The following is a 57,671-nucleotide window of genomic DNA, read 5'->3' on the forward strand; positions in this document are numbered from 1 at the left end:
CTACAGCTTTAAATCCTGCAAAGTGAATAACTGCTTCAATTGAATTTTCTTCAAAAATTGCGTCAAGCGCTTCGCGATTTAAAACATCTTCTTTATAAAACTTAAATTGTTTTCCTGTTATTTCTTTTACTCGATTTATAGATTCTACCGAGCTATTCGAAAGATTATCCACTACTATAACTTCGTAACCGCTATTTAGTAATTCTACACATGTATGACTACCAATATATCCTGCTCCACCTGTTACAAGTACTGCCATAATTACAAACCTCCCCATTACTACATATCCTTATAATAAGCATGTAAACATTAACCTAGCTAGAATTTAAAATAGCTAGGTTAATAAAAAATTTCTTTATTTATAAAAATTAGTCTTACAGATTCTCATCCTATAAATTACCCACTAATTATAAAGAAACTTTTTCACGAACTACAGCTGGTCTTCCTACGGAATAATAGTCTACATTAAACTTTTTCACATATTCTAAACCATGGCAATTACGACCATCAAAAATAATAGGTTGTTTCATTAATTTGATATACTGTTCAATAGGGAATTCTTTTATATCATCCCATTCAGTTACAATAAGTGTTACATCGGCATTTTTAACTGCTCCTGCAACAGAGGACACATATTGAACCTCATTAGGTAATACTTTCTTTGCATTTTCAGTAGCAATTGGATCATAAGCTACGACCTTCGCACCCATTTTTACTAAATCATTTGCAATAACAATAGATGCCGCTTCTCTCATATCATCAGTATTTGGTTTAAAAGCTAAACCAAGCATAGCCACTTGTTTTCCTTCCATATCACCTAATACATTTTTTATTTTTTCAACGAGCGATGCCTGCTGATTATTATTTACTGTAATAACTGATTTTAACAGATCAAAATCATGCTCAACATTACCAGCAATTTGTATTAAAGCATGTGTATCTTTTGGGAAACAAGAGCCCCCATATCCGATACCTGCTTTTAAAAATTGTGTACCAATCCTTTTATCTAATCCCATACCATTAGCTACATGTTCTACATCCGCACCTAACTTTTCGCAAATATTAGCAATTTCATTAATAAAGCTAATTTTTGTAGCTAAGAAAGCATTTGCTGCATATTTAATCATTTCTGAACTTCTAATTGTTGTTTTAAAAACAGGAACATTAAAAGGTTTATTCACTTCTTCCATAACATCGGCAGTTTTAGCATCATTAGCCCCAATAACTATACGATCTCCATAGAAACTATCGTGAATTGCAGAACCCTCTCTTAAAAATTCCGGATTCGATACCATGCTAATTTTCACATCTGCTTTCAAATTTTGCTGAATTAAATTTTTAACATGATCATTTGTGCCAACTGGGACCGTACTTTTAATTACTACAATCGAATCTTTTTTTAGATTATTAGCAATATCTAAAGCAACTTGCTCAATATATTGTAAATTAGCTGAACCATCTATTTGCTGCGGTGTACCTACTGCTATATAAATAACATCTGCTTCTTCAATCCCTTGGCGACAATTGGTTGTAAATAACAATCTATTATCATTAATATTTTTACTCATCAACTCATCTAAACCGGGTTCATATATTGGTGAAATACCTTCTTTCATTTTCGCAACTTTATTCTCATCGATATCAATACAAGTTACACGATGTCCAATATCTGATAAACAAACCCCTGTTACTAGCCCTACATAACCTGTTCCGAAAATAGCAATATTCATTTTTTATCCTCCTTATTTATTAACAATAAAAAAAGCCCCTTGAAGAAAAAGGCTTTTAAAACTTATTTAACAAAATGTTTTACAACTCCATTTAGGGCATAATTTATAAAGCACCATGCAGATTTTAGGATACTTAACCCTTCAATTTCCCTATATAATTTCCAATTCATTTTAGCCATTTTGAACTTTTTACTAGAAATAGAGTTTTCAACTTTTCTATACTTAGATAAAACTTCATCTAATCCATAGGCATAATGACCTTTTCTTAATATTTTTAACCATGTTGCAGTATCTTGGCGGGTCCTAATGTTAGGCATTTGTACTTTCCCTAGCTTCTCAATATCCAACATCACCGTTAAACAACCGATTATTGTATTTTTTAATAATCCATTATAATTAATTTTTTCTGGCACATGTACAATTTTATCAGTAAGGGTACCATCTTGATTCATAATTTGATAACCCGTAAACGAAAAAGCTACATCATTATTCTGCATAAAAGTCAATTGTTTTTCTAATTTTTCGGGTAGCCATAGATCATCGCTATCTAAAAAAGCTACATACTTCCCTCTTGCATTATTAATGCCCGTGTTTCTCGCAATTGCTGCTCCACGATTTTCCTGCAATTCAATTAATCGTATACGATTATCTTTCTTAATCTCTTCTTTTATTAATTCACAAGTATTATCTTTTGAAACATCATCTATAATAATCATTTCCCAATTTGTATAAGTTTGAGATTGGACAGATTGGATTGTTTCTTTAATAAAAGAACTTGCATTATATGATGGGGTAATAATTGACACAAGTGATTGATTCCCTATTTCAATCTCACTTAGATTCATTTCCATTTCAATACTACTCCTTCAGATCTTCTTTGATATTTTCATCAAAATTTTAACAGCTCTTTAAAACTTTTGATGAATGAGCGAATTGGTTTTTCAGTTAAATGGAATTTTTTTACAAAGAAAATTATTAGCATACATATAGCTGGAATAGTTCCTCTCATCCTTTTAAATAATGGTCCTTTTCCTGTAAAAGTATTCGAATCAATTAGTTTATTTTCTGATGTTTTCTTTTTATGAAAAACAATAATTTGATTAACATAAGCTATACTATATTTCTGTTTCAATAAATCTGCGAGCAAGATATTTTCTTCCCCAGATGGATATTTTGCCCCAAGACCAAATCTCTCATCAAACTTCAAATCTCCAATATCAATTTTATTTAAATTAATAAAGAACTCTATTGATGAAATTTTTAAAACCCCGCGAATACCTAATTTTTCTATAGGAGCTTGTGGATATTCTTTATAATATTGTTGAATTTCGGGGTCAAATATCTGAAAACTTAGCGCGTCGATATCCCTATATTTAAATCCTTCAACAACCGTTTCAAATGCATTTTTAGGATACCAGCAGTCATCATCAGAGAACGTAACAATACCATTATCCACATATTCTAAACCTTTATTTCTTGCATGAGATAACCCTTTTTTGCTTAATATAACATGATGGTAATTAAACTTATATTTCATTAATAAACTGCTAATTCTATCATGATTTTCTTGAGACACAATAATAACTTTAATATTATTAATAGTTTGCTCTTCTAAACTATTAAATAAGCGTTTAATATACTCAATTCTATTTCCTAATGTGGGTACTATAACATTAACTAGATATTCATTGCCCAATTTTCTCACCATACTTTTATCACTTAATTAATAACGCTCCATAATTCTTTATATTGCTGACGTATATCCTGCCAAGTATTATTTTGAGCTATTTTCTTAGCACTGATACTTAAATCCTCTTTAATATTAGGATTATCTAATATTAAATTAATCCTTTCAGACAGTTCCTCATCATTATTTATAATAAAGTGTTCTAATCTTGTATTTTTAAGCAAATAATTCATCTGAACATCTTTACTTACTATAACTGGTGTACCAACAGCTAATGCCTCTAATGGTGCTAAGCCAAAAGTTTCATATAAGCTATTTTGGATATAAAGATTTGAATAATAATAAGCACTTATCAATTCACTTTGATTTAAATTACCTATATATATAACCTTTTTAGGATTCATCATATTCATTACCTTGTCATGAACATTTCCCTTTGGCCCAGCAATTACTAAGATAAAATCATCCCTTTTTATATCATTCACAACTTTAACTAATTGTTCAATTCCTTTGTACTTAAAAGTTCCACAAGCAGTAAATATAATCTTTTTTCTTTTTTCTAAAGGAATAAGTTCGTTAAAAATATTTTTGTCTGGCTTTATAGTCAGAAATTTTTGGGAAACGCCATTTGGAATAACTTTCAATTTCTTTTTTGGTATTTTATAATCACTTATAATCATTTCCTTTAACCCTTCTGACACGCATATAATACCATCTGCAAGCTTCAAAGTAATAAATTCCGCCATTTTACAAGAAATTCTCTGATTAGAGAAGTGCAAATTTTCCCGCGATACTAAGCCATTTGCGGTATAAAGAATATTCTTTCCTAATATTTTCCCTATTATAACTAACAATGCATTTGATCGTGTAAAACCAAATATATGCAAATTACTTACATCTCTAGAAAATATCCCTTTTATACATGCTCTTATATCCCTTCCTAAAACAATTATATCCTCATTATCTATATCATTAACAATACTGTTGAACACCTTTTGTGGACCAGACATTTCTTTTTCTATGTTCTCTACTTTAACCCCTATTACTAAAGTTTTTTGCAACAGGATCTCCTCCGTTCTCTCTTTTAATTAAATCACTACCTAACTTTATTGTAGTAAATATAAAGAAAAACCATAAAAAGTTCAGATAATTATTTCTTAATAAAGAGAATTCTGTACCCTGATGGAATAAAATAGCCACTATTATTGCAATATTTCCAGAATACATGAGCCACTGATTTTTATACTCTAAGTTGTTCTTGTATTTTTGAAACTGTTGAATTAAAATCCCTAATGTACAACAGACAAAAAATAGAAATAATCCTAAACCGATAACCCCTATCTCAGCTGTAATACCTAAATATAGACTATGTGCATGATTTACTCCAACATTCATTTCTCTTAAAAACTCTTGACTAGAATTAAATCCTATCCCCAAAAAGAAATGGTTTGAAATAACATCGGCTAATAAATCCCATGCTTTTCCTCTTCCTGCCAAATCTAAGCTTAATCGCTGGTTACTTCCCTGTAATAAAAGGGCTATTATTCCTCCTGCAAAAACACTTAGAATCAAAGATATTCTCATGAATTTCCAAATGTTTTTTCTTAAACGGTTCATTCCCCTACTATTATTTAACCAAAAGAACAGAAATAAGAAGATTCCAAATGCCAATATCCCTGTCCTTGAATATGTTAAAAACAAGGCATAACATTGAATTAAAAATGATATTATAAAATAGAAAGTTTTTATTGACTGTCTTAAAAACAAAATCAGAGTGGTCGCTAATGATATTAATAGTATGTATGATAATATGTTAGGATTTCCTGTAATAGATGAAAATCTCAGTGTCGCTCCTGAATAATAAACTGCCTGTTCTATTCTTATAGGACCTAAGGTAATATAATTTAGTGAATATTCGTCATTAAACCACATCATTAATCCAAAAATTTTAATAAATATCATTAGGGTAGCTAAAAATAAACCTACTAACATTTGAATTTTATAACTAGCAATCAATGTTTTTTCAATCATTCGATCTACATTAACAATGTATGCCATTGCGAAAATAGGACCAAAAATTATAAATGTTCTCCATAAAGTTTCAAATTGTATTTCACTCCAAAAACTTGAAATAGCACAGTAAAGACCTAAGACATATAAACAGCCCATTGATTGCAAATATTCTTTAGTAAAATTAGCATTTTTACTATTTAAAAAATTAAATACCCACAGCACAAAAATAATTAAAAAATTAACATAATAACTATATGGCGCTTTTATTAATGGTTGCATGCTATTTACTACCGGCACATATAAAATGAATAGTGAAATTAACATTATGAAAATAGAGTTATAAACATAAGAATTCTTACTATCCATCTTTTGAAGTACAAAACTTTTGTCTTTCATATTTTAACCTCTACTTTTAATAAATTTCCCTAGTCTGTATTTTAAGACCTTTGGTAAACGGCTTATTAATATTAAAATCACCTTAGGATTTAAATATATATTTTTCACTATACCCTTAATATCTTTTTCTTTTATTTTTTCAATGAAGCTATAATATAAATTTAGATTTGAGAGTCTTACCATCCTACATTGCAATTGATTAATTAATTTTTTATTCCCTTGAAATTTTTCATGCTTTAACAGTTCCCTATTTGCTTGTATTAACTGTTGGATTCTCTTTGTCTTTTGTCTTGTAAGAGAATCTCCCCTCTGCCTATAAAAGTATAACGGTTTATTATAAAAATAACATTTATTAGACTCGCATAGTACCTCAAGATAAAAAACATAATCTTCCCCAAATATCAATTGATCATTAAATCTTATATTTTTTTTCTCCAATAGATTTCTTTTTATTATCGGTTGCATTCCTAAATCTAACTCTACTAATAACTCTGGAGTAATATTAAGGCTAGATTCAAGTTTTTCTTTGTAATTTTGACATTGTGTTGCATACGGACTTACATGCCCATCATATATTAGGAAAATATCATCAAATACCATGTCAGCTTCTTTAATTCTAGCAAAATTAAGCAACTCTTTTATTCTTTCTTGATCCCACCAGTCATCTCCATCTAAAAAGGCTATCCAAGTACCTTTTGCTTTAGAAATCCCAAAGTTTCTCGAATAAGCAGGACCTTGGTTAGACCCATTTTCATATAGCTTTATCCGCTCATCTTGTAAAGATTGAATGATTTCAACTGTTTTATCCCGTGATCCATCATCAATTACTATAACCTCTAATTGCTTAAAACTCTGATTAAGTACTGAATTTAACGCTTCCTCTATATATTCTTCTACATTATAAGTGGGAATTATTATAGATATCTCAGGAACAGACATTTATAGCCTCCTCTACATAATAGATTTCTTTTTTTGAATCATATTTTTTATTAAATCTTTTTCTGATAGAATAACAATTAAAACAATGAGATAACTTATTACTAATGAGATAAATATATTAATATTTCCTAGGAATAATTTATTTATGACATACAAAAAAATTAAACTTAATAAACTTTTAGAACTACCCCTAAACACGGTAAATATTCCCTGCTTATTAAAAATTATTAAACCCAGTAATAGTACAATCTCTATTAAAACAGCTGCAATTGCTGCTCCTAAACTACCGTATAACTTTCCAAAATACGAGTACGCAAAAATACCTGTCCCAAAACTAATTAATAATGCAATAGATCTATATTTTTGCAAACCTTTAGTTGTTAAACTATCCGCTAAAGGAAAGTTAATTGATTGAATAAAAACAATAATAGATAAAATAGAAAGAGTTTTAGCAATTCCTATCCAGTTTTCCCCTAACAGGAAAACTGAAATTTCTTCTGGAAATAGTATTATGGGTAGAACCATAATTAAAGACAATAAAGTCATTAACTTAATTTCGATAACTATTACCTCTCCATGTTTTTTTAGCTCACTTCTATCAATAAGCTTAAACAAAACTGGGTAAAAAGCTGCTGCTACAATACCTGGAATTTGATATAGAACAGAGGGGATACGTAATGCAGCGTTAAAATAGCCAACCTGTTCTAAACTAGATACCTTTTCTAAAGCAATAGGTCCCATTAAAGGCATAAGTATTGTTAAAAAAGCAGTTAACGTAAAAGCACTTAACCCATTTAAAATAGAATTATCTAATCCTTTATGCAATTTAATTTTATTAATGACAAAAGAGATACTTATAATACCCCCTAAAATACTACATAGCCCATAAGTTAAGGCTACCATTAAAAGACTATATCCAAAATAAACTCCAATAAGAAGACCTATGACAGAAATTAAGCCTGCCATGATTCGAATAATTGCAGTATATTTCATTTTTTCGATAATTTGATAATATACCGCTCCTACATTTTGTAGTGCTGCACCAAATATTGTAGGGATTACCATCAAGAAAATTACTTGTTTCATTTCTTTCTGACTATACATAAAATTCACTAGAATAAATACAATTACAGAGGAGAATATACAAATGAATAATCTTGTTACCAAATAGCTATTTAAAAGTTTAGATATATCTTTATCAGCTTTGGTACCCTCCCTAATAAATGTATGAGTTAATCCTAGATCTGTCATTGAACTTGCAAAAGTGGAAAATACTAATGCAATACTTAAAATACCATATTGTTCTGCCCCAAGATACCTAGCTATAACAATTGCTGAAATGGCGGTTAACATTCGTACCATCACATTTCCTACAAATAAAAATGAAGCATTTTTAAGAATTAATTGTAAGTTCATACTAATACCATCCTGTATTTATAAGATACATTATCTAGCTCCATCACCTGTGCATACTACCTTAATAGTCTTTAATATAATTTTAAAATCCAACAATAAACTGGAGTTGTTAATGTAATATATATCTAGCCTCAACTTTTCTCTCGGTGTAATTTCATAACCACCATTTACTTGTGCCCATCCTGTCAGTCCTGGTTTTACCTCTAGTCTCTTTTTAAAACCTGGAATTTCACGCTCAAATTTCTCAGTAAACATAGGTCTTTCCGGCCTTGGTCCTACAAGAGACATTTCACCTTTTAAAATATTAAATAATTGCGGTAGCTCATCAATCCTCGTCTTACGAATAAATAATCCTATCTTTGTAATACGTGGGTCATTCTTCTCTGCCCATTTTGCACCATTTTTTTCTGCATCATTTCTCATAGAACGTAATTTAATAACATTAAACTTCCTTCCATTTATACCCAATCTTTCCTGTAAATAGAAAGGTGATCCTGGGGATTCTAAAATAATTAGTAAACTAAATATCAATATAACAGGTGCCAATATAATCAAGCCTAGTAAAGCGAATATAACATCTAATATATACTTACTCCCTAAATATAACTTGGATTGTCTATTTTCAACTTGAAAGATTTGATCATCTGATGTAACTTGATATTCTCTCGCTATATTTTCACCAGTCTTCATATTCCCTCTCCCTTATAATCTTATTCATTGATTTCTTTATGTACTAAATCATTCATATATTTTATTAATTGCTTTTTTAATTCCTTATGCTGTAATGCCACCTCAATTGTCGTCTTAATAAACCCCAATTTCTCACCAACATCATAACGCTTTCCTTCAAAATCATATGCAAATACCCGTTGAATTTCATTTAATCGTTGAATTGCATCTGTCAACTGAATTTCCCCACCAGCACCTGTTTGTTGATCTTCAAGGAGCATAAAGATTTCTGGTGTTAATACGTAACGTCCCATAATTGCTAAATTTGATGGCGCAGTTCCTTGAGCTGGCTTTTCAACAAATTGGCGTACTTGATAACGGCGATCATTCCGTTCAACTGGATCAATAATACCGTAACGATGTGTTTCATTTTCTGGTACTGTTTGTACACCGATAACGGATGATTGTGTACCTTCATATTGATCCATTAATTGACGTAAACATGGCGTTTCTGCTTGTACAATATCATCACCAAGTAATACCGCAAATGGCTCATTTCCAATAAATTTACGCGCACACCATACCGCATGCCCAAGGCCTTTTGGTTCCTTTTGTCTTATGTAATGAATATTAATTTTTGAAGATGCTTGTACTTTTTCAAGAATTTCATACTTTCCTTTTTCTAAAAGGTTTTGTTCTAGTTCGAAAGAATGATCAAAATGATCTTCAATAGCGCGCTTTCCTTTTCCAGTAACAATAATAATATCTTCAATTCCCGATTCTATCGCTTCTTCTACTATGTATTGAATTGTAGGCTTATCAACAATAGGTAGCATTTCTTTCGGCATTGCTTTTGTTGCTGGTAAAAACCTTGTTCCCAGTCCCGCAGCTGGAATAATTGCTTTTCTTACTTTTTTCAAATCTAGTACCCCCAAATATTATTATTATTATATCCATATGTAACAATAACAAAAACCCTACTTATAGGGTCGTCTTTACAACTCCATAAGTAGAGTTTCTAAAATAAATAAATTATGGGCATCTAACCCATCCTCACGTCATACTCCCGACGACAAGCGTCTAAGGTAGGTTCGAAATAAAAATTTCTACCCACAGCACGACCGAGTGCCCCCGTTGATAACGGTTAGGAGACATCACCAATTCTTTATTTAAAAAATACCAAATAGTTTTTTACGACGTATTTGTTCTGGATCTTCTTTATAAATTGCTTTGCCGCTAATTAATAAATATGGATTTTCTTTCAAATCACTCATAACATTCATTCCAAATTCTTTCTCAATTAGTTCATAGCTTTCCGCTAAATGAAATCCTCTTGACGTTGTGTTATGCGCATCTGATGCGATCATATGTGTTAAATTATGTTCCACAAGCTGTAATGAGAATTTTTTAATCTTTTTACCAAATTTCCCAAGCAAACTACCTGCTGTCACTTGTGTTAATGCACCTTTATTTACAATGTTATATAACTTATCTGGCCGCTCGATTAACTCGGCATTACGTTCTGGATGAACAATAATTGGAATCATTCCTTTTACACGTAATTCGTATAATAATTGTTCGGCATAACGTGGTACGTGATTCGATGGAAATTCAATGAATATGTATTTATTTGTTTCATTTAAAGTAACGATTTTACCAGCTTCATAGTCTTCTAATAAATCACCATATAATCTGACTTCTTGCCCAGGTAAAATGGTAAGTGGAATATTATGTTGTTGTAGTTCATCATTTAGTTGTTTTACGTGATGAATAATTGAGGTACGTTCATTTACATATTTGCCATTTTGATGGTGCGGCGTTGCGACAATTGTATGTATTCCTTCTGAAACGGCTTGTTGTGCCATCGCTAAACTATCGGTCACTGTCTGTGCACCATCATCGATACCAGGTAAAATGTGACAATGTAAATCTATCATTTGTTTCATCCTCCCTCTCTCCTATAAAAATCTTTTTTCCCTTGAATATGAGATATTGCTCATATTCAAGGGAAAAAAGGAGATATGTTTTTATCATATCTCACTTTAAAATTAGTTTGCACCGTAGTAATAATATAAGCCGTTTTCACGTTCACGATCGTTTAGAACAACGCCCAACAATTTACCTTTAGCCGATTCTAACAATCCTTTTGCTTTTACTGCTGTCTCTTTCTCTGTTGATTCACTACGAACAACAAGAATAGAAGCATCACATACATTTGCCATAATTTGTGCATCTGTTACAGCTAAAATTGGCGGCATATCAAAAATAACTAAATCATACATACTGTATGCTTGTCCGAGAAGTTCTTTCATTGACTTTGAACCTAACAATTCGGCCGGGTTTGGTGGAATTGGACCACAAGCTAAAAAATGTAGATTATCAACTAATGATGTTTGCACACAATTTTCTAAACGTTCACTATGTGTTAGTACGTTCGTTAGTCCGAAAATATTATCTACTTGGAACATTTGATGCATTGCTGGTTTACGCATATCTGCATCAATTAATAATACTTTTTTTCCTTGTTGAGCAAACACAACTGCCATATTCGCTGTAGTTGTTGTTTTCCCTTCACTTGGGTTTGCAGACGTGACCATTAATGAATGTAAATTCGTATCAATAGCTGCAAATTCAATATTCGTTCGAATATTACGATATTGTTCTGAAATTGGTGATTTCGGTTGCTGATGAGCAATTAATTGACGACGTTGACGATGATTCTTTTTCTTTTTAAATAAATTAAGAGCCAATTGTTTGTCCCCTCACTTTTCTTGATGATGGAGCGTGTGATTTCACGTTCATTGTTTCTTCATCCATACGAGCTACAATCCCTAATACTGGTAAGCCAAGTAAGCTTTCTACATCTTCTTCCTTTTTCACTGTGTTATCTAAGTACTCTAGTAAGAATGCAAGACCAACTGAAGCCATTAAACCAACAACGAAAGCGATTGCCACATTTAACATTGGACGTGGTTTAATTGGAGATTGATTTTCTGCAACTTCTGCTTTAGATAATACTGTTACGTTATCAACGTTCATAATTTTTGCAACTTCACCTTTAAATACATCTGCAGTTGCATTCGCAATATCGCGAGCTAGTTTTGGATCTTTATCTTCAGCTGTTACAGAGATTACTTGTGAATCCTTTTCATTAGCAACATTAATCTTTCCTGTTAGCGCTTGAGATGTCATATTTAAATTTAATTTTTCATTCACTTGTTCTAAGATTACTGGACTTTTAATGATAACCTTATATGTATTCGTTAATTGAATATTCGTTTGAATTTCACCAGCTTGGAACATTGCACCCTCTTGCTTCTTCTGATTAACAAGAATTTGCGTCGAAGATTGATAGATTGGTGTCATGAAGAAAAAGCTAATGATAGCACTTACAATAGCTGCACCAAATGCAATTACGAGGATCATTGCTAAACGTTTTTTTAAGATATGAAATAACTCTTTTAAACTAATTGTTTCTTCCATAAGTTCCTCCAACTTTCTAAAATTTACACATAGGAAAAATTATAACATATAAATCTTACATTTTTTATTTTTAATAATTCAGTTCTATATTTGTTCACAAGAAACAAGTTTAATCTTACAAAATAATCGTAAATATGACAACACATTCCAATGATTCCCCAAAAATTTTATCATATCATGCTTTTTACAATGTATAACTTGATAAATAATTATCAGAAAACAAAAAAGCCAACAAAAATTTTTGTTGGCTTTTTCATATTTTAGTAATAACCATACTGCTCTTTTTCTTCTCTTTTATCGTTCAAAACAACACCTAGTAGTTTGCCTGATGCTTTATCTAATATTTGTTTCGCTTTTACGATTTTATCTTTTTCTGTCTTTTCACTTCGTACAACGAGTACGATTCCATCACATTTATTCGCAAGTATTTGTGCATCTGTAACCGCAAGGACAGGTGGTGTGTCGATTAATATAATATCAAACATGTTATATGCTTCTAGCAACGCCTCGTCCATTGCCCGGCTCCCTAATAGTTCTGCTGGGTTTGGCGGGATTGGACCTGCTGCCATTAAGTATACGTTCTCTATATCTGTTTTTTGAATGCATTGCATAAGTTTTGCTTGTCCTGATAATAAGTTCGTTAACCCATTTGAAATATGAATGGCAAATAAGTTTTGTATCGTCGGCTTACGCAAGTCAGCTCCAATTAATAAAACTTTCTTTCCTTGTTGTCCGAAAACAACTGCTAAGTTTGAGATTGTTGTTGTTTTCCCATCACCTGGATCGGCTGAAGTAACAATAATAGAACGAACATGATTATCTACAGATGTAAACTCAATGTTTGTACGAATGTTACGGTATTGTTCTGTAATACGCGATTTAGGCTCTTTATGTGTAATTAATTGTCGTAATGGTTTTCTTTTCTTTCTCCCGAACATATTCATAATCTCCTTTTGTGAAATGCGACATTTCCCTTTTCTCTCTCTTATGCTCGATTTCATACGTCTAATTAATATTCTTGCTGATTTCCCCACATTTCATCATAATCAATAACATTCTACTTTGTCTTATTTAAGTACCTTAACAATATGACAATGCCCTTATCTCTTTATTACCTTTATCACTTATCCTATTTTCTAGATAAATAACAAAGTAAGTATATGGTAATTACCATCTATTTACAAGTTATTTTCTGATTATTTTGTATATTATCGTTTCATCGTTATATAGCAGAAATTAAAAAATCCCCTTGTTTTTTCACAAGGAGATTTTTTAGTACTATCTATTCTTTTTTATCACCAATCGCAAATGTAATTTCTGCCTCACATGCAACTTCACCATCTACTGTTGCGATTGCTTTTCCTTTTCCAATTGGGCCGCGTACGCGTGTCATTTCTACTTCTAGACGAAGCTGATCACCTGGGCGTACTTGTTTTTTGAAACGGCAATTGTCGATACCTGCAAAGAAAGCAAGTCTTCCGCGGTTTTCTTCTTTCTTTAATACTGCAACTGCTCCTACTTGTGCTAATGCTTCTACAATAAGTACACCAGGCATAACTGCATAGTCAGGGAAGTGTCCGTTAAAGAATTCTTCGTTTGCGGATACATTTTTAATCCCAACCGCTCTTTTACCTTCATCTACTTCTAATATTTTATCAACAAGTAAAAATGGATAGCGGTGAGGAATGATTTCTTTAATTTGTTCTATATTTAGCATGTAACAATCGCCCCTTTTGTAATATTGGTCTTACCACTTGGACATATTGCTATTATCCCATTTTGTTTATTGTTTGTCATTACAAAGTAACATTTTATATTTAGCACAACTTCCTAAAAAAAAATGCACACACTCTATTCCATTAAAATAGTTGCACATTTTTGCAACTGACACGGAGGTGGAAAAGAGTGTATGCCCAAATTAGGGAAAGGCAATATGTATTGAAACATTATTTGCCTTAATGTCGTATTCGACTCATTATATTATAAACGTTTTCAATTAAGGAAATATTAAATTTAACCATATATATGAATATTTTACCTGTTTCCTTCATATTTCTCTATTTTCCTTCCATTTTCGCAAAAAAACAAAATAAAAAAATATAAAAACGAAAAAAAGAACTAAGGCACCAGCCTTAGTTCTTTCAAATTATCTCAAAGCACGCTTTGGTAATCTGTCGATATTCTCTAACATAATACCTGTACCAACCGCAACGCAGTGCATTGGGTTTTCAGCAATTAATACTGGTACTTTTAGTTCTTCTGCTAGAAGCATGTCGATACCGTGTAGTAAAGCTCCACCGCCTGTTAGAATAACACCGCGGTCGATGATATCTGCAGATAGTTCTGGTGGTGTGCGCTCTAATACGCCTTTTGCAGCTTGTACAATAACAGCTGCATTTTCTTTTAATGCTTCTGTAATTTCTTCAGAGCATACTGTAATTGTACGTGGTAAGCCTGTTACCATGTCACGTCCGCGAATTTCAAGTTCTTCGCTACGTGCACCTGGGAATACTGTACCAACTTTAATTTTAATATCTTCTGAAGTACGTTCTCCAATTAATAGCTTATACTTACGTTTAATATAGTTTAAGATCTCCATATCAAACTTATCGCCAGCCATTTTGATAGAGGAAGAGGTAACAATATCACCCATAGATAGTACAGCGATATCTGTTGTACCTCCACCAATATCAACAACCATGTTACCGCTTGGTTGGAAGATTTCCATACCAGCACCAACTGCGGCTACTTTTGGTTCTTCTTCTAAAAATACTGTTTTACCACCTGAACGTTCAGCAGCTTCACGAATTGCTTTTTGTTCTACCGATGTAATATTTGTTGGACAACAAATTAAAATACGAGGTTTTGAAAAGAAGCTCTTTACGTCCAATTTGTTAATGAAATACTTTAACATTGCTTCTGTAATTTCGAAATCTGCGATTACACCATCTTTAAGTGGACGAATTGCTACAATATTACCAGGCGTACGTCCCACCATGCTTCTCGCTTCTTCACCTACTGCTAATACTTTACCACTATTACGATCAATTGCCACAACAGATGGCTCATTTAATACAATACCCTTACCTTTAACATGAATTAATACGTTAGCCGTACCTAGGTCAATTCCGATATCTCGCGCAAACATTCCCGTTTTTTCCTCCTCGATATTCAAAATCAGGTTACACCCGAATTCTTTTCACCTAATTTCTGATTTTATCATAAATTTAACAGAAACGTAATATTCGCAAAAAGAATTCTTCTGAAAAATATTACCGAATGTGAACGGAATGTTTGCTACTGTAACATTATTGACGTACAGGCTTCTCTACATCTTCTTTTCTATACTTTTGTTTTGTTGCTTCTCCACCTCTTAAATGACGAATAGACTTATGATAATCAAGAATTTCTTTCACTTCATTTGCGAGCTCTGGATTAATTTCTGGTAGACGTTCTGTTAAATCTTTATGGACTGTACTCTTTGATACCCCAAATTCCTTTGCAATGACACGCACTGTCTTTCTTGTCTCCACGATATACTTACCAATCTTGATAGTTCTCTCTTTGATGTAATCGTGCACACCACTCGCCTCCCTAATTTGGATGTGAGAAGGGTGAAATGAGCCTCGCTGCATACGACTAAGAAGTAAGTGTGAGTGCTGTTTGTAAGCGTTAAACATTCTTGGATTTATAATGAAATAATTCACGATTTCTCACCTCAAACACTCTCTTTGCTTTGGTTTATACCATTGTATTGCCCGCACTACTGATATATGCTACATGTTCACTATTTTTGCGGACTAAGTTAAGAAAAATTACGTTTTTTTGTGAGAAATACGTTAAAACTGACTATTATAGCGAAAAAAAATGACACCTTGTATAAAAGGTGTCATTCTTCTCGTTCCAATTCTTCTTCTAACAATTGATGGTGGGGAACCTCTTTCTTACCGGCAATGTAATAATATAAAGTGAATAAAACAAACAATAAAATAATAGCAGTCGACAGAACAAACAAAAATGACACAGTATCCCCTCCCTTTTGTAATATATATTCGAGAATCTCGTCATTTTTCCTTGTTATTGCAACTTTTTTCTCGAAATTGAGTATTTTTATATAGAAATAAAAAAATCAGCTCCCCTAGTGGGAACTGATTTTTCCACTTTCTTATTCTTGTGAAGAAGAATCGTTAGATGATTCTGTAGAACCATTTGTTGATTTTTCTTCTTTCTTCGGTTCTTCTTTTTTGTCACTAGTTGAACCGCTTGTTGATTTCTCTTCTTTTTGAGATTTGTCTTCTGTTTTACTTTCTGGTTTCGTGCTCGTTGACTTTTCTTCTTTTTGAGATTTGTCATCAGCTTTTTTACCAGAAGCGTTCGTTGCCTTTGCAGCACCTGCATCAGCTTTAATTTCTGTTACTGATTTATTTAAGTAACGTTCAGGGTTCACAGCCACATTATCTTTACGTACTTCAAAGTGAACGTGAGAGCCTGCCTCTTTATTCATTGCACTTAGACCGGATGTTCCTAATACTTCACCTTGTGCAACTCTTGCACCTTTTTCTACTTTCACACTGCCTAAGCTTTGATAAGATACCGCTACACCATTTCCACTATCAACTGTTACAACATAACCAAGAAGTGAATCTTTTTCAGCTTTCGTTACTGTACCACTTAAAGCAGCAGCAACATTGAATTCTTTTCCATTCTTCGCAGCAATGTCAATTCCTTTGTTTGGGGAATATGTGTTGTTATAAAAGACAAGTGCTTTTTCTTGTTCCGCCTCAGTTGCTGCATCTTCATAGAATTTCTTCTGTACGACTACTTCCGCATTCGCGGCAGCTGGCATTTTCACTACTTCTGAAGATTTCGTTACTGGTACTGCTGGATCTTCCGATTGTGTATACGGTGTTGCTTGATCATGGTTCGGAGTCTTCTTCGGATTAGCTCCTTGGAACCATAGCGCAACCATTAAGATTACCGCTGCACAAGCAATGTATAGTGCCGGAAACACCCATCTTTTTTGAAATAAATGTACTACCTTTTGCGACTTTTTATTATTTCTTCCTCGCATTCCATCATCACCTCAGCAATCATTTTGAACAATATTCACGCATCCTATACAACGTATAACTAATTACTTTTCGACAAAATCTGTAAAAATATGTATGAGAATTGCAAAATTTCCGAGGAAATGATAGAAAAAAGAAAAAACTGAGCACTTTTGGCTCAGTTTTTAGTCTAATTGTTTCTTTTTATATACGATTAAACATACAAAGAGCGATATAATAAGCCAAACTGCAACATTTAATACATGTCCACTAATACTACTAAATCCCGCCCCACCTACTAAACTGTTAAGTGCTTTCACAATATGAGATGTTGGAAGATATCCAATCATCGTCTTAATTACTTTATTTTCAACCATCGGCTCAAACTGTACAGCCAAATACATCGTCATTAATATCGGCATTCCAATTATTGATGTTTGTGGTACAGATGCAGCTAACAATCCAATCATTGTTCCAATCACAATAAATAGAATTGTTCCACATAAGAAAATAAATCCTAGCAATAATAGATTTCCACTGAATTGATCCAAAATAAATAAGTTCATAATACAAATGCCCAATGTCAAACATACTGTTAATATACTTTTTCCAAGTAGAACTTCAACCGAAGATGCCGGTGATAGCATTAATACACGCAATGTATGCTTTTCTTTTTCTTCTGCAATTACCATAGATTGAACAAAGCCTGCGACAAATAGGAAGGCCGTTATAGTAGTAATGCCTAACATTTCCTTTCCCACTCCAAATCTGCTAAACAAAAATGAAAGTATAATTGGTAAAAATGCCATTAACAACACTTGTGAATTTGTCTTAAAATCTTGTACTTCTTTTCTAAAAATAGCTGATATACGTCTCATTGAAAATGTCATTATAATCCCCTCCCAGTAACTTCAATAAAAATATCGCCTAAAGTTGGTTCGTGTGAATGAATGGATAGTAATTCTCCTTTGTTCATCCATTCTGAAATACGTTTTGCACCTAATTCATCTTTTTGTACCGTTTCTTTCTTCTTATCCTTTAACACGACTTGTATTTGATCTTTCGCGTATTGTAAGCGCAGGTTCTCCGGTGTATCAAGTGCTACAATCTCTCCGCCACACAGGAAGGCAATGCGGTTACAAAGCGTTTCTGCTTCGTCCATGTTGTGAGTCGTTAAGAAAATCGTCGTTCCTTCTTTATTTAAGTCTTTTAAGATTTTATGAATATTTTGTACGTTTACTGGATCAAGTGCAGATGTTGGTTCGTCTAAGAAGAGGATATCTGGTTTATGAAGGATTGCTCTTGCTAGTGTGACGCGTTGCTTCATTCCCTTTGATAATTTTTTTACTGGTGTTTTTTTATCATCTAATAAATTCACTTGTGCTAGTACTTCATCGATTCGTTCTTTTTTGCAATCGTATAAGTCACAAAATAATAGTAAGTTATCATAAATGCTAAGTCTTTCATATAAGCCGCTGTTATCTGTTAAAATACCAATTCGTTTGTAATCGATGCTACTTGGTCCTGTAATATCTTTCCCTAATACTCTTACCGTTCCAACACTATGAAGCAATTGAGAAGTTAAAATTTTTACTGTTGTCGTCTTACCAGATCCACTCGGTCCAAGGAATCCGAATATCTCTCCTTGCTTCACCTCAATATTTACATTTCGAAGTGCCGTTTTTTCGTTGAAACTTTTCATTACATCTTTCATTTCAATTGCCAATGTCATTTCTTCATCTCCTTTGTTTTTCTTCTTTATAGATGAAAGTCGCTTTAGCGCTTTTCGTTTGTTTGTTTCGCTTTTCTTGACTCAATCATATGAAAAACAAAGGGTAGGCGCATTAAAATACCGGTAAAAGGAGTATTTTTACCGGTGAATGAATCGCATGTTGAGCTTATTGGAGCACTTTTATAGTCCAATAACACCTTTTAATTCATCCATGCGTCCTTTTGAAAGTGGAATTGAACTTTTTCTTTCGTCATCCAAAATTAAACTGAAACTGTTACGAGTCCATGTAATCACTTCTCGTACTCTTTGTAAATTTACAAGGTAAGAGCGATGACATCTAAAGAAACCAAAACCTGTTAATCTCGCTTCTAGTTCACTTAATGTTAATGCACATACGAAATCGCCTTCACGAACGTGAATATGCGTTACTCCGTTTTGCGTTTCAATGAAATGGATTTCCATCGGATCAAGTAAAATGATTTTATCGTTTACTTTCGCAGGTATTCTTTCTAACTTCATTTGCGGAATCATTTGAATGACTTTTTCTTCACCGACTTCTTCCACTTCCTCTTGCTCAATTTCTATCTTTTTCACACCATCGTTGTTTAATATGTATACGTCCTCTGTTAACGAAAGGGCATCTGATAGAAATGATGACGTAATAAAGATTGCCTTTCCTTGCTCTTTCATTTTCATAATCGCTTTTCGAATAATAACCGTACTCTCTATATCGACATTTTGCTCCGGTTCTTCCAAAATGATTAAATCCGGATTATGAATCATCATTCGTCCAATATGAAGACGACGCTTCTCTGAAAATGATAGTTTTTCTATTTTAACGTTTAACTTATCTAAGAGACCGACATATTGTACAACTTCTTCCGTACTCATATTCGATTCATAAAGCCCCATAAAAAAATTAAAGTATTCCTTCACCTTCAAACGATCATATGCCTCGTCTTTCAAAAAACAAAAACCGATGCGGGAATAATTTTTCTTTCCAATTGCTTCCCCTTCAAACAGTACGTTGCCAGTTGAAGCTTCTTCTTCACCAATAATAATACGGTGTAACACTTTAGCTGTATGATTATTGCATTGCAAAACAATACATTGTCCTTTTTCAACCTTTAGCTCAATTTCCGGTAACTGGTTCGCCTTCCCTAACTGTTTCAACTCCAGTAGCGCCATTTCGTCTCCCCCAAATGTCTTTTTATCCTATTATATCAAACAATTAATGGAAAATTATTCTATTTTACATAAAAAAAATAGGCGCCAGAGTTCTGACACCTATTTCTTCACCATCAGTTTTCCTTCATAATCATTCATCGTCTTTATTTCAACGCCTTTATAGTAATGAGCGACGATATCTGTATATTTCTTTCCTTCCGCTGCCATGCCGTTCGCCCCGTATTGACTCATACCAACGCCGTGACCGAACCCTTTCGTCGTAACGATGATTTTATCTCCTTGTTGTTTCCACGTGAAATCAGAAGAACGTAAATCTAACTTTTCACGAACTTCTTTTCCTGTTAATGTTTTTCCTTGAAAAGCTACATCCTTTACGCGCTTTCCTTCCGTAAGGTCTTTAATATTTCCAACCTTCCCGTCTGCTAGCACTTTCACACCGAGACGTTTTTGAAAATCAGCTACTGTAAATGTTTGCTCGCTCGTAAACTTTGGAGAGGCTTGATCCCACGGACTATCTACACTTTTCAAGTACGGATAATCATTTCCCCAATAGTCAGCTGCATTTTCTGTTCGGCCATTACTCGTTGAAAAGAAGGATGCTGAAATTGGTTTTCCATCATACGTTAAAACTTGTCCTGCTGTTTTCGAAACGGCTTCTTCGATTTTCTTCAAATTATTTTCGTAGTTATTGCCCCATTGCTTCTTCAATTCATCTTTGCCTTTGTACACTTGATCTTTCACCGTATCTGTCACGTCCGCATTATTTTTCTTTCCTCCGCTTAGCATACGTTGTACTACAAATGTTCTTGCTGCTAATGCCTGCGCCTTTAGTGCCTCTATTTCAAAACTGGCATTCATCTCAGAAGCTACTACACCTGTCACATACTCCTCCACTGGTAATGTTTCTACCTTCTTCTGTTTTTCGCGATATACAGCAACTTGAACAGCTGTATCTGCTTTTCCTGGAGCTGGTATGCTTTCTATCGCTGGAGGAGTTTTAGAGGCCGTTTCTTCCCCTACTTTTGCTTTCGCAAATGGAATAACAAGGGCTGCAGGTACAATGATAACGAGCGCTATTAAGAGCGCTACTGTAATAAAAAGTGGCTTTGAAAATTTCATCCTATTTTCCCCCAATATAAAAGCTTTACTCCATTCATTCTTATGGAACAACTCTTTTTTTTAGAACATACTTAAGGGGAAGAGTATAAAACAGAAATTTTCTAAATATTTTTACTGGTACGTGCATAAGTATAGAATTTATTGACTATAACAGTAATAACCCAAAAAAATAGCCCCTATGTCAAAAGACATAGAGACTATTTCAATTAAGCGTGAAGATCAGAAACTTCTTGTTCTTTCACTTCTTCTACTTTTTCGTTTACACGTTCAATAGTTGCACCTAATGCAGCTAATTTCTTATGGAAGTTTACATAGCCACGGTCAAGATGTTTTAACTCAGTTACACGAGTATAACCTTCTGATACTAAACCAGCTAAGATTAATGCAGCTGCAGCACGTAAGTCAGTTGCTGCTACTTCAGCACCTTGTAAACTGTTTGGACCGTTCATAATAACAGAACGACCTTCAATTTTAATATCAGCATTCATACGACGGAATTCTTCAACGTGCATAAAGCGGTTTTCGAATACCGTTTCTGTAATCATGCTTGTTCCATCAGCTTGTAGTAATAATGCCATCATTTGTGATTGCATGTCTGTTGGGAAACCTGGGTGAGGCATAGTTTTAATATCAACCGCTTTTAACTTATCTGGGCCGATAACACGTACACCTTCGTTTTCCTCAATGATTTTAACACCCATTTCTTCCATTTTCGCTGTAATTGAGCGTAAATGTTCAGGTACAGCATTTTCAATTAAGATGTCTCCACCAGTAATTGCTGCTGCAACCATGAATGTTCCCGCTTCAATACGGTCAGGAATAATAGAGTGGTTTGCACCATATAATTTATCAACGCCTTCGATACGAATCGTTCCAGTTCCAGCTCCGCGTACTTTCGCGCCCATCGCATTTAAGAAGTTAGCTAAGTCAACGATTTCTGGTTCTTTCGCTGCGTTTTCAAGAATTGTTGTCCCTTTTGCTAATGTAGCTGCAGACATAATGTTTTCTGTCGCGCCTACGCTTGGGAAGTCTAAGTAGATTTTAGCTCCTTTTAGTTCTCCCTCAACATATGCCTCAACAAAACCGTTACCAACCTGTACTTTAGCTCCCATTGCTTCGAAGCCTTTTAAATGTTGGTCAATTGGACGTGAACCAATTGCACATCCACCAGGAAGTGCAATACGAGCACGACCATTACGTGCTAATAATGGTCCCATTACTTGAACAGATGCACGCATTTTACGTACATATTCAAATGGTGCTTCAATGTTTAGTTCTTTAGAAGAATCGATTGTTACTTGATTATTTTCAAATACGACTTCAGCATTTAAATGACGTAATACCTCATTAATTGTGTATACATCAGACAAAACTGGTACTTCAGATAGTACATTCTTTCCATCACTCGCTAATAGGGCTGCAGCGATTATAGGTAATACAGCATTTTTTGCGCCCTCAACACGCACTGTGCCGTTTAACCGCTTTCCGCCACGGACGATGATCTTTTCCAAATTATTCCCCTCCGTGTCCTTTTTTCAGTATCTATTCACTCAATACTCAGAAGTTATGATCGGTGTGCCAACCACAATTGTATCTTTGTTGTCTGTAGAACGTATTGCTATTTGCACATTTATTTTCTCTCTATTTGTTGAAAGAGCGTCATCCCACTTTTTATTGTATGCGGAGACTGACACAAATGCTCTTTCTTCTACTTGTTCGATCGCTCTTGCTGAAAGATCTTTCAAAACCTGATTGGTTTTATTTTGCAAAACACCTTCAATCTTATCATTCAGTACACCTTGAACACAAGTGTAAATTATAGGTTTTTCACTAAAAATTTTATTCATGTTTTGAACATACTTCGGGTCCCATTTCGCCCCACTTACTTCAAAGATAATGAAAGTGTTTTCTTTAGTATTTTCTTTACTCCAAGTTACTACTACTCGTTCTTCATAAGAAGAAAGCTTTTTATAGGATGTAGCTTTATATCCATCTGGAGATTGCTCTACTTCCCACTTTTGAATATTTGCCTTTTCCTTCACATCGTTTAACAACTTTTGAAACGTATGTATGTTAGAAATTGTTTTTGTTTCTCTCGCTAACCATGACCATTTTTCTACTTTAGCATCATTTTTCTCTAAAGCCTTGATCATGCTCTCCATTTTCTGTTCATCGCTTATCGGTTTCATCTCTCTATATCCAACCAAAAATAAAACAACACTAAGTGCAACAATAAGAATGGCTTTAAACTTCAATTTCATCCCCTCCTATCCCCATTGTTAACGGAGATTTGAGGTTCTATACACTTACTTTACTAAATACGTTAAACTCTTCGAATAGCCTAAATAATCAAGGAAAAAGTTACTTACAGATGTCCCAATTGCAATTGTAATTAAGATGAGTAATACTCGCGTCTGCAGCACTTTTCCGGACTTCATTAAACGCTCAATGTGAATGCCTTGTAAGGCCCACCACGTAATGGTAATAAACAATAAATGCGAAACAATGGCAATCAGTGCTTGTTGCCCTAAAAGTTGTGCCAAAAAATCGACCCCTTTTTACTCAGCTACTACTTATGAAAGAATATAAAAACGATACCATAATAAGTAGGAGCTACACTTTTTCAAATGCACATAGACATCTTACATTTTACATCGTGATTTTCTTTCCAAAAACGTATATCTACATTACAAGTTAACACAAAATAAAAAGCGCAGAGTACTGACTCCACACCTTTTATTTTCACTATTGTACCACGTTCCCTAAGAAGAAGAAATCTTTCATTAATGGAAAATATTCATAAAAGAAATTGTACCCAATCATCGGCATAATCCCTAGTATTACAATCGAAATTGCACAAAGACTCATAACAACCTTTATATTTAACGGTAACCGTATCCTCTCTTCTGTCTCTCCTGTGCGGAAAAACATTTGTTGTAAAATACGGAAATAATATACGAATGAAACAACTGTCGTACCCATCATAATCGAAGCTAGTACGTAATGTGCTGGCTCTACATGAAGCGCGCCTAAAAAGATGTTAATCTTTCCAATGAATCCAGCCGTTCCTGGTATCCCAGCCAGCGATAAAATAAAGATTGTCATCATAATCGCTGCAAATGGTGATCTTTTATATAAACCTGTGAAAATTGTTATATTTTCCTCATCATTTTGTAAGATTAAGCCGTGGATGATAGCAAATGCACCTATATTCATAAGCATGTATGCCAGCATATAAAACCACATGCTATCCATCGTAAATGGTGATAATGCCACAAGTGGAACGAGTAAATACCCTGCATGAGCAATGCCCGAATAAGCAAATAAACGCTTTATATTGTATTGTTTTAACGCGACTACATTCCCAACAATCATCGTAATACTTGCTAGCACCGCAATATATATACTCATATGCCCATATAAAGATTGCATATCTCCTTGTATTAATACACTTGCAAAAACCATAAGGAACAAACGAATAATGAGTAGGAAACCAGCAATTTTAGAAATCGTTCCAAGAAAAGCAGTAACTGGTGTAGCCGCTCCTTCATACACATCAGGTGCCCACATATGAAACGGCACTGTGGCAATTTTAAATGAGAGACCGACTAGCAATAAAAGAAATGCGAGAGCTAACAATAACTGAATACCACTAGCGAGTTCCCCAGTGAGTACCTTTTGCATATCTACAATGTTAGTTGAACCTGTAATACCGTATAAATAACTCATTCCGAAGAGCGTAATCGCCGTTCCAATTCCTCCGCTAATGACGTATTTCATTGCCGCTTCATTTGATGCACGGCTCTTTTTTCGTATTCCTACTAAAATATAAGAAGAAAGTGAAAGTAACTCCAAACCAACGAAAAGGGTAATGAAATCAACACTAGAAGCCATGAACATTGCACCAAGAAGTGCCATTAAAAATAAGTAATAATATTCACCCTTATCTTCAATTGGATTCTTCTTATCATCGCTCATTGCGGTGCATAAAATGAGAGCTGAGGCACCTAATAGCAATGTTTTAAACCCTTTTGAAAATCCATCTAACACAAACGATCCGTTTAAAATATCTCCAGCTGGTTCGCTATATAGCGTAATTAATGACACGATTGCTAATACGATAGCAGCAATCGCACCAAGAGCTACATATCTATGATTCAGCTTAAAAAACAAATCACATATGGAAAGGAGGATGGCGGCGCCGAGAATAATAAATTCTGGCACCATTAGATGCCACGATAAGCTAAGTAACGTATTCATATCCATCCTACTTCACCCCCAATGTTTTCAATGTATTTTGAAGCGGATCCCCTAGTAACTCTGGCATAACTCCAATTGCAATAATACAAAAGATAAGTAGTAAAACAGGGACATACTCCCATCCGTGTATATCAGATTTTGCTTCCCACTCTTTCTTTCCAAATGTCACTTGAAGTGTCGCCCTTAATACGTATACAGCGGTTAAAATGATGCCAATCACACCGACTGCAGCAATGACGGGCTCTCTTTGAAATAAACCGAGAAAGGCAAGAAATTCACTAACAAACCCAGACATCCCTGGTAATCCAAGCGAGGCCATTCCTCCTGCTAAAAAGAATCCGCTAAGTATCGGTACACTTTTCGCAAGTCCGCCTAGCACCGTAATATCCGAAGTTCCAAATCGTTGTTCTATAACACCCAGTAGGAAGAAGAGCAAGGCTGCAATTAAACCATGTGATACAACTTGGAATAACGCTCCTTGTGTACCAGGTGCATTAAGTGACGCAAGTCCCATTAACACAATTCCCATATGCGAAATACTAGAGTAAGCCAGTACTTTCCTAAAGTCCGTTTGGATGAGCGCTAAAAAGGCACCGTATAATAAATTAATTACGCCTAATATCGCAATTAGTGTTGCAACATCGTGAAAATATTCCGGGAATAGCCCTTTCCCGAAGCGAATAATACCGTACGCTCCAATCTTCAGCAAAACACCCGCATGAAGCATAACTACAGCTGGATGCGCTTCTATGTGTACATTGACCATCCAGCGGTGCAACGGAAAAACAGGTAGTTTAATTGCAAAAGCAATCATTATGGCAATAAATACACTAAGCTGCAAACTACTTGGTATGACGAGTGCTCCCTCTGCACTTACGCTTCTTAATATCTCTTTCAGCTCCACAATATTTGTTGTACCTGTTTTCGCGAACAAAATTGAGAAAACAATGAGCAAAATAGCTGAGCCAATACCGTTATATATTAAATAACTATACGCAGCCTTTTCACTCGACAATTTTCCCCACTTTCCAATTAATAAGAACATTGGTGGCAACGTAATTTCAAAGAAGATAAAAAACAACATTAAGTTTTGAGCAGCAAAGACGCCGAGCATTCCTATTTCTAGCATGAGTAACAGCATATAAAATGCTTTTAAATTTCTTTTAATAGAAAAGGCTGCAATTGCTGCAAGCGTTGCTAGAAGAGCCGTCAGTACCATCATGACAAGCGACAAACCATCAATACCGAGCTCGTAATAAATAGAAAACCACCTTTTATCTACCGCTGTAAAATCGCCGAACTTAATCCATTTCACCTTCTCATCAAATAGGGACAAATTCTTTCCAGAAGCATATGTACAAGCGAGGACGATAGCGATTCCAAATGGAAGTGCCGTCCCAAATAAGCCAAGCGCTCGCACTGTACGCAATTCCTTTTTCGGTGTTAATACAAGCAATAAAATTCCTAAAAGTGGGGAAAAAATGAAGAACGTTAACAACAAATCATTCATCGTAAATCCCCTCCCGTATAGAGCAAAATAATGACGAGTACAGCGAGCGAAACTGCCGTTACAGTACCGTACACTTGTACATTCCCGTTTTGAAGTTTCGATCCAAGATTACTTATGCCTTTAACTACACTTGCAATTAAAACTGCAATTCCTTCGACTACATACACTTCAAATAAGCGAAGCACATGAGCGATTCCTTTCGTAATAGGGATCACCGTCATGTTGTATAGTTCATCCACATAATATTTTTCTTTCAAAAGATTATAAAGCGATGTTTCCGTACCCCCAGCCCAATTTCTAGAAATTGATTTCTTGCCATATATGAAATATGCAAGAGCGATTCCCGCAAATGAAACGAGTGTCGCAACAATCATAATCCAAACTGGTCCATGCGCTTCTTCAACCTTAAACCCTACATCTTTCGTCAACCAATCTCCGAGAAATGTCCCAAACCATGGTGTATTTATATAGCCTGCCACTACCGCGAGAACGCCGAGAACAATCATTGGATACGTCATAACGCGAGGCGATTCATGCACTTCTTCCTTCGTCTTCGTTTCTCCAGTAAAGACAAGGAAGTAAAGGCGGAACATATAAAACGCTGTTAAAAATGCCGCAATTACCGCTAAAGTAAATAAAACGTAATTGCCATTCATCCACGTCGCCGCTAAAATTTCATCTTTGCTGAAAAAACCGGAAAGGAGCGGAACACCGCTAATGGCAAGAGTACCTATTAAAAATAGCGTACCAGTTACTTTCATCTTCTTCTGTAAACCGCCCATTTTATTAATGTTTTGCGTATGCACAGCATGAATTACACTTCCTGCCGCCAAAAATAGTAGTGCTTTAAAAAAAGCGTGTGTCGTTAAATGGAATATACCAGCTACATAACCGGCAGAACCTAACGCGAGCATCATGTACCCGAGCTGGCTAACTGTAGAATAAGCAAGCACCCTCTTTATATCTGTTTGCACAAGACCGATAGAGGCCGCAAAGATTGCAGTGAAAGCTCCAACGATTGCCACTGTCTGCATCGCCACTGTACTTGCTGAAAATAGAGGGAACATCGTCGCTACTAAATATACGCCAGCCGCGACCATCGTCGCCGCGTGAATAAGTGCCGAAACGGGTGTTGGCCCCTCCATTGCATCTGGCAACCATGTATGAAGCGGGAACTGACCTGATTTCCCCATCGCCCCGATAAAAATTAATATCGCTGTTATTGTAATCATGTAAGGAGGTAAATCCCCTGTATAAATCGCCCTAAATATTGCGTCATATTCAAAACTACCTGCGTACCAAAAAATTAAAATCATCCCGATAAATAAACCAACATCCCCAATACGGGTCATAATAAAAGCCTTTTTTGCAGCAGCCTTTGCTTCTTCTTTAAAGAAATAAAAACCGATAAGTAAAAATGAACCAAGACCAACTAATTCCCAAAATATATAAAGTTGTAATAAATTCGTTGATATAACAAGCCCTAACATCGCAAATGTAAAGAGTCCTAAATATGCGTAAAAGGTTGGTAATCGTTCATCACCTTTCATATAACCTTTCGAATACACATGTACAAGTAGACTCACAAGCGTCACGATAAATAACATTAAAGCTCCTAATGCAGTCACTTCAAAGCCAAATGATATATCCACATCTCCAGCTCTAAGCCACACCCACTTATGCTTCACGCTTGCTTCTGAAAATCTTTCTATTAACACAAGTACCGCAAGTATAAAGGAGAGAAAGACGAAAAAAATACTAAGTACGCTGCTTCCTTCTCTAATTTTCTTCCCGAATATAATAAGTAACAAAAACGAAACGAGTGGGAAAAGCGGTATGAGCCATGCATAATCGATCATTGTTTCCTTCCCCCTTTTTCGGTCACAATGCTATCCTTTAAGCGTATCCATTTCATCCACCTGAACTGTCGTACGATTACGATATAAAGCAATTAAAATGGCGAGTCCTACCGCCGCTTCCGCTGCCGCTACAGCCATCGTAAACAGTGAGAAAATTTGACCTGTTAAATTCGGAAATAAGCCTAATTTACTAAACGCCACTAAGTTTAAATTGGCAGCATTCAGCATTAATTCGATACAAACTAATACGATTACTGTATTCCGCTTTGTTAAAGCTCCAAATAGACCGATGCAAAACAAAATAATCGCAAGTGTTAAATATGCAGAAGCTGGAACGCTACTCATTGGAATCCTCCTCTTTCTCATCCTTTTTCGCAAGTACAATCGCGCCAACGAGTGCTACAAGTAAAATAACTGAAGTTAGTTCAAATGGGATAATATATTTTGAATAGAGAAGCGTACCGATTTGAAGTGTGTTGTTTTCATGGAGAGGTAAACTTCCTTGTGTGCTTTCATTTGCAAAATCAACATTATTAACAGCGAAATACATAACCGCTCCAAATGCTACAACTGCAAAGAAGATAATCCATTTTCGAAGAGTAAGACGCGATTCATTTTCCGCGTTATGTTTCGTTAACATAATGCCGAAAATCATAATAATTGTGATTGCACCAGAGTAAAGTAAAATTTGTGCAACGCCTATAAATTCGGCTGACAAAAGAAAATACAAACCTGCAATGCTGAGAAATGTCAAAACGAGAGCTAGCATCATGTGCATAACTTTCGTTAAGTTCAACATAAGAACACCGCCGATAATTGCAGACAAGGATAGTATAAAGAATGCTACAAACTCGCCATTCATGCTTTATTCTCCTTCCTGACGTTTTCGTCGTTTTCGTCAAGCCACTGCAAATTTTTAAATAAATCATCACGTGAATATTCCGCAAGCTCAAAGTTATTTGTCATAACAATCGCCTCTGTCGGACAAACTTCTGTACATAAATCACACAGAATACAAATTTCAAAATTAATATCATACGTGTCGATAATTTTTCCTTTTTTCGTAGGATCCGGATGTTTCTTTCCTGTTAACTGAATACAGTCTGTCGGACAAATGTTAGAGCACTGATTACAAACAATACACTTTTCCGGATAAAACTTTTGAATACCTCGAAAGCGGTCTGGCAACGGCAACGGTTGATTCGGATAATCGTAAGTCACCTTCTTCTTACTCAAATTGCTTAATGTATATTTTAATCCTTTAAATAGTCCTTTCATCTCTTACTGGCACCCCCCTCATAGATTAGAAGAATAACTCCTTAATCAATGCCGTTAAGAAAATATTCGCAAGTGCAATTGGCAATAATACTTTCCAGCCAAACTCCATTAACTGGTCACCTCTTATACGCGGAAACGTAACGCGGAACCAAATTAATAGAAAGACTACACTGCTAAATTTCAAAGCAAACCATACAGCTCCTGGGATAAATCCAAGGAACATAACTGGATTCCATCCACCTAAAAAGAGCACTGTAATTAAAGATGCCATCCCGAAGAAATATACGTACTCTGAAAGCATGAAAAACGCCCAGCGAAAACCTGAGTATTCCGTATGATATCCAGAAACAAGTTCTGACTCCGCTTCTGGCAAATCGAATGGCGTTCTATTTAACTCTGCAACTGCTGCGATTAAGAAAACGACGAAGCCAATTGGCTGTACGAAAATGTACCAAACCTTCTCCTGCGCCGCTACAATCTCATTTAAATTCAGACTACCAGCTAGCAAAACGATACCAATTACACTCATTACGAGCGGAATCTCATAAGAAATCATTTGCGCCGCCGCACGCATCCCTCCTAAAAGGGAATATTTATTATTCGATGCCCATCCTCCAGTTACAACACCTATCGTCGTAATACCGGAAACAGCAATATAATAAAGTAGCCCGACTCCAATATCTGCAAATTGAAATTTATCAGTGAACGGGATAACTGCAAGCACCATAAATGCTGGTGCAAATGCAATGACAGGCGCTAATATAAACAGCGGTTTATCTGCTGCTTTTGGAATACTATCTTCTTTCAATAATAGTTTTAAAACATCAGCTACCGTTTGCAGTAAACCGAATCGGCCTCCAACCTGGTTTGGTCCAATCCGCCCTTGCATAAACCCCATCACTTTCCGTTCTGCCAAAATTCCATATGTAACGAAGCCAAGGACTGCAAATAGCAGAAGTACCGCTAATCCGAAAAAAATGAAGAAATTCTTCCAGCTTGAAGGTGATTGTAAGAGCGTCTCAATCATTAGCCATCAACCTCCCCAAGTACAATATCAACTCCACCTAAAATCGTAATTAAATTAGCGATGTTTTCACCTTTCAATAACTTCGGTAAAATTTGCAAGTTATAAAAAGATGGCCTACGAAACTTCAAACGGTACGGCTCTTTCTTTCCGTCACTAGCGATATAACACCCAATCTCTCCGCGCGGCGATTCGATACGTACGAACGCTTCTCCCTTAGGTGCCTTAATAATTTTCGGTACTTTTGCCAGCACAGCTCCATCTTTCGGGAACTGCTGAACCGCCTGCTCAACAATCTTTAAAGACTCCTCGATTTCTTGCATTCGGCAAACGTAGCGATCCCAAGCATCTCCCACGCTTCCAACAGGAATATCAAAATCAAAACGATCATAAATCGAATACGGCTCATCTTTGCGAAGATCCCAGTTTACTCCAGTGCACCGCAAATTTGCTCCGCTTAAAGAATACGAGATCGCTTCTTCCGCGCTATATATACCAACGCCTTTCACACGATTTAAGAAAATCTCATTACCGCTAACAAGATCATGATAACCTGCCAGTTGCTCTCTCATATACGGAACAAACTCTTCCACCTTTTCAATCCAACCATCTGGCGCATCCCACTTCACACCGCCAACTCTCATATAGTTAAAAGTAAGCCGTGCCCCGCATAATTCATTTAATAAATTTATAATCATCTCTCGTTCACGAAACGCGTACAAAAACGGGCTGACCGCTCCTATATCAAGAAGATTCGTCCCCCACCAAACGAGATGGCTCGCAATTCTTCCTAGCTCCATCGCAAGTACTCGCAAGTATTCGGCACGCTCTGGAATTTCAAGCCCCATCATCGTCTCTACAGCATGGCAAATGACGTAATTATTCGTCATAGCTGATAAATAGTCCATTCGATCTGTATAAGGGATAATTTGCGTATACTGTAAGCTCTCAGCGATCTTTTCGGTCCCGCGATGCAAATACCCAATAACAGGTGTAGCTTCTTTAATAAGTTCCCCGTCAATCTTAATTACGAGCCTGAACACACCATGTGTACTCGGATGCTGAGGTCCTACATTCAAAAGCATCTCTTCCGTACGGATCATAGCTACACCTCCACATCATACGGTTCATAGTCTTTTCTAAGCGGATAGCCTACCCAATCCTCTGGCATTAAAATACGCGTTAAATTCGGATGCCCTTTAAATACAATGCCGAGCAAATCGTATGCTTCTCGCTCCGGCCAGTCGGCCCCTTTCCAAAGCGCTGTCACAGATTCGACTTGCGGCGCTTCCCGGTCTATCTTTACCTTCACCGCTACCGATTGTTTCTTACTATATGAAAACAAATGAACATACACTTCCATATGTGTCACAAAATCCGTCGCATGTAGCTCTGACATATAATCAAAAGCAAGTCCCTCATGGAATCGCAGTAACTCCATCACTTCATAATACTTTTCGGGATCCACCACAAGAGTTGGCACATCCTTTGACAGTTTATTAATGTAGGAATCTACTAATGCACCCTCTCCTAACTTCTCCCTAATAGCCTCAACATACTGATTTAAATACGGCTGATTTACGGACGGTTCTTCCTGCTTCGGCTCATCCTCTTTCTTACCTTCAGCCCCCTTTGTCTTCGCTCTTGCAGCCGCTGCTGCTTTCGCTTTTGCCGCTGCAATTGCCTTTGCCTTTTCATCTCCCGAATCCCCATCACCTTGCGAGGCTTTCTGCTTCGCCAATGCTGCCGCTTTTGCCTTGGCCGCTGCCACCGCCTTCGCCTTGGCCTTCGCTTTTTCTTCTTCCATTACTTCTTCTATTCCTTCTCTTTTCTGCTTCGCTAACGCTGCCGCTTTTGCTTTTGCAGCTGCTGCTGCCTTCGCCTTGGCTTTCGCTTTTTCTTCTTCCGTTACTTCTTCTGTTCCTTCTCTTTTTTGCTTCGCTAACGCTGCCGCTTTTGCTTTTGCAGCTGCTGCTGCCTTCGCCTTGGCTTTCGCTTTTTCTTCTTCCGTTACTTCTTCTGTTCCTTCTCTTTTCTGCTTCGCTAACGCTGCCGCTTTTGCTTTTGCAGCTGCTGCTGCCTTCGCCTTGGCTTTCGCTTTTTCTTCTTCCGTTACTTCTTCTGTTCCTTCTCTTTTTTGCTTCGCTAACGCTGCCGCTTTTGCTTTTGCAGCTGCTGCTGCACGTCGTTTTGCTTCTTCTATAGTAATATCATCGTTTTTTGGTAGCGCTTTCTCTTTTTCTTGATCTTCTTCCTCAAGCTTACTTATTTCCGCCTCGTGTTTCGCTACAAGGCGTTTTCTCGCTTCTTCTTTTGCACGCCTAGCTGCTTCTTTTTTCAACTCCTCTAAATCTTTATTTGGATTACTCATTTATTCGTCACCTGCTTCCCGGTCTTTGCTTCGTAACGAATTTTTTCTTTCAATTTATTAATTCCATAAATTAAAGCAGCTGGATTTGGGGGACAACCAGGAATATACACATCAACTGGTACGATTTGGTCTACACCTTTCACAACAGCATATGAATTTACATACGGACCACCTGCTGTCGCACAAGATCCCATCGCAATAACCCATTTCGGTTCGGGCATTTGATCATATAAGCGCCGAACAATAGGAGCCATCTTCTTCGTTACCGTTCCCGATACAATCATGACGTCCGATTGCCTTGGTGAAGTTCGAAAAAATGACCCAAATCGATCTAAATCATAATGTGATGAGCCTACCCCCATCATTTCAATTGCACAGCACGCCAGTCCGAATGTCATCGGCCATAAAGAGTTGCTCCTCGCCCATCCTTTCAACTGTTCCAATGTAGAAAAAAAGATATTTCGTTCTAATTCTGCTCGCTCATTTGGATGTAATTCCTCAAAATTTATAACCATTGTAACACCTTCTTTTTCCAAGCATACGCTAATCCAACTAGCAACATTACAACAAAGATGAGCATTTCAATTAATGCAAATAAACCTAGCTTGTCATACGCAACAGCCCAAGGATATAAAAATAAAGTTTCTACATCAAAGATCACAAACAATAAAGCGAAAATATAATAACGCGCATGAAACCGAATATTTGCATCATGAAAAGGCTCAATTCCACTCTCATACGTCGTCGCCTTTGCTGCACTTGGTTTATTTGGGCGCAGCATCCTTCCTAATGTAAGAGCCACTACCGGCAGCAATATACCTAATAGCAAGAAAATCAAAACGATCATATAACTATTTTCATATACACTTGCCATTGTGAAACCCTCCCCCCTAAATTAAGAACAAGTTCACATAGTAAACAATATGTCCTAGTTGCAGTAATTATTATTTTTAAATTTTTCTAAATAATGCAACTATTCTAATCATTATAGCAAACTTCAAATTCCTATGTCGATATGTTGGGAGGCAGAAACAAGAATTATTAAAATCTATCTTTACAACTTGCTATAATTGTGCAAAATAAATATAAAACTTATATATGCTTTTCAAGAAACCGTAGGTGATATAAATGAAAAAACAAACACATGTAAGTATTCTTATAAGCATTGTATTGCTGTCCATAACGATTCACTACGTAGCGATGCCTTTTCTATATGAATACTCATTTCCTTTTCAGCTATTAATCGGAATGAGTACCCTATTAATTGATATTATCGCTTGTAGTTATATACTTTATTTTTCAAACATGAAAGAAGGGCTATCTCGTTTATTTTGGATCATATTATCTGTTGGAGCTCTCTCTTATTTTATCGGTGATATAGTCGTTGCCTATCAGCGTTTAATTGTAAAAGACTTCTATACGTTCGTTGATCCATCTGACTTTTTTTACTTACTTTTTTTAGTTAGTTTTACGTTTGCCTTTCTATACGAAATCATTTATAACCGAGATTTATTAGAAAAACTTTTTATGCTATGTGATATTTGTATTATCGTTACAGCCCAATTTACTTTAAGTTACTACTTACTTATTGAACGAACTATTCACATCTTTACAACATCCTATATCGACATATTTGTTCAACTTACCTATCCAATGGCTGATTTACTCTTTCTCTTAATAGGAATCAACCTTTTATTCAAACCACTATCCTTATTACCTAAAAAGGTCGGTGCACTTCTTGGCAGTGCTTTAATTTTATATGCTACTACAGATGCGATTTATGCTTATATAAAATACTTCATACCAGAGTATTCTATGTTTACAGTTACTCCTTTCTATCAAGTAACCTTAGTGTTAGTAGCAATCGCCTGTATTCTCCATACAAAAGAGCCTGAAAAACAAGAACAAGTACTACTAACACCTAAAATTGGTGAATCAATCCGATTATCATTACCGTATATTTCGGTAGTAATGCTTATTGTTTTTATATTAGTTGAATACGTTTTTGCGCCTATTATAGTAATCGGACTTATAATAACTTTCTCTTTCGTTCTCATACGTCATAGCTTAGTTCGAAAACAAAATAAAATATTATTGTTTGCTCAAATGCAATTCAACTCAGAACTCGAGAAACAAATTAAACTACGTACAGAAGATTTAGTAGAACAGAAAAATGAACTCTATCATAATCAACAAATGTTTAAATCTTTATACGAGCATCATCCAGATCCAATCTTCACATTAGATTTGTACGGTAATTTTCTCAAAGTAAATAACGCTGGCACTACTTTACTCGGTTATCAAACGAATGAATTATTAAACCAGCCTTACTATTCACTCATATACGAAGAAGATTTAGAAGAAATGATTAACGCCTTTCATCGCGTGAAAAAGGGGTATTCTATCTCTTTAGAAATACGGGCTTACCATAAAAGCAGAGATATTTACTACTTGCACGTTACCGCCGTACCGATCTTTTTAAAGGAGAAAATTTCTGGGGTTTATTTAATGATTAAAGATATTACAGAAAGCAAACAACAACAAGAACAAATTAATTTCCTAGCATACCATGATACTTTAACAGAGCTTGCAAATCGACGTGCATTTCATCAACATTTAGAACAGGCAATTGCGCGAGCAAAAATATCGAAAAAGCCTTTTGCTGTTATGTTTCTCGACCTAGACCGTTTTAAAGTTATTAATGATACCCTCGGTCATCGAGTAGGAGACCTATTGCTCATCGCAGTAGCAAAAAGGCTCGAAAGAATAGCAACATCAAATATGAAACTCGCGCGGCTAGCTGGGGATGAGTTCACAATCCTTATCGAGAATTACAAAAAAAAGCCAGATGTCCAAAAAATAGCTGATAGGATTGTAACGGCCATGAATGAGCCATTTGAAATCGAAAATCAACATTTACAAATCTCACCGAGCATCGGAATTGCAATATATCCTGAAGCAGGTGAAGATGCGCTATCCATTTTGCAGCATGCTGATATGGCCATGTACGAAGCAAAGAATAAAGGAAAAAACGGTAGCTCTCTTTACACGAAAGAACTATATAAAAAAATGGAACGAAAAGCTCGAATTGAAAAAGATTTGCCAATCGCTTTAGTAAACAAAGAATTTTATCTCGTTTATCAACCACAAATTGATACGACAACAAATAAAATTATCGGCGCTGAAGCTTTAATACGTTGGAAACACCCACTATTAGGTGACATTTCACCATGTGAGTTTATTCCAATTGTAGAAGAGACGCCACAAGTAGTCCCACTTGGACATTGGGTATTACAAGAAGCTTGTCTCCAATTAAAAATATGGCATACCTTTGGCTACCAAAATTTAAAAATAAGTGTTAATCTATCCGCAAAAGAGTTCCGGCAAGATCAATTAATTGAAAGCATTTCACAAATATTAAACGACGTGCAAGTCGATCCAAAATATGTAACACTTGAGTTAACAGAAAGAATTGCAATGGTTGACGAGAAAGAAACGTTATTAAGACTGAAGCAATTAAAAGAATACGGTATCCAAACTTCCATTGATGACTTCGGTACTGGATACTCTTCTCTTGCTTATTTATCAATTTTTCCAATCGACACATTAAAAGTACCGAGAGAATTTACACAATTAGCTGATCATCGTCCTGAAGAACGAGCCATCGTTTCTACAATACTTTCCCTCGCAAATACTTTAAATCTTTCAGTCGTCGCCGAAGGAATTGAAACCGAAAAACAACTTAAGTTTCTGCAAAAACATAACTGTAAATATATGCAAGGTTACTATTTCAGTAAACCACTTACTAGTAATCAGTTTATAAAGTTTCTACAAAAAACCCCCAGTATGAACAAATAATTCATACCGGGGGTTTTTTAGTGCTAAATATTTTTCTCATAATATTCTTCTGCAATCTCTTCGTAAAAAGCTGCAGATGTCGTATAGAAATATGGAATTAACCATAAGAATCCAATCCCTAACGTAATACAACTTAATATAAACCAGCCAATAAAACTTAAACATAAAATGAAATACTCCATCTTATGTCCATCCATCATACGACGACTTTCTGTAATAGCTTGGTTCAGTGAATACTCAGGATGATCGTTTATAATAAAGTATGTCATCGCATAAGAAAATGATTTAATAATACCTGGAATAATGAACAATAACGTCCATAAGAAAAGATAAAGATTTACTAATAAATATAATAAAAATGATTTTAGAAATCTCTTTCCCTCTGAAAACCAAATGAATACATTACCAATACTAGCTTGCTTTTCACGAAGGATATTTAAACCAAGGTAATATCCACCTAAAGTTAACGGTCCAGTAACAAAAAATGTAAGAATATTCGTTGAAAGTGAACCATTTGTTTTTTGCCAACCGAAAATCAAAAAAAATCCCCAATCAACACTAAAACTAAAAGCCGTGATAAGAATTGAAATGAGTAGTGTAGCTCCAACAGCTAATCCCCATTTTCCTTCTAATGAATCTAGTGCTTCTCCTTTTAAATCACTAATCATGCGTAGCCTCGCCTCCTATACACAATAATTCTATTAGTATAGCATGTTCCTATTGAAATTCACCTTTTGAAATATAGCGATAAAAGTGTGCTGTCGTCGTACTCATATACGGACTAAGCCAAAGAAATCCTATTCCAAAAGTAAGAAGCGCTAGAATAGCCCATCCTATGAAGCTCAGCCATAAAAGAAACAAATCTAACTTATGACCCTTCATAAGATTCTTACTTTCCTTCATCGCCTGCGAAACACTATATTCTGGATTTTCAATCATCACATAGTACGTCAGTGCATAAGAAAAATACATCACAATCATACCAACGATTGAAATAGCTAGTAGTACACAGATAGCAATAGCAAACGACGCATTTCCTTCTTCACCAAAAAATGCAAATAAGGCTACTAACAATATCGGAATCCATGTACCTGTATATAATAAAATTGCAAGCATTGCCCATATTGTTTTCATCATTCTTTTAAAGCCACGAAATCCTTCGAATAAGTAATCTACTTTAGCATCTTCTCGTTTACTAATCTGTAAAAATACATTTGTATAACCATATGACGTGATCCCATACGATGCGTTACTCAAAATTATTATAATGCAATAAAAAATTCCAAAGGTAATACCTGCTCCAATTGACATCGTTTCCTCTTCAAATGATCCAGTTAAGCTTGCAACTGAGAGAAATATAATAATTCCTGGAATTAATAGTATAAGCATTGCAGCCATCGAAACAACATAACTTAAAATAAAATATAAAATTGTTGATCCAACACCTAGTCCCCATTTTCCCTTTAAAGAGTACAATGCTTCTCGCTTCATTTCACCAATCATTGATTCATCCCCTTTATGAAATATAAATTGTTGTACACTTCTACTTATACAAGCATCAATATAATTATACCAGTTTTGTAAAATTATCCATAAAATACACAAAAAAAATCCGTAAAGGCAAAGCCCTTACGGATTTTTTTACTTCATATCGGAAACGTTCAAACGGTTCACAGCACGTTGTAATGCCATTTCTGCACGTTTAAAGTCAACATGTGCTTGTTTATCTTGCAGACGTTGCTCAGCGCGACGCTTCGCTTCATTTGCACGATGGATATCGATATGGTTTGCTTCTTCAGCAGATGATGATAATACAGTCACTTTATCTGGACGAACTTCGATAAAGCCACCGCTTACTGCTACATAATCAGTGTGTCCACCATTTTTCAGACGAACTGCACTAATTTTTAATGGTGCAACAGTTGGAATGTGACCTGGTAAAATCCCCATTTCCCCACTCTCTGCTTTTACACTTACCATTTCTACTTCTTTTTCGTAAACCGGTCCATCAGGAGTTACAATACTGACTGGAAATGTCTTCATACTTCGTCCCTCCTAAGGCCTTACGCCATCATTTTCTTCGCGTTTTCAATAACTTCTTCAATGCCACCTACTAAGCGGAATGCATCTTCTGGAAGGTCATCATATTTTCCTTCTAGAATTTCTTTGAAACCACTAACTGTATTCTTTACAGGTACGTAAGAACCTTTTTGACCTGTAAACTGCTCAGCTACGTGGAAGTTTTGAGATAAGAAGAATTGAATACGACGAGCACGATGTACAACTAACTTATCTTCTTCAGATAACTCATCCATACCTAAGATAGCGATGATATCTTGAAGTTCTTTATAACGTTGTAAAGTTTGCTGTACTTGACGAGCTACTTCATAATGTTCTTCTCCTACGATTTCTGGAGAAAGTGCACGAGATGTAGATGCTAATGGATCTACGGCTGGGTAAATACCCATTTGCGTTAAACGACGCTCTAAGTTTGTTGTTGCATCTAAGTGAGCGAACGTTGTAGCTGGTGCTGGGTCAGTATAGTCATCGGCTGGTACATATACCGCTTGGATAGACGTGATAGACCCTTTATTTGTAGATGTAATACGCTCTTGTAATTGACCCATTTCTGTTGCAAGTGTTGGTTGGTAACCTACCGCAGATGGCATACGACCAAGAAGGGCAGATACTTCAGAACCCGCTTGCGTGAAACGGAAGATGTTATCGATGAACAGAAGTACGTCTTGTCCTTGCTCATCACGGAAATGCTCAGCCATTGTTAAACCTGTTAATGCAACACGTTGACGTGCTCCAGGTGGCTCGTTCATTTGTCCAAATACCATCGCAGTTTTCTTGATTACGCCAGAATCGCTCATTTCGTGGTATAAGTCATTACCCTCACGAGTACGCTCACCTACACCAGCGAATACAGAGATACCACCGTGCTCTTGTGCGATGTTGTTAATTAATTCCTGAATTAATACTGTTTTACCTACGCCGGCACCACCGAATAGGCCGATCTTACCACCCTTAATGTAAGGAGCAAGTAAGTCTACTACTTTAATACCAGTTTCAAGAATTTCTACTTTAGTAGATAATTCTTCGAATGCAGGTGCTTGACGGTGAATTGGATCACGATGTACATCTGCAGGAACCTCACCATCTAAGTCAATTGCATCACCTAATACGTTAAATACGCGACCAAGTGTTACATCACCAACTGGTACAGAGATTGGTTTACCAGTATCTTCTACTTCTGTGCCACGAACAAGTCCATCTGTGGAAGACATTGCAACTGTACGAACTGTATCATCACCTAAATGAAGTGCAACTTCAAATGTTAAGTTAATACTTCCGTTTTCGTTGCTTTGTTTTACCGTAAGGGCGTTGTAGATTTCTGGTAGCTTTCCGCCATCAAACTTAACGTCTACAACCGGACCCATGATTTGCGTAACGCGCCCTTTATTCATCGGGTTCCCTCCTAGCTTTCTTTTAATTAGCCAACTTTCTACGAGCAGCTAGCTTTTAATTTTTTATTGGTTTATAGCTTACGCGACTCTTTTGACAGAGCCGCTTCCGCTTTTTATTGAATCTAGTTCCAGCGGTTAGAATGTTCGGTGGCTTCGCTTTTTCCTACGAGGCACAAATCGCCTCTACGTCAAAAGCTCCATCCCCCTCTCATTCTGAACGAACCGCTTCCGCCTTTTAATACTATTCTAACGCTGCTGCTCCACCAACGATTTCCGTAATTTCTTGCGTAATCGCTGCCTGACGCGCACGGTTGAATGAAAGTGTAAGTGAATCGATAACTTCCATTGCGTTGTCTGTAGCACTCTTCATTGCTGTCATACGCGCTGCGTGTTCACTTGCTTTACCGTCTAGTAATGCACCGTACACTAAGCTTTCTGCGTATTGTGGCAATAGTACTTTTAAAATTTCTTCTTCAGAAGGTTCGAATTCATAAGCTGTCGTCGGTTTGTCAGACGCCACATCAGTAAGCGGTAAAATTTTATTTTCCGTTACCTCTTGTGAAATTTTACTTACGTAATGGTTGTAGTAAATGTACAGCTCATCATAAGCACCATCTGCGAACATCGCAATTGCTCGAGAAGCAAGGTCTTTAATATCAGTAAATGATGGATGGTCAGATAATCCAACTACTTCATCAATAATGTTAAAGCCGCGACGTTTTAAATAATCACGTCCTAGTCGTCCAAGCACAATAATAGAATATTGGTTTGAATCCATATTATGACGTTCACGAATTACGTTACTTACTGTACGTAATACGTTACTGTTATAACCACCTGCTAGTCCGCGATCAGATGTAATAACGATGTATCCTGTACGCTTTACAGGACGCGCATTTAGCATTGGATGATTAATCCCTTTGCTTCCTTGCGCAATGCTCGCTACTACTTCTTGAATCTTTTCCATATACGGAACGAAAGATTTAGCATTTTGCTCTGCACGGTTTAACTTAGATGCAGATACCATCTCCATCGCTTTCGTAATTTGACTCGTTTTCTTTGTCGAGTTAATCTTCGCTTTTATATCGCGTAAAGATGCCACAGGTTTTCACCACCTTTTTTCCGGAAGTTGGCACGATTAGTAAGAATCCTCTTCCTAATCTACGTTGCAAGATATTCTTGCTCATGATTGAAGGAAAAGAATAGGTGCACCTACTCTTTTCCTTTACATGACCTTTAGCAATCTCAGAGCCCGAGATGCCTTTTATATATACTATCTAGCTCCAGCGGCTTGAATGCTCGGTGGCTTCACTTCTTCCTACGAGGCAAACACCGCCTCTTCGTCAGAAGCTCCATCCCCCTCACATTCAGAACGAGCCGCTTCCGCTTTTATTATTCAGAAGCTACAAATACTTTTTTAAATCCATTGATTGCTGCTGCAAATTTGTCGTCATCCGCAAGTTTCTTAGTTGTGCGGATTTCTTCTAATAAGTCAGTCGCATTAGAATCTAACCAAGCATGGAATTCTTCTTCGAAACGAGTGATATCTACTACTGGGATATCATCTAGGAATCCACGTGTTAAAGCGTAAAGAATGATAACTTGTTTCTCTACACGTAATGGTTTGTGTAATCCTTGTTTTAATACCTCAACAGTACGAGCACCACGGTTTAATTTCGCTTGAGTTGCTTTATCAAGGTCAGAACCGAACTGAGCGAACGCTTCTAACTCACGGTAAGATGCAAGGTCAAGACGAAGTGTACCTGATACTTTACTCATTGCTTTAATCTGAGCAGATCCACCTACACGAGATACAGAAGTACCCGCATCGATCGCTGGACGTACGCCAGAGAAGAATAGGTCAGATTGTAAGAAGATTTGTCCATCCGTAATAGAAATTACGTTTGTTGGGATGTATGCTGATACGTCCCCTGCTTGTGTTTCGATGAAAGGTAGTGCAGTTAAAGAACCGCCGCCTTTTGCATCACTTAATTTTGCTGCACGCTCTAATAAGCGAGAATGTAAGTAGAATACATCCCCTGGGTAAGCTTCACGACCTGGAGGACGACGTAATAGTAATGACAGCTCACGGTAAGCCGCTGCTTGTTTTGATAAGTCATCATATACTACTAATACGTGTTTACCATTGTACATGAACTCTTCACCCATTGTTACACCAGCGTAAGGAGCTAGGTATAATAATGGAGCTGGTTGAGAAGCAGATGCAGTTACAACGATTGTGTACTCTAATGCACCGTGCTTACGTAGTGTTTCTACTACGTTACGTACAGTTGATTCTTTTTGTCCAATTGCTACATAGATACAAATCATATCTTCATCTTTTTGGTTAATGATTGTATCAAGTGCAACCGCTGTTTTACCAGTTTGACGGTCACCGATGATTAACTCACGTTGACCACGGCCAATTGGTACAAGAGCATCGATCGCTTTAATACCTGTTTGAAGTGGCTCATGAACAGATTTACGATCCATTACACCTGGTGCTGGACTTTCAATTGGACGAGTGTTTGTTGTATTGATTGGGCCTAAACCATCAACTGGTTGACCTAATGGGTTTACAACACGACCAATTAGTTCTTTTCCTACCGGTACTTGCATGATGCGACCAGTACGACGAACTTCGTCACCTTCACGAATTTCTGTGTAAGGTCCTAAAATGATAATACCTACGTTATTTTCCTCTAAGTTTTGTGCTAGTCCCATAACGCCGTTAGAGAACTCTACAAGTTCACCAGCCATAACGTTATCAAGACCATGAGCACGCGCGATACCGTCACCAACTTGGATAACTGTACCAACATCACTAACTTCGATTTCAGACTGATAGTTCTCGATTTGTTGCTTTATCAGTGCGCTAATTTCTTCAGCTCTGATGCTCATGTGCTTCACCCCTATCTATTCTTCATTAATTCACGCTGAATACGTGCTAATTTTCCTTGTAAACTTCCATCATAAATGCGATTTCCAATACGTACTTTAATGCCGCCTAGTAAATCTTCATCTACAACATTTTTCACGCGAATTGCATCTTTTCCTGTTCTCTTCGCAAATGCTTCTGCAATGTTAAGCTTCTCTTCTTCTGATAGAAGACGAGTAGAATATACAGTTGCGTCCGCTACGTTACGTTCTTCATTAGCAAGAACAACATATTCATCTGCAATTTCAGGTAAGATATCAATGCGTTTGTTATCAATTAAAATATATAACGTATTTAAAATAGATTCAGAAACAGATCCGAATACGTTTGCAAGAAACGTTTTCTTTTGTTCCTTTGAAATGTTCGGTTGCGTTAAAAAGCTATGTAGTTCTCCGTTCTTTACATAAACGTTTTGTACAAGGCGTAATTCCTCTTCAAACATTTCTAATACGTGTTTTTCTTTAGCAATTTTAAAAAGAGCGACAGCATAACGTTTTGCTACAATCCCATTGCTCATCGCGCTTCTCCTACTTCTTTAATATAATCGCGAATTAACTTCACTTGATCTTCTTCTTTTAATTCTTTTTCAATTACTTTAGAAGCAATTTGAACAGATAAAGAAGCAACTTGTTCTTGTAAAGCAGCAATTGCTTGCTCTTTTTCGCGTTGAATTTCTTGTACAGCAGATGCTTTAATTGATTCTGCTTCTTCTTTCGCAGCAGCAACAATAACATCTTTTTGATCTACAGCTTGCTTTTTCGCTCTTTCGATTAACTCTTGTGCTTCAACACGTGATTGTTTTAACATTTCACGTTGTTCTTCTACTAACTTCTTCGCCTCAGCATTACTTCTTTCTGCAGCGTCGATTTCATTAGTAACATGCTCTTCACGTTCTTTCATAATTCCCATTAAAGGACCCCACGCAAATTTGCGTAGCATTACTAATAGAAGTAAGAAAATGAACAATGTATAAGCAATCGTTCCAAATGGAATGGCAGCACCTAATAATAAAGTTGGCACAAGGATTCACTCCCTTCAAAATATCTAAATTGATCATATGAAAAAAAAAGACATACGTTTCATTCATAAAGCAATGGCGAAGAAAGTTCGGAAAAACACTCTTCGCCATCTATGTAAGGGGAGTCTCCCTTATTTGTTCATTACGATGAAAGCAATAACTACACCGATGATTGGAAGTGCCTCAACTAAAGCAACCCCGATGAACATAATTGTTTGAAGTGCGCCTTTTAGTTCTGGTTGACGAGCAACACCTTCGATTGTACGTGATACGATAAGACCGTTACCAATACCTGCACCTAATGCTGATAAACCAATTGCAATTGCAGCTGCGATTACACCTAAACTCATTTAATTTGTCCTCCTTTGTATTATAAAAAAATAAATTTTTTCTTACTTAAATTATATTAATGGTCATGGCTTACTTTATGAGCCATATAAACCATCGTTAACATTACGAAAATAAATGCCTGGATTGAACCAACGAATACACTGAATCCCATCCACGCTAACATAGGTACAAGTGCACCTAATGCGCCAAGGAATGATGCTCCGCCCAACTTAGCAAGTAATCCTAATAATATCTCACCTGCATAAATGTTACCAAATAAACGAAGACCTAACGTTAATGTGTTAGCAAACTCCTCAATAACCTTTAATGGGAATAAGAATTTCATAGGTTGGAAATAACCTTTTACGTACTCTTTCGTACCCTTCATCTTAATTCCATAATAATGGGTGAGGGTAACTACCATCACGGCTAATGTTAATGTAACTGCTGGATCAGACGTTGGTGATCTCCACCATGCAATATGTTCGCCAGCTTCAGTTGCTGAATACATGAATGGTAAACCAAGGAAGTTCGATACGATGATAAACATGATAAGCGTAACGCCAAGCGTTAAGAAACGTCCACCTGTTTTCCAGTCCATCGTACTATTGATAATCCCTTTCACGAAGTCAAACACCCATTCCATGAAGTTTTGCATCCCGGTTGGGCGAAGAGCTAAGCTGCGAGTTCCGATAACAGCGATTAAGAAAACAATAACTGCTGCTACAGTAACCATCATAACTGATGACAAATCGAACGTTAAACCTAGAAATTCAACTAATTTACCGTGTTCCACTAGTAATTCACCTCTCTTCCCTGCTCTTATACTCTAAATAAAGAAAATCTATGATCATGACAAGGTATCCTGTCAGCAATCCTACACCTAGGCCCCACATCGCGATTAACTCTTGATATTTGGCTGCAAATAAAATTAATAACCCAATCGTGGCGAATCTTGAATATGTACTTACCGCTGTTGCCTTGAACTTCACGTTTTCTCCATTTGTTACGCGATCTAGCAGCTTGTCTGTTCTACGTGCAATGATGCGCAAACTAAGAAAACTGAAAATCGTCCCGATAATCAGTCCAAGAAATACATCCTTGTAAGAGGTAAATCCCCATCCTAGCACTAGAAGCGCAAGCAAGTAGTACATATATTTCTTTTGTCTTTGGACAAGTCCATGTACGTCTATCATCATTGCTCTCCCGAATAGTAATGTCGAATGAGTCGAATCATTGCGTATACCCCTGTTCCTAGTCCGAGTAATAACCCTATAATAAGAAACAACGGAAACGTTCCAACCTTATTATCAATCCACTGCCCACCAAAGATTCCAACAAGAATAGAACCGACTAATTGAGCAAGAATACCTGACATTAAAGCATAAGCTTTTATATGGCTGCGATCGTTTTTTTGCAAGGATTCATCCCTCCAATATGTAACCCTCATTCACGATGTGTTAATAATAACTCATTTTTTTGCATAAATCCTATACAAAACAAAAAGTTTACATTTTCGTCACGGAATAGATGTAATTTTGTCACTGAAAGCCCTACCATCTATCCCCGTTGTTAGCATACAATAGGGTATTAACAGTGTCAACGAGAAATCGTAAAAAATCTAAAAATTTGAGTATTAGGCATTTCCTCCCAAAAATGAAAACGTTCCCCTTCTAAATACTGGTTACATATATGCAATTTCTAACAGTTTTCTCTTTATAATAGAAGGAAATGTTCACAAGTTTGTCACTATTATATTTTCGAGATATAACGCTTTTCTTCCATAATATAGTGTTCCTCAGACGTAAGACTTCTATATTATATGTGAGGTGTATGCAACTTATGTTGTATATACGATGTATATTTATCCTCTCCCCCTCCCCTACTTGCTTACAACAAAAAAGACGAGCTGGGGAATCTCCCCTGCTCGTCAGTTGTCTTACTTCGTTCCGAATAAACGGTCACCAGCATCACCAAGACCTGGTACTACATATCCGTGGTCATTTAATTTCTCATCTAATGCTGCTACATAAATATCAACATCAGGATGTTCTTCTTGTACTACTTTTACCCCTTCTGGAGCTGCAACGATACACATTAATTTAATTTGTTTCGCACCGCGCTTTTTCAGAGAGTTAATTGCTTCAGCCGCAGAACCACCTGTTGCTAGCATCGGATCTAGTACGATAAAGTCACGCTCTTCTACATCCGTTGGAAGTTTCACATAGTATTCTACCGGTTGCAATGTTTTAGGGTCACGGTATAAACCAACGTGTCCTACTTTTGCTGCTGGAATTAATTTCAGAATTCCATCAACCATTCCTAAACCTGCACGTAAAATCGGAATTAAACCAAGTTTTTTACCAGCGATCACTTTTGTTGTCGCTTTGCTTACAGGTGTTTCAATTTCAATGTCCTTAAGTGGAAGGTCGCGAGTAATTTCGAAAGCCATTAAACTTGCTACTTCGTCCACTAATTCACGAAAATCTTTCGTACCTGTATTCTTATCGCGAATATATGTAATCTTATGTTGAATTAACGGGTGATCAAATACATACAGTTTTCCCATGTGAATCTCTCCTTTAGATGATATTCATGCGTTTGCACGCTTTTTTACACTATTTACGATTGTAAAGAAAACGCTACTAATATTCAAGGGCAAATTTGGCAAAATCATGATTTTACGATGAATCTATCTAGTATCTTTACCAATTATGGGAGCTGTATCCTTCATTATATCGCCAAAATTTATTCATCATTTGTATACATACTTTAAAAATAATATATGTCCACAAAAAAGACCGCCAAAACAATTAAGTCTCGGCAGTCTTCTTCAATCTATTATAGATTTGGATACATTGTGAATTTGCTAGTTAACGCTTCTACACGCTTACGTACTTCTTCTAATGCAACTTCATTTTCATGATTTTTTAATGTATAAGCAATAAGTGACGCAATTTCATCCATTTCTTCTAAACCGAAACCACGAGATGTTACAGCTGCTGTACCGATACGTACACCACTTGTTACAAATGGGCTTGCTGTTTCAAATGGAATTGTATTTTTGTTCACTGTAATACCAACTTCATCTAATACGTGCTCTGCTACTTTACCTGTGATTTCTAAGTTACGAACATCAATCAAGATTAAGTGATTGTCTGTTCCGCCAGAAACAAGTGTAAGTCCTTCTTTTTGAAGACCTTCAGCTAAGCGGTTCGCATTGTTAATGATATTTTGTGCATATGTTTTGAAATCATCTTGAAGTGCTTCACCAAATGCAACAGCTTTTGCAGCGATTACGTGCATAAGTGGACCACCTTGAATACCAGGGAAGATTGATTTATCAATTTGTTTTGCAAATTGCTCTTCACATAAAATCATACCACCACGCGGACCACGTAACGTTTTATGTGTTGTCGTTGTAACGAAATGTGCATGTGGTACTGGATTTGGGTGTAAACCAGCAGCTACTAAACCAGCGATATGTGCCATATCAACCATTAAATAAGCGCCCACTTCATCTGCAATCTCACGGAATCGCTTGAAATCGATAACACGAGGGTATGCACTTGCACCTGCAACGATTAATTTTGGTTTATGTTCTTTCGCTTTTGCTAATACATCATCGTAATTAATACGGTGAGAGTCAGCATCCACGCCATATTCTACGAAATTATATTGTACTCCACTGAAGTTAACAGGGCTTCCGTGTGTTAAGTGACCACCATGAGATAAGTTCATACCAAGTACTGTATCGCCTTGCTCTAAAATCGTAAAGTATACTGCCATGTTCGCTTGTGCACCAGAGTGTGGTTGAACATTTACGTGCTCTGCGCCGAAAATTTCTTTCACGCGATCACGTGCGATATCTTCTACTACGTCTACGTGTTCACAGCCACCATAGTAACGTTTTCCAGGATATCCTTCAGCATACTTATTCGTTAAAACAGAACCTTGTGCCTCCATTACTGCTTCACTTACGAAGTTTTCCGAAGCAATTAACTCAATCTTTGAACGCTGTCTTCCTAGTTCTGCCTCAATTGCAGCAAATACCTTTTCATCTTGACGTTTTAAATGATCCACCAAAATCCCCCTTTTCTGAACGAATTACATCGATTCCCAACAGTTTTTTCTTATTTATTCAGAAAAAACGAAAATTCAGGTTGTAATTCTTTCGAACCTTCATGTTTTCAACTACATTCTAACATGACTTTCTATATCATAAAAGAAAAAAAAGACCGAAAATCGGTCTTTTCTTTCTTCTATTATAAAGTCAGACAACATACCTTTTATCTTATGATAAACAGTTACTATATGACTTCCTAATTTCTCATATTTAACGGCAAGTGGTAGTCTCTTCCACTGCCGCATAGACAGCACGCGCTCCACCAATTAGTTTTCCACGTGTTTTGGCCATCGTTACATGCGCACTTCCAATTGCCTTCACACTTGTACGAACCGGAACAGCTACATGCTTTAAATGCATACCGATAAATGTATCACCAATATCCATTCCTGCATCAGCTTTAATAAACTCAACTACTACCGGATCTTTCAAATTGTGATACGCGTATGTCCCCAATGCACCACCTGCTGATCTAACAGGCGTAACTGTTACAATTTCAAATTGATATTTTATCGCTACTTCTCTCTCAACTACTAAAGCACGGTTTAAATGCTCACAACATTGAAACGCTAATTCAATACCTGTTTGCTCTTGAAATTGTTTTAACTCAGAGAAAATCGCCTCTGCTACTTCCATCGTTCCTGATGTTCCAATTCTTTCGCCTAGCACTTCGCTCGTGCTACAACCCACTACAAAAATTTGACCGCTTTGTAATGAAGCTTGTTCTTGGAAATCAGAAAGCGACATTTGTAGCTGTTCTCTTACCTTTACGATTTCTGTCATTACGCCTCTTCCTTTCACAGGTTGGTTCACCAAATTATATTTCACACTACTGATAGTTAGAATCTATTACTTTGTTTCGTATGTTTTAATTTTTCCTACGCGGTTTTCGTGACGACCACCTTCATAGTCAGTTGTTAACCAGATTTTCGCGATATCACGCGCTAGACCAGCACCAATTACACGCTCGCCCATCGCTAGCATGTTAGTGTCATTATGCTCTCTCGTTGCTTTCGCGCTGAAAGTATCATGAACTAACGCACAACGGATACCATTTACTTTGTTTGCTGCGATTGACATACCAATGCCTGTCCCACAAACTAAAATACCACGATCTACTTCACCATTCGCTACCATTTCAGCTGCTGGAAACGCAAAGTCAGGGTAATCAACAGAACCAGCTTCACATTCACAACCTAAATCAATATATTCAATATTTAACTCTTCTAATAAACTTACAAGTTCTTTGCGGATATTCATACCGCCGTGATCAGATGCTATTACTACTTTCATTTTTACCCCTCCAAATTTTCAATCAATTATCTTCATTTCACACTCGCTACCTCACATAGGAAGAAGTGATCTCCAATATCGTATTATACACGAAACATCAACCTACTGAATGTTTTTTCAGTAAAGTTTGTACAAGTTTTTCCATCTCATCTAACGTTTCTTTATAAATAGAAAGCGAGCCTCCAAATGGATCTGAAATGTCCTTGCCTATACCTTCAGTTAATCCATATAACGTATTTAATTTCTTTTCAACGCTCGGATAATGCCCAAGTACAATTTGCTTATGGTTTTCTGTCATCGTTACGACAATATCAGCCCAATCAAGCAAAGTTTCATTTACTTGCTGCGCCGCATGATCAATTAAAATTCCTTTTTCAGCTAAAGCTTCCTTCGCATGTACCGATGCATCGCTCCCAGGATAGGCGAAAACACCAGCAGATTGCACTTCAAACTTATCTCCTCCGTGATGACGAAGCAACGCCTCAGCCATTGGACTACGACATGTATTGCCAGTACAAACAAATAACACTCGTTTCATTCAAACCCACCCCTATATTCGATTTCTTACCATTCATCATAACTTACATTAGAATAGAACAAAAGAAATGTGAATATACAAAAGAAATGTGAATATACAAAAGGCGCATTTCTCTTATATTTTTTCTAAGAAAAATGCGCCTTATCCACATATATGTGAAACCCTATTTCCAAGTGCCTAGAGTATTTTAACATACATGCTGAACATGCAACAAAAATAAGGAATCCATTTCATACGAAACGGATTCCTCTTATATTGCACTTATTTCATTGTAACTTTCATTACTTCTGTTGAACCTTTTGTAGCTGCTACGCCTACAGTTGTCTTAATAGACTCAGCTGCATCTGTGTTTGTAATAACAATTGGAGTAATTGTGCTTTTCGCTTTTTCACGGATTAATTCTAAGTCGAATGAGATTAATTTATCTCCAGCTTTTACAGCTTGGCCTTCAGAAACGTGAGCTTCGAATCCTTCGCCTTCCATTTTTACAGTTTCTAATCCAACGTGGATTAAAATTTCTGTACCGTTTTTCGCTTTAATTCCAATAGCATGTTTTGTGTGGAATAATTGTACGATTTCACCATCAACTGGAGATACAACTACACCTTCAGTAGGATCGATTGCAACACCGTCACCCATCATACGACCAGCAAATACTGGATCTGGTACTTCTTCAATATTTTTCACTGCTCCAGTTAATGGAGCTACGATTGTTTCTTCATTTGTTTTTGAACCAAGACCGAATAATTTTTTAAACATAGGATAGTCCTCCTTATAATTTACCTAAAAGTTTATAGGGCAATCCCTAGTAAAGCTCGGGATACATGTAAGACTTCATACTTCGAATATTATACTGTAAAAACGCTTTCGAAATAAATTACGTCATTACTAATAGACTCTTATTGTAGCGCTTCACAAAATTCCAGTCAATTCTGATTGTCTGAATAACAATTAGAAGTTAACTTCTATTTATATTTTCTCTTTTTTTGCCCAACTTGTCTAGAGGTCTTTACTACATTTTATTTTTTGTTGTTAATTTGTAAAATTTAATTCAAACTTTTTTCAAAATCCACTTGACTAAAGTAAGTAACTATTTTATTATTACTTACGTAAGGTAAGTTAATAACTTTTAGGAGGTTTTTAAAAATGATGGATTTCGGTCTACTTATTATTCGTCTTATTATAGGAATTACATTCATGGGTCATGGTGCTCAAAAATTATTTGGTTGGTTCGGCGGTTACGGTTTAAAAGGAACAGGTGGCTGGATGGAGTCAATTGGTTTACGTCCTGGTGTATTTATGGCATTTATGGCTGGCGCAACTGAATTACTAGGTGGTTTCTTATTTGCATCAGGTATTTTCATTGTAGTTGGTTCATTATTTATCATTGGAACAATGTTAATGGCTATCTTCACTGTTCACGGAAAAAATGGTTACTGGGTAACCCAAAACGGATATGAATATAACTTAATGTTAATCGCTGTCGCTGTTGGTGTAGCTTTAATCGGACCTGGGGCATACGTTTTACTTTAATTTTTATCTCAAATTTGAGATTCTTGAAAAAAGAACTTACTTCATTACAATTGAAGTAAGTTCTTTTTATGAAACAAAATATTATTTCCAGCAGGATTTTCTCATCGTTATCTTGTAAACAAACAATAAGTATTCATATTTAGAAAGGGGATTACAAGCATGTTATCCATTAATCCAAATGAACAAACTGAAAAAGATAATTACAAATTACTTACTGGAAGTATCATCCCTCGTCCTGTCGCATTCGTTACTTCTGTAACAAAAGAAGGCGTACTAAACGGAGCACCATATAGTTATTTCAATATTGTCGCTGCTAATCCACCACTTATCTCAGTATCTGTACAACGAAAAGTCGGAGAAAGAAAGGACACTTCCCGAAACGCAATTGAAAAAGGAGAATTTGTCGTACATATTTCTGACGAATCATATGTAGCAGCAATTAACGAAACAGCAGCTAACCTCCCGCCAAATGAAAGTGAAATTGAACTAGCAAAACTAACACCAATCGAAAGTGAAGTCATCTCTGTTCCAGGTGTAAAAGAAGCAAATATTCGAATGGAATGCGTATTAGAACGTGCAATTCCACTTGGCGGAACGGAAGACTCACCAGCTTGTGATCTACTAATTGGACGCGTCGTTCGTTTCCACGTTGCCGAACATCTATATGAAAAAGGGCGCATTCACGCCGAAGGACTCAAACCAATAAGCCGCCTAGCAGGACACAACTATGCAAAATTAGGAGAACAATTTGAATTGGTTAGGCCAATCTAAAAGCGGAAGCGGCTCGTTCAGAATCGCAGGACACTTCAAGCTCTCGACCTTGAAGCGCTTTTTGCTTCATGCGAGAGAGCGAAATGACCGGAGATTCTAGCCGTTGGAGCTGGATATATTTAAAAGCAAGGCGGCTAGATTCCTCCCATCACTCAAATATAAAATCCCCTGCTTTTTAGCAGGGGATTTTATCATTGTAATTCTTCCTTCTTTTCCTCTAAAGTAGGCATTTTCTCTTTTTTCGGCTTCCCTAGCTTAATTACGAAGAAGTATAGGGAAAGCAATGTAATAAGAAAAACAATTAAAAACAGGTACGGAGAGTAAAAGGCACGCGCCGCCTCAGTCTTTCCCGCAACAAATTTCAATGACTCAATATCTAAAAACTCAGCAAACATTTGTACACCGAGCATACTAAACCAAAAAACAAAAAAACTAATAATAATACCAAAAACTTGCTTCAATCTCGTCATTCATCTCATCCTTTCTATATCTGTAATTTTTAGCGCAATAAATATAGTACAAACAAAATATTCACAGAAAGGAACTATCTCACCATTCACGAATTAACTTAATCCAACCTAACATCGAAATTTGCAAAATAATACCCCAAATTATAAGTCTTCTTAGCCATCGAGGATAGAAGGTTAAAAATTTAACATACCATTCCAATAGCTTGTTCATAATTCCCTCCTACATAAAATTATATAGGAAAAAGGATATATAATCCAAACCCAACTAAAATGATACCCCCTACTATCTCACCATATGTACCGAGCATATCTTTCGCATGTCTCCCAATTAATAAACCCATCCACGCTAATAACATGCTAACAAATCCAAAAAGTAAAATCGTAATAATTGTTTGTGCCCCATAAATACCAAGACTAAGTCCTACTGAGAAACTATCTATACTGACGCCAAATGCAAATACGAATAAACTAATTCCAATAGGAGCTGTTCTAGTCTCTTCATTTTGTAAAATGCTCGAATATACGATATAAAACCCTAGTCCGATTAATAAAATAGCACCCGCAAAATGTGCGATATCTCCATACTTCTCTGATAAAAAACGACCTAGTACCATTCCTATAAACGGCATAATAATATGAAATATCCCTATCGTCATACCAATATACAGGATTTGTCTTAACTTTAGGGGTATCATCCCCATACCAAGACTCACCGAGAACGCATCCATCCCTAAGGCGAATGCCATAATTATTAAAGGTATTAGCTGTTCAAACGTCATTCATGCCCCTCCTTGGACGTGCTACTTCACAATATGCTTATCCAAGGAGAAATATTCTGTTTGCTAATCTTACCTTATCATTCAATAATAATATGATGTCCTGCCGCTTTTGTTAAACGATTCATAATTGCATTTCCTATTCCTTCATTAGGGAATGACTCACTAAAAATAACATCCACTTCACTTGCATCAAATGTTCTAAGTACATCATATAATTTAGTCGCAACACTAGCTAAGTCACTTCTAACACCACAAGATAATATAACATCTGCACTATATACATGCTGATACTCTTCTGTCGTTAATACGCCTACTTTAAATCCTTCTTCCTTTTTCTCATCCACAAGATGCTGAATAAACTCACGTGAGCCCTCAACAATACTAAGTGGTGCTTTCGGGGCATAATGTGTGTATTTCATTCCAGGCGATTTCGGTTTTTCCTTCTCATCCTTTAAAGCTGGATCTAAAGAAACAGTACCTATCACCGCTTCTAATTGTTCTTTCGTAATCCCACCTGGACGTAATATTGTTGGAACCGCGCTTGTACAATCAATTACAGTTGATTCAACGCCTACTCCAGTTGCACCACCATCAACAATACCTGCAATCTTCCCATTCAAATCTTCATATACGTGAGAGGCTAATGTTGGACTCGGACGCCCTGAACGATTCGCACTTGGTGCCGCAACAGGTACATTCGCCTCTTCAATAAGAGCAAGTGCAATTGGATGATCAGGCATTCTTACTCCAACCGTATTAAGTCCTGCTGTCACCTTCTCTGAAATCCCTTCTTTTCTCGGCAAAATAATTGTTAATGGTCCTGGCCAAAAATGCGCCATTAACTTCTCTGCAACTGGTGGAATTTCTTTCACAATCCCATCTAACTGAGATTTTGTACCTATGTGGACAATGAGTGGATTATCACTCGGTCTTCCTTTCGCTTCGAAAATTTTCGCGATTGCTTCATCATCCATCGCATTTGCACCTAACCCATATACTGTTTCCGTAGGGAAAGCCACCGCCTCATTTTCTCTTAATAATTTTGCTGCTTCTTGTAACTGTGGATAATATTTTTTTCTTTCCACAACATTATCCACAACCCACATGTTTGTATGCATTTTTTTCCACGTCCTTTTCTACCCTTAAATACTTGTCTATTTTTAGTTTACTATGAGATTTATCCAAAAGACAAACAAGGTTTATCCACAAAATGTGGATAAACCTAATTAATCCGTGGATAACTTTGTGAATAGCTGACAATTTAGTATTATTGCATTCTGCTCTTTTATATTTTTACAAAAATGTTCTAGCTGTTGAATTCCCTCTGGAACCTCATCCTTTTCTATAGTAAAAAAGTCAAAAAACTGAAAGATCGGTACAGATTGTGGATGATTTGTTAGTAAGTACAATTGTTGAACACTTTTTTCTTTCATATACTGCAAAAACATTTCAAAAAAATATAAGAAAGTCTGTTTATCCACATGAGGTGTGAATAAACAAGAACGAATAAGCACATCTTCCCCACTTTGTTCATAACCAATTACAGCTCGTATTTCTTCCGCTTCTTCCAAAATCATAAATTGTGCGTACAACTCATTTATTTTATCATCTTTTTTATTAGCTTGTCCGAAAAAAGAATGTAATCTTTCCACATCTGCTTTCGTAGCAAAATACACTTTCTTCATAATAAATCCCTCCTCATTTTTATATATGAAGAGGGATTTATTAATAGTACTATTTAGAGAATAAAGATGTAAAAGCCTCTACAATAAACAATTTAACTTCTGGCTTTTCTTCTTCCTCTTCTACTTTTACATACTCATTTTGTTTTTCTTGTTTTTTCTCCACAGGTTTCTCCACTTTTTCCACAGTTTTTATTTCTTCTTTACTTACAGGCTGCTCTTCGACTTTTGTTTCATTTTTTACTACTTTCTTTTCAGAAGCTGTTACTTTTTTTACTACTTCCTGCTTTACAGCTTTCGTTTCTTTTACCTTATCTACTTTCTTCTCTTCTTTATCTATTACTTCCTCATCTAGTTGTTTCACCTGCTCCTCTTCAGGAGATTCCGCCTTCACAACGTGCTCTTCTTTTCTTACAGCTGTCCCACTCGAAAAATCTAAGAAACACATTGGTGGAAATAATACACACCACCAGTTCGCCCCTTCACCTTCTCCAATTGTGATTAATACTGCTTCATATTCTCCTGCTGGATAAATAAAATTCCCGTATACCTTTGTAGGAAACTTTACATTCTTACTAAATTTCACTTGAAATGAATCTTTACTTCCTTCTCTTTTTAACGTATTTTCCACCGTTTTCTCGATTTCTGGAATATGACTTTGAATTACTTTGCGTGCCTCTTCAAATGAAGTTAAATCCGCTACCCATCCATCAATTTGTGCTTTTACTTCATCACGCACTTTACGCTTTAATGCCTGGTCTTTATCTGAATCACTATTTGCTAAAATTCGTAATCGAACGGCCTCTTTCGGAATAACTGAAGGCCCTTTCGCATCAGCTTTCATATATCCAAACTGCACAAGTAACTGTGCACCAATTAATAGTATAAGAAGATAAGCAATAACTTGTTTTTTCATTTCCTCCACCGTCCCTTCTACAAACAGTGTGGACAGACTTTCATCTTTCTAAACTATTAAATTCAAAATCTATATGAATTTTTCCACAAAAAAATAGAGTAAGGTGTGAACCTTACTCCATCTCTGCAAATACCATACGATCTTTTCCGTTAATATCGAAAACAACCTCAACATGAGCATGTGGAAAAGCTTGTTGTAACAATCTTTTTACATCCTCACCTTGTCCT

At 36.2% G+C, this 57,671-nt stretch carries 66 protein-coding genes (1 of these 66 running past the window's edge); 3 read left to right on the forward strand and 63 right to left on the reverse strand.

What is annotated here, in order from left to right; all coding sequences use genetic code 11:
- The 37 genes from EBQ15_RS26890 to nuoA form a co-directional block, all read right to left on the reverse strand.
- Positions 1 to 259, reverse strand: a 259-nt coding sequence (locus tag EBQ15_RS26890) for an SDR family NAD(P)-dependent oxidoreductase (protein ID WP_125653123.1), incomplete at its 3' end; no start/stop codon positions are given.
- A gap of 148 nt (positions 260 to 407) precedes the next feature.
- Positions 408 to 1,730 (reverse strand): UDP-glucose dehydrogenase family protein, encoded by a 1,323-nt coding sequence (locus tag EBQ15_RS26895; RefSeq protein WP_001017335.1) that lies wholly within the window; start codon positions 1,728 to 1,730, stop codon positions 408 to 410.
- Positions 1,731 to 1,792: 62 nt separating this feature from the next.
- Entirely contained in the window at positions 1,793 to 2,581 is a 789-nt protein-coding gene (locus EBQ15_RS26900; RefSeq protein ID WP_000425725.1) for a glycosyltransferase family 2 protein, read from the reverse strand.
- Between the two features lie 38 nt (positions 2,582 to 2,619).
- Complete coding sequence (locus EBQ15_RS26905) at positions 2,620 to 3,438, reverse strand: glycosyltransferase family 2 protein (protein ID WP_000251819.1); 819 nt, start codon at positions 3,436 to 3,438, stop codon at positions 2,620 to 2,622.
- Positions 3,439 to 3,449: 11 nt separating this feature from the next.
- Positions 3,450 to 4,478 carry a glycosyltransferase family 4 protein gene (locus tag EBQ15_RS26910; RefSeq protein ID WP_001173036.1) on the reverse strand — a complete coding sequence of 343 codons (1,029 nt, stop codon included), beginning with the start codon at positions 4,476 to 4,478 and terminating at the stop codon, positions 3,450 to 3,452.
- Entirely contained in the window at positions 4,450 to 5,826 is a 1,377-nt protein-coding gene (locus EBQ15_RS26915; protein ID WP_000653503.1) for an O-antigen ligase family protein, read from the reverse strand. The genes EBQ15_RS26910 and EBQ15_RS26915 overlap by 29 nt, the downstream gene beginning before the upstream one ends.
- 3 nt (positions 5,827 to 5,829) lie before the next feature.
- Positions 5,830 to 6,765 carry a glycosyltransferase family 2 protein gene (locus EBQ15_RS26920; protein ID WP_000115837.1) on the reverse strand — a complete coding sequence of 312 codons (936 nt, stop codon included), beginning with the start codon at positions 6,763 to 6,765 and terminating at the stop codon, positions 5,830 to 5,832.
- A 12-nt stretch (positions 6,766 to 6,777) separates the two neighbouring features.
- Complete coding sequence (locus EBQ15_RS26925; RefSeq protein ID WP_001053220.1) at positions 6,778 to 8,181, reverse strand: oligosaccharide flippase family protein; 1,404 nt, start codon at positions 8,179 to 8,181, stop codon at positions 6,778 to 6,780.
- A 30-nt stretch (positions 8,182 to 8,211) separates the two neighbouring features.
- A complete protein-coding gene (locus EBQ15_RS26930; protein WP_000847749.1) occupies positions 8,212 to 8,871 on the reverse strand; it encodes a sugar transferase in 660 nt (219 codons plus the stop codon).
- 20 nt (positions 8,872 to 8,891) lie between these two features.
- Positions 8,892 to 9,770, reverse strand: a complete 879-nt coding sequence (gene galU / locus EBQ15_RS26935) for a UTP--glucose-1-phosphate uridylyltransferase GalU (protein ID WP_000757796.1) — start codon at positions 9,768 to 9,770, stop codon at positions 8,892 to 8,894.
- Between the two features lie 249 nt (positions 9,771 to 10,019).
- Positions 10,020 to 10,787 (reverse strand): tyrosine-protein phosphatase, encoded by a 768-nt coding sequence (locus EBQ15_RS26940; protein ID WP_033683991.1) that lies wholly within the window; start codon positions 10,785 to 10,787, stop codon positions 10,020 to 10,022.
- Between the two features lie 111 nt (positions 10,788 to 10,898).
- On the reverse strand, positions 10,899 to 11,600 hold the full coding sequence (locus tag EBQ15_RS26945) for a CpsD/CapB family tyrosine-protein kinase (RefSeq protein ID WP_001207156.1): 702 nt from the start codon (positions 11,598 to 11,600) through the stop codon (positions 10,899 to 10,901).
- The gene (locus EBQ15_RS26950; RefSeq protein WP_000393137.1) at positions 11,590 to 12,333 is read right to left on the reverse strand and encodes a YveK family protein; all 744 of its coding nucleotides are present in this window, start codon (positions 12,331 to 12,333) and stop codon (positions 11,590 to 11,592) included. Before EBQ15_RS26950 ends, EBQ15_RS26945 begins: the two co-directional genes overlap by 11 nt.
- Before the next feature lie 260 nt (positions 12,334 to 12,593).
- The gene (locus EBQ15_RS26955) at positions 12,594 to 13,271 is read right to left on the reverse strand and encodes a CpsD/CapB family tyrosine-protein kinase (RefSeq protein WP_000467952.1); all 678 of its coding nucleotides are present in this window, start codon (positions 13,269 to 13,271) and stop codon (positions 12,594 to 12,596) included.
- 344 nt (positions 13,272 to 13,615) lie between these two features.
- A complete protein-coding gene (fabZ, locus tag EBQ15_RS26960; RefSeq protein ID WP_000931959.1) occupies positions 13,616 to 14,050 on the reverse strand; it encodes a 3-hydroxyacyl-ACP dehydratase FabZ in 435 nt (144 codons plus the stop codon).
- A 429-nt stretch (positions 14,051 to 14,479) separates the two neighbouring features.
- Positions 14,480 to 15,481, reverse strand: coding sequence for a rod shape-determining protein (mreB, locus tag EBQ15_RS26965; RefSeq protein WP_000457978.1), 1,002 nt, complete (start codon positions 15,479 to 15,481; stop codon positions 14,480 to 14,482).
- 160 nt (positions 15,482 to 15,641) lie between these two features.
- Positions 15,642 to 15,914, reverse strand: coding sequence for a sporulation transcriptional regulator SpoIIID (gene spoIIID, locus EBQ15_RS26970; protein ID WP_000544012.1), 273 nt, complete (start codon positions 15,912 to 15,914; stop codon positions 15,642 to 15,644).
- 308 nt (positions 15,915 to 16,222) lie between these two features.
- Positions 16,223 to 16,357 carry a hypothetical protein gene (locus tag EBQ15_RS26975; RefSeq protein WP_000008903.1) on the reverse strand — a complete coding sequence of 45 codons (135 nt, stop codon included), beginning with the start codon at positions 16,355 to 16,357 and terminating at the stop codon, positions 16,223 to 16,225.
- 141 nt (positions 16,358 to 16,498) lie between these two features.
- Positions 16,499 to 17,404, reverse strand: a complete 906-nt coding sequence (gene spoIIQ, locus EBQ15_RS26980) for a stage II sporulation protein SpoIIQ (RefSeq protein WP_001214926.1) — start codon at positions 17,402 to 17,404, stop codon at positions 16,499 to 16,501.
- A 162-nt stretch (positions 17,405 to 17,566) separates the two neighbouring features.
- Positions 17,567 to 18,271 carry an ABC transporter permease gene (locus EBQ15_RS26985; protein WP_000144438.1) on the reverse strand — a complete coding sequence of 235 codons (705 nt, stop codon included), beginning with the start codon at positions 18,269 to 18,271 and terminating at the stop codon, positions 17,567 to 17,569.
- A complete protein-coding gene (locus EBQ15_RS26990) occupies positions 18,271 to 19,113 on the reverse strand; it encodes an ABC transporter ATP-binding protein (protein WP_000170855.1) in 843 nt (280 codons plus the stop codon). Before EBQ15_RS26990 ends, EBQ15_RS26985 begins: the two co-directional genes overlap by 1 nt.
- A 180-nt stretch (positions 19,114 to 19,293) precedes the next feature.
- Positions 19,294 to 20,301: a LytTR family transcriptional regulator DNA-binding domain-containing protein gene (locus EBQ15_RS26995; RefSeq protein ID WP_001185917.1), complete on the reverse strand. Its 1,008-nt coding sequence runs from the start codon at positions 20,299 to 20,301 to the stop codon at positions 19,294 to 19,296.
- A gap of 99 nt (positions 20,302 to 20,400) precedes the next feature.
- A complete protein-coding gene (spoIID, locus tag EBQ15_RS27000) occupies positions 20,401 to 21,420 on the reverse strand; it encodes a stage II sporulation protein D (protein WP_000672648.1) in 1,020 nt (339 codons plus the stop codon).
- 206 nt (positions 21,421 to 21,626) lie between these two features.
- On the reverse strand, positions 21,627 to 22,931 hold the full coding sequence (gene murA, locus EBQ15_RS27005) for a UDP-N-acetylglucosamine 1-carboxyvinyltransferase (RefSeq protein WP_000411274.1): 1,305 nt from the start codon (positions 22,929 to 22,931) through the stop codon (positions 21,627 to 21,629).
- A gap of 39 nt (positions 22,932 to 22,970) precedes the next feature.
- Positions 22,971 to 23,675 carry a YwmB family TATA-box binding protein gene (locus EBQ15_RS27010; protein WP_000669016.1) on the reverse strand — a complete coding sequence of 235 codons (705 nt, stop codon included), beginning with the start codon at positions 23,673 to 23,675 and terminating at the stop codon, positions 22,971 to 22,973.
- 51 nt (positions 23,676 to 23,726) lie between these two features.
- Positions 23,727 to 23,963: a DUF1146 family protein gene (locus EBQ15_RS27015; protein WP_000057889.1), complete on the reverse strand. Its 237-nt coding sequence runs from the start codon at positions 23,961 to 23,963 to the stop codon at positions 23,727 to 23,729.
- Positions 23,964 to 24,165: 202 nt separating this feature from the next.
- Entirely contained in the window at positions 24,166 to 25,680 is a 1,515-nt protein-coding gene (gene nuoN, locus EBQ15_RS27020; RefSeq protein WP_033668383.1) for an NADH-quinone oxidoreductase subunit NuoN, read from the reverse strand.
- A 7-nt stretch (positions 25,681 to 25,687) separates the two neighbouring features.
- Positions 25,688 to 27,190 (reverse strand): NADH-quinone oxidoreductase subunit M, encoded by a 1,503-nt coding sequence (locus tag EBQ15_RS27025; protein WP_000998937.1) that lies wholly within the window; start codon positions 27,188 to 27,190, stop codon positions 25,688 to 25,690.
- Positions 27,187 to 29,049: an NADH-quinone oxidoreductase subunit L gene (gene nuoL / locus EBQ15_RS27030; protein WP_000568226.1), complete on the reverse strand. Its 1,863-nt coding sequence runs from the start codon at positions 29,047 to 29,049 to the stop codon at positions 27,187 to 27,189. Before nuoL ends, EBQ15_RS27025 begins: the two co-directional genes overlap by 4 nt.
- 30 nt (positions 29,050 to 29,079) lie before the next feature.
- The gene (gene nuoK / locus EBQ15_RS27035) at positions 29,080 to 29,394 is read right to left on the reverse strand and encodes an NADH-quinone oxidoreductase subunit NuoK (RefSeq protein WP_000100079.1); all 315 of its coding nucleotides are present in this window, start codon (positions 29,392 to 29,394) and stop codon (positions 29,080 to 29,082) included.
- Complete coding sequence (locus EBQ15_RS27040) at positions 29,387 to 29,911, reverse strand: NADH-quinone oxidoreductase subunit J (protein ID WP_001012814.1); 525 nt, start codon at positions 29,909 to 29,911, stop codon at positions 29,387 to 29,389. Before EBQ15_RS27040 ends, nuoK begins: the two co-directional genes overlap by 8 nt.
- Positions 29,908 to 30,327: an NADH-quinone oxidoreductase subunit NuoI gene (gene nuoI / locus EBQ15_RS27045; protein WP_000677191.1), complete on the reverse strand. Its 420-nt coding sequence runs from the start codon at positions 30,325 to 30,327 to the stop codon at positions 29,908 to 29,910. The genes EBQ15_RS27040 and nuoI overlap by 4 nt, the downstream gene beginning before the upstream one ends.
- A 25-nt stretch (positions 30,328 to 30,352) precedes the next feature.
- Complete coding sequence (gene nuoH, locus EBQ15_RS27050; RefSeq protein ID WP_000573419.1) at positions 30,353 to 31,354, reverse strand: NADH-quinone oxidoreductase subunit NuoH; 1,002 nt, start codon at positions 31,352 to 31,354, stop codon at positions 30,353 to 30,355.
- Entirely contained in the window at positions 31,354 to 32,454 is a 1,101-nt protein-coding gene (gene nuoD / locus EBQ15_RS27055; RefSeq protein WP_000621464.1) for an NADH-quinone oxidoreductase subunit NuoD, read from the reverse strand. The genes nuoH and nuoD overlap by 1 nt, the downstream gene beginning before the upstream one ends.
- 2 nt (positions 32,455 to 32,456) lie before the next feature.
- Positions 32,457 to 33,722, reverse strand: coding sequence for an NADH-quinone oxidoreductase subunit C (locus EBQ15_RS27060; protein ID WP_033692990.1), 1,266 nt, complete (start codon positions 33,720 to 33,722; stop codon positions 32,457 to 32,459).
- Positions 33,719 to 34,237 (reverse strand): NADH-quinone oxidoreductase subunit NuoB, encoded by a 519-nt coding sequence (gene nuoB / locus EBQ15_RS27065; protein ID WP_000236331.1) that lies wholly within the window; start codon positions 34,235 to 34,237, stop codon positions 33,719 to 33,721. Before nuoB ends, EBQ15_RS27060 begins: the two co-directional genes overlap by 4 nt.
- Positions 34,228 to 34,596, reverse strand: coding sequence for an NADH-quinone oxidoreductase subunit NuoA (gene nuoA / locus EBQ15_RS27070; protein ID WP_000179273.1), 369 nt, complete (start codon positions 34,594 to 34,596; stop codon positions 34,228 to 34,230). Before nuoA ends, nuoB begins: the two co-directional genes overlap by 10 nt.
- 254 nt (positions 34,597 to 34,850) lie before the next feature.
- Here nuoA and EBQ15_RS27075 point away from each other — a divergent pair, with 254 nt between their 5' ends.
- Positions 34,851 to 37,580: an EAL domain-containing protein gene (locus EBQ15_RS27075; RefSeq protein ID WP_000744993.1), complete on the forward strand. Its 2,730-nt coding sequence runs from the start codon at positions 34,851 to 34,853 to the stop codon at positions 37,578 to 37,580.
- A 23-nt stretch (positions 37,581 to 37,603) separates the two neighbouring features.
- Here the strand turns inward: EBQ15_RS27075 and EBQ15_RS27080 are convergent, their stop codons facing one another.
- From EBQ15_RS27080 to EBQ15_RS27170, 19 genes are all read right to left on the reverse strand, one after another.
- On the reverse strand, positions 37,604 to 38,248 hold the full coding sequence (locus EBQ15_RS27080; protein ID WP_000622461.1) for a DUF975 family protein: 645 nt from the start codon (positions 38,246 to 38,248) through the stop codon (positions 37,604 to 37,606).
- A 49-nt stretch (positions 38,249 to 38,297) separates the two neighbouring features.
- On the reverse strand, positions 38,298 to 39,185 hold the full coding sequence (locus EBQ15_RS27085) for a DUF975 family protein (RefSeq protein ID WP_002001522.1): 888 nt from the start codon (positions 39,183 to 39,185) through the stop codon (positions 38,298 to 38,300).
- 36 nt (positions 39,186 to 39,221) lie between these two features.
- Positions 39,222 to 39,623: a F0F1 ATP synthase subunit epsilon gene (atpC, locus tag EBQ15_RS27090; protein ID WP_000847211.1), complete on the reverse strand. Its 402-nt coding sequence runs from the start codon at positions 39,621 to 39,623 to the stop codon at positions 39,222 to 39,224.
- A 20-nt stretch (positions 39,624 to 39,643) separates the two neighbouring features.
- Positions 39,644 to 41,050 (reverse strand): F0F1 ATP synthase subunit beta, encoded by a 1,407-nt coding sequence (gene atpD / locus EBQ15_RS27095; protein WP_001032593.1) that lies wholly within the window; start codon positions 41,048 to 41,050, stop codon positions 39,644 to 39,646.
- 241 nt (positions 41,051 to 41,291) lie between these two features.
- On the reverse strand, positions 41,292 to 42,152 hold the full coding sequence (gene atpG, locus EBQ15_RS27100; RefSeq protein ID WP_000157696.1) for a F0F1 ATP synthase subunit gamma: 861 nt from the start codon (positions 42,150 to 42,152) through the stop codon (positions 41,292 to 41,294).
- 290 nt (positions 42,153 to 42,442) lie between these two features.
- Positions 42,443 to 43,951, reverse strand: coding sequence for a F0F1 ATP synthase subunit alpha (gene atpA, locus EBQ15_RS27105; RefSeq protein WP_000027518.1), 1,509 nt, complete (start codon positions 43,949 to 43,951; stop codon positions 42,443 to 42,445).
- A gap of 11 nt (positions 43,952 to 43,962) precedes the next feature.
- A complete protein-coding gene (atpH, locus tag EBQ15_RS27110) occupies positions 43,963 to 44,505 on the reverse strand; it encodes a F0F1 ATP synthase subunit delta (protein WP_000064683.1) in 543 nt (180 codons plus the stop codon).
- Positions 44,502 to 45,008, reverse strand: a complete 507-nt coding sequence (gene atpF / locus EBQ15_RS27115) for a F0F1 ATP synthase subunit B (protein WP_001142618.1) — start codon at positions 45,006 to 45,008, stop codon at positions 44,502 to 44,504. The genes atpH and atpF overlap by 4 nt, the downstream gene beginning before the upstream one ends.
- 129 nt (positions 45,009 to 45,137) lie before the next feature.
- The gene (atpE, locus tag EBQ15_RS27120) at positions 45,138 to 45,356 is read right to left on the reverse strand and encodes a F0F1 ATP synthase subunit C (RefSeq protein ID WP_000052064.1); all 219 of its coding nucleotides are present in this window, start codon (positions 45,354 to 45,356) and stop codon (positions 45,138 to 45,140) included.
- A 56-nt stretch (positions 45,357 to 45,412) separates the two neighbouring features.
- Positions 45,413 to 46,132: a F0F1 ATP synthase subunit A gene (atpB, locus tag EBQ15_RS27125; protein WP_000399870.1), complete on the reverse strand. Its 720-nt coding sequence runs from the start codon at positions 46,130 to 46,132 to the stop codon at positions 45,413 to 45,415.
- 7 nt (positions 46,133 to 46,139) lie between these two features.
- Complete coding sequence (locus tag EBQ15_RS27130; RefSeq protein ID WP_000567600.1) at positions 46,140 to 46,532, reverse strand: ATP synthase subunit I; 393 nt, start codon at positions 46,530 to 46,532, stop codon at positions 46,140 to 46,142.
- Positions 46,532 to 46,756, reverse strand: a complete 225-nt coding sequence (locus EBQ15_RS27135) for an AtpZ/AtpI family protein (protein ID WP_001171223.1) — start codon at positions 46,754 to 46,756, stop codon at positions 46,532 to 46,534. The genes EBQ15_RS27130 and EBQ15_RS27135 overlap by 1 nt, the downstream gene beginning before the upstream one ends.
- A gap of 26 nt (positions 46,757 to 46,782) precedes the next feature.
- On the reverse strand, positions 46,783 to 46,896 hold the full coding sequence (locus EBQ15_RS27140) for a DUF4024 domain-containing protein (protein WP_000232962.1): 114 nt from the start codon (positions 46,894 to 46,896) through the stop codon (positions 46,783 to 46,785).
- A 379-nt stretch (positions 46,897 to 47,275) separates the two neighbouring features.
- Positions 47,276 to 47,905, reverse strand: a complete 630-nt coding sequence (gene upp / locus EBQ15_RS27145) for a uracil phosphoribosyltransferase (RefSeq protein WP_000517539.1) — start codon at positions 47,903 to 47,905, stop codon at positions 47,276 to 47,278.
- A gap of 272 nt (positions 47,906 to 48,177) precedes the next feature.
- Entirely contained in the window at positions 48,178 to 49,419 is a 1,242-nt protein-coding gene (gene glyA / locus EBQ15_RS27150) for a serine hydroxymethyltransferase (RefSeq protein ID WP_000349809.1), read from the reverse strand.
- Between the two features lie 253 nt (positions 49,420 to 49,672).
- A complete protein-coding gene (locus tag EBQ15_RS27155; protein ID WP_000136376.1) occupies positions 49,673 to 50,245 on the reverse strand; it encodes a TIGR01440 family protein in 573 nt (190 codons plus the stop codon).
- A gap of 66 nt (positions 50,246 to 50,311) precedes the next feature.
- Entirely contained in the window at positions 50,312 to 50,755 is a 444-nt protein-coding gene (gene rpiB, locus EBQ15_RS27160) for a ribose 5-phosphate isomerase B (protein ID WP_000869542.1), read from the reverse strand.
- Between the two features lie 97 nt (positions 50,756 to 50,852).
- Entirely contained in the window at positions 50,853 to 51,293 is a 441-nt protein-coding gene (locus EBQ15_RS27165; RefSeq protein WP_000832369.1) for a low molecular weight protein arginine phosphatase, read from the reverse strand.
- Positions 51,294 to 51,554: 261 nt separating this feature from the next.
- A complete protein-coding gene (locus tag EBQ15_RS27170) occupies positions 51,555 to 52,052 on the reverse strand; it encodes a PTS sugar transporter subunit IIA (protein WP_000473665.1) in 498 nt (165 codons plus the stop codon).
- A 387-nt stretch (positions 52,053 to 52,439) separates the two neighbouring features.
- Here EBQ15_RS27170 and EBQ15_RS27175 point away from each other — a divergent pair, with 387 nt between their 5' ends.
- Both EBQ15_RS27175 and EBQ15_RS27180 read left to right on the forward strand, forming a co-directional pair.
- Entirely contained in the window at positions 52,440 to 52,826 is a 387-nt protein-coding gene (locus tag EBQ15_RS27175) for a DoxX family protein (protein WP_000968615.1), read from the forward strand.
- 159 nt (positions 52,827 to 52,985) lie between these two features.
- The gene (locus EBQ15_RS27180) at positions 52,986 to 53,597 is read left to right on the forward strand and encodes a flavin reductase family protein (RefSeq protein ID WP_000949056.1); all 612 of its coding nucleotides are present in this window, start codon (positions 52,986 to 52,988) and stop codon (positions 53,595 to 53,597) included.
- Positions 53,598 to 53,788: 191 nt separating this feature from the next.
- Here the strand turns inward: EBQ15_RS27180 and EBQ15_RS27185 are convergent, their stop codons facing one another.
- The 7 genes from EBQ15_RS27185 to prmC all read right to left on the reverse strand — a co-directional run.
- Positions 53,789 to 54,067, reverse strand: coding sequence for a DUF3935 domain-containing protein (locus EBQ15_RS27185; RefSeq protein ID WP_125653124.1), 279 nt, complete (start codon positions 54,065 to 54,067; stop codon positions 53,789 to 53,791).
- A 79-nt stretch (positions 54,068 to 54,146) separates the two neighbouring features.
- A complete protein-coding gene (locus tag EBQ15_RS31840; protein WP_001037636.1) occupies positions 54,147 to 54,278 on the reverse strand; it encodes a hypothetical protein in 132 nt (43 codons plus the stop codon).
- Positions 54,279 to 54,297: 19 nt separating this feature from the next.
- Entirely contained in the window at positions 54,298 to 54,846 is a 549-nt protein-coding gene (locus EBQ15_RS27190; RefSeq protein WP_000142463.1) for a manganese efflux pump MntP, read from the reverse strand.
- A 77-nt stretch (positions 54,847 to 54,923) separates the two neighbouring features.
- Positions 54,924 to 55,964 (reverse strand): L-threonylcarbamoyladenylate synthase, encoded by a 1,041-nt coding sequence (locus tag EBQ15_RS27195; RefSeq protein ID WP_000557351.1) that lies wholly within the window; start codon positions 55,962 to 55,964, stop codon positions 54,924 to 54,926.
- A 108-nt stretch (positions 55,965 to 56,072) separates the two neighbouring features.
- Positions 56,073 to 56,531, reverse strand: a complete 459-nt coding sequence (locus tag EBQ15_RS27200) for a GNAT family N-acetyltransferase (RefSeq protein ID WP_000758437.1) — start codon at positions 56,529 to 56,531, stop codon at positions 56,073 to 56,075.
- A 49-nt stretch (positions 56,532 to 56,580) separates the two neighbouring features.
- Positions 56,581 to 57,444: a stage II sporulation protein R gene (gene spoIIR / locus EBQ15_RS27205; protein ID WP_000745063.1), complete on the reverse strand. Its 864-nt coding sequence runs from the start codon at positions 57,442 to 57,444 to the stop codon at positions 56,581 to 56,583.
- A 112-nt stretch (positions 57,445 to 57,556) separates the two neighbouring features.
- Positions 57,557 to 57,671, reverse strand: partial view of a peptide chain release factor N(5)-glutamine methyltransferase gene (gene prmC / locus EBQ15_RS27210; RefSeq protein WP_001267055.1) — the end only. The gene runs 737 nt beyond the window's last position; 115 of the gene's 852 nt are visible here — the last part of the coding sequence; its start codon lies off the right edge, out of view; it ends in the stop codon at positions 57,557 to 57,559.

Source organism: Bacillus sp. 2D03, assembly GCF_003946765.1.
Lineage (GTDB): Bacteria > Bacillota > Bacilli > Bacillales > Bacillaceae_G > Bacillus_A > Bacillus_A cereus.

Excerpts from the sequence above, each read along its gene's own strand:
- EBQ15_RS26895 (WP_001017335.1), bottom strand. The coding sequence starts at position 1,730 with ATGAATATTGCTATTTTCGGAACAGGTTATGTAGGGCTAGTAACAGGG.
- EBQ15_RS26900 (WP_000425725.1), bottom strand. The coding sequence starts at position 2,581 with ATGGAAATGAATCTAAGTGAGATTGAAATAGGGAATCAATCACTTGTG.
- EBQ15_RS26905 (WP_000251819.1), bottom strand. The coding sequence starts at position 3,438 with ATGGTGAGAAAATTGGGCAATGAATATCTAGTTAATGTTATAGTACCC.
- EBQ15_RS26915 (WP_000653503.1), bottom strand. The coding sequence starts at position 5,826 with ATGAAAGACAAAAGTTTTGTACTTCAAAAGATGGATAGTAAGAATTCT.
- EBQ15_RS26920 (WP_000115837.1), bottom strand. The coding sequence starts at position 6,765 with ATGTCTGTTCCTGAGATATCTATAATAATTCCCACTTATAATGTAGAA.
- EBQ15_RS26925 (WP_001053220.1), bottom strand. The coding sequence starts at position 8,181 with ATGAACTTACAATTAATTCTTAAAAATGCTTCATTTTTATTTGTAGGA.
- EBQ15_RS26930 (WP_000847749.1), bottom strand. The coding sequence starts at position 8,871 with ATGAAGACTGGTGAAAATATAGCGAGAGAATATCAAGTTACATCAGAT.
- EBQ15_RS26940 (WP_033683991.1), bottom strand. The coding sequence starts at position 10,787 with ATGATAGATTTACATTGTCACATTTTACCTGGTATCGATGATGGTGCA.
- EBQ15_RS26950 (WP_000393137.1), bottom strand. The coding sequence starts at position 12,333 with ATGGAAGAAACAATTAGTTTAAAAGAGTTATTTCATATCTTAAAAAAA.
- EBQ15_RS26955 (WP_000467952.1), bottom strand. The coding sequence starts at position 13,271 with ATGTTCGGGAGAAAGAAAAGAAAACCATTACGACAATTAATTACACAT.
- fabZ (WP_000931959.1), bottom strand. The coding sequence starts at position 14,050 with ATGCTAAATATAGAACAAATTAAAGAAATCATTCCTCACCGCTATCCA.
- mreB (WP_000457978.1), bottom strand. The coding sequence starts at position 15,481 with ATGTTTGCGCGAGATATCGGAATTGACCTAGGTACGGCTAACGTATTA.
- spoIIQ (WP_001214926.1), bottom strand. The coding sequence starts at position 17,404 with ATGCGAGGAAGAAATAATAAAAAGTCGCAAAAGGTAGTACATTTATTT.
- EBQ15_RS26985 (WP_000144438.1), bottom strand. The coding sequence starts at position 18,271 with ATGACATTTTCAATGAGACGTATATCAGCTATTTTTAGAAAAGAAGTA.
- EBQ15_RS26990 (WP_000170855.1), bottom strand. The coding sequence starts at position 19,113 with ATGACATTGGCAATTGAAATGAAAGATGTAATGAAAAGTTTCAACGAA.
- EBQ15_RS26995 (WP_001185917.1), bottom strand. The coding sequence starts at position 20,301 with ATGGCGCTACTGGAGTTGAAACAGTTAGGGAAGGCGAACCAGTTACCG.
- spoIID (WP_000672648.1), bottom strand. The coding sequence starts at position 21,420 with ATGAAATTTTCAAAGCCACTTTTTATTACAGTAGCGCTCTTAATAGCG.
- nuoN (WP_033668383.1), bottom strand. The coding sequence starts at position 25,680 with ATGAATACGTTACTTAGCTTATCGTGGCATCTAATGGTGCCAGAATTT.
- EBQ15_RS27025 (WP_000998937.1), bottom strand. The coding sequence starts at position 27,190 with ATGAATGATTTGTTGTTAACGTTCTTCATTTTTTCCCCACTTTTAGGA.
- nuoL (WP_000568226.1), bottom strand. The coding sequence starts at position 29,049 with ATGATCGATTATGCATGGCTCATACCGCTTTTCCCACTCGTTTCGTTT.
- nuoK (WP_000100079.1), bottom strand. The coding sequence starts at position 29,394 with ATGAGTAGCGTTCCAGCTTCTGCATATTTAACACTTGCGATTATTTTG.
- EBQ15_RS27040 (WP_001012814.1), bottom strand. The coding sequence starts at position 29,911 with ATGAATGGCGAGTTTGTAGCATTCTTTATACTATCCTTGTCTGCAATT.
- nuoI (WP_000677191.1), bottom strand. The coding sequence starts at position 30,327 with ATGAAAGGACTATTTAAAGGATTAAAATATACATTAAGCAATTTGAGT.
- nuoH (WP_000573419.1), bottom strand. The coding sequence starts at position 31,354 with ATGATTGAGACGCTCTTACAATCACCTTCAAGCTGGAAGAATTTCTTC.
- nuoD (WP_000621464.1), bottom strand. The coding sequence starts at position 32,454 with ATGATCCGTACGGAAGAGATGCTTTTGAATGTAGGACCTCAGCATCCG.
- EBQ15_RS27060 (WP_033692990.1), bottom strand. The coding sequence starts at position 33,722 with ATGAGTAATCCAAATAAAGATTTAGAGGAGTTGAAAAAAGAAGCAGCT.
- nuoB (WP_000236331.1), bottom strand. The coding sequence starts at position 34,237 with ATGGTTATAAATTTTGAGGAATTACATCCAAATGAGCGAGCAGAATTA.
- nuoA (WP_000179273.1), bottom strand. The coding sequence starts at position 34,596 with ATGGCAAGTGTATATGAAAATAGTTATATGATCGTTTTGATTTTCTTG.
- EBQ15_RS27075 (WP_000744993.1), top strand. The coding sequence starts at position 34,851 with ATGAAAAAACAAACACATGTAAGTATTCTTATAAGCATTGTATTGCTG.
- EBQ15_RS27080 (WP_000622461.1), bottom strand. The coding sequence starts at position 38,248 with ATGATTAGTGATTTAAAAGGAGAAGCACTAGATTCATTAGAAGGAAAA.
- atpC (WP_000847211.1), bottom strand. The coding sequence starts at position 39,623 with ATGAAGACATTTCCAGTCAGTATTGTAACTCCTGATGGACCGGTTTAC.
- atpD (WP_001032593.1), bottom strand. The coding sequence starts at position 41,050 with ATGAATAAAGGGCGCGTTACGCAAATCATGGGTCCGGTTGTAGACGTT.
- atpA (WP_000027518.1), bottom strand. The coding sequence starts at position 43,951 with ATGAGCATCAGAGCTGAAGAAATTAGCGCACTGATAAAGCAACAAATC.
- atpH (WP_000064683.1), bottom strand. The coding sequence starts at position 44,505 with ATGAGCAATGGGATTGTAGCAAAACGTTATGCTGTCGCTCTTTTTAAA.
- atpE (WP_000052064.1), bottom strand. The coding sequence starts at position 45,356 with ATGAGTTTAGGTGTAATCGCAGCTGCAATTGCAATTGGTTTATCAGCA.
- EBQ15_RS27130 (WP_000567600.1), bottom strand. The coding sequence starts at position 46,532 with ATGATAGACGTACATGGACTTGTCCAAAGACAAAAGAAATATATGTAC.
- EBQ15_RS27140 (WP_000232962.1), bottom strand. The coding sequence starts at position 46,896 with ATGGTAGGGCTTTCAGTGACAAAATTACATCTATTCCGTGACGAAAAT.
- upp (WP_000517539.1), bottom strand. The coding sequence starts at position 47,905 with ATGGGAAAACTGTATGTATTTGATCACCCGTTAATTCAACATAAGATT.
- EBQ15_RS27155 (WP_000136376.1), bottom strand. The coding sequence starts at position 50,245 with ATGACAGAAATCGTAAAGGTAAGAGAACAGCTACAAATGTCGCTTTCT.
- rpiB (WP_000869542.1), bottom strand. The coding sequence starts at position 50,755 with ATGAAAGTAGTAATAGCATCTGATCACGGCGGTATGAATATCCGCAAA.
- EBQ15_RS27165 (WP_000832369.1), bottom strand. The coding sequence starts at position 51,293 with ATGAAACGAGTGTTATTTGTTTGTACTGGCAATACATGTCGTAGTCCA.
- EBQ15_RS27170 (WP_000473665.1), bottom strand. The coding sequence starts at position 52,052 with ATGTTTAAAAAATTATTCGGTCTTGGTTCAAAAACAAATGAAGAAACA.
- EBQ15_RS27175 (WP_000968615.1), top strand. The coding sequence starts at position 52,440 with ATGATGGATTTCGGTCTACTTATTATTCGTCTTATTATAGGAATTACA.
- EBQ15_RS27180 (WP_000949056.1), top strand. The coding sequence starts at position 52,986 with ATGTTATCCATTAATCCAAATGAACAAACTGAAAAAGATAATTACAAA.
- EBQ15_RS27185 (WP_125653124.1), bottom strand. The coding sequence starts at position 54,067 with ATGACGAGATTGAAGCAAGTTTTTGGTATTATTATTAGTTTTTTTGTT.
- EBQ15_RS31840 (WP_001037636.1), bottom strand. The coding sequence starts at position 54,278 with ATGAACAAGCTATTGGAATGGTATGTTAAATTTTTAACCTTCTATCCT.
- EBQ15_RS27190 (WP_000142463.1), bottom strand. The coding sequence starts at position 54,846 with ATGACGTTTGAACAGCTAATACCTTTAATAATTATGGCATTCGCCTTA.
- EBQ15_RS27195 (WP_000557351.1), bottom strand. The coding sequence starts at position 55,964 with ATGCATACAAACATGTGGGTTGTGGATAATGTTGTGGAAAGAAAAAAA.
- EBQ15_RS27200 (WP_000758437.1), bottom strand. The coding sequence starts at position 56,531 with ATGAAGAAAGTGTATTTTGCTACGAAAGCAGATGTGGAAAGATTACAT.
- spoIIR (WP_000745063.1), bottom strand. The coding sequence starts at position 57,444 with ATGAAAAAACAAGTTATTGCTTATCTTCTTATACTATTAATTGGTGCA.